Source organism: Methylobacterium sp. CCH7-A2 (assembly GCF_001557075.1).
In the GTDB taxonomy this organism is placed as follows: domain Bacteria; phylum Pseudomonadota; class Alphaproteobacteria; order Rhizobiales; family Beijerinckiaceae; genus Allobosea; species Allobosea massiliensis.
Genome location: NZ_LSKN01000028.1, coordinates 1 through 54,012 on the forward strand (window position 1 = coordinate 1; position 54,012 = coordinate 54,012).

40 protein-coding genes and 1 tRNA gene are annotated in these 54,012 nt (G+C 69.2%); 15 read left to right on the forward strand and 26 right to left on the reverse strand.

What is annotated here, in order from left to right:
* Positions 1–179 precede the first annotated feature (179 nt).
* The 4 genes from AX750_RS02540 to pncB all read right to left on the reverse strand — a co-directional run bounded on the left by AX750_RS02540 (position 180) and on the right by pncB (position 5,265).
* Positions 180–1,925 (reverse strand): TRAP transporter large permease subunit, encoded by a 1,746-nt coding sequence (locus tag AX750_RS02540; RefSeq protein WP_066716946.1) that lies wholly within the window; start codon positions 1,923–1,925, stop codon positions 180–182.
* A complete protein-coding gene (locus AX750_RS02545) occupies positions 1,922–2,590 on the reverse strand; it encodes a TRAP transporter small permease subunit (protein WP_066716943.1) in 669 nt (222 codons plus the stop codon). Before AX750_RS02545 ends, AX750_RS02540 begins: the two co-directional genes overlap by 4 nt.
* A 71-nt stretch (positions 2,591–2,661) precedes the next feature.
* Entirely contained in the window at positions 2,662–3,798 is a 1,137-nt protein-coding gene (locus AX750_RS02550; RefSeq protein ID WP_066716940.1) for a twin-arginine translocation signal domain-containing protein, read from the reverse strand.
* Positions 3,799–3,987: 189 nt separating this feature from the next.
* The gene (gene pncB / locus AX750_RS02555) at positions 3,988–5,265 is read right to left on the reverse strand and encodes a nicotinate phosphoribosyltransferase (RefSeq protein ID WP_066716938.1); all 1,278 of its coding nucleotides are present in this window, start codon (positions 5,263–5,265) and stop codon (positions 3,988–3,990) included.
* A gap of 207 nt (positions 5,266–5,472) precedes the next feature.
* Between pncB and AX750_RS02560 the strand changes: the two genes are divergently transcribed.
* Complete coding sequence (locus AX750_RS02560; protein ID WP_066716963.1) at positions 5,473–6,810, forward strand: nucleotide sugar dehydrogenase; 1,338 nt, start codon at positions 5,473–5,475, stop codon at positions 6,808–6,810.
* Between the two features lie 7 nt (positions 6,811–6,817).
* Positions 6,818–8,341: a glycerol-3-phosphate dehydrogenase gene (gene glpD / locus AX750_RS02565; RefSeq protein ID WP_245282285.1), complete on the forward strand. Its 1,524-nt coding sequence runs from the start codon at positions 6,818–6,820 to the stop codon at positions 8,339–8,341.
* Positions 8,342–8,487: 146 nt separating this feature from the next.
* On the opposite strand, the gene AX750_RS02570 is transcribed toward glpD, so the two are convergent.
* The 10 genes from AX750_RS02570 to AX750_RS02615 all read right to left on the reverse strand — a co-directional run bounded on the left by AX750_RS02570 (position 8,488) and on the right by AX750_RS02615 (position 21,171).
* Positions 8,488–9,804 (reverse strand): M23 family metallopeptidase, encoded by a 1,317-nt coding sequence (locus AX750_RS02570; protein ID WP_066716935.1) that lies wholly within the window; start codon positions 9,802–9,804, stop codon positions 8,488–8,490.
* Between the two features lie 16 nt (positions 9,805–9,820).
* Entirely contained in the window at positions 9,821–12,559 is a 2,739-nt protein-coding gene (tssH, locus tag AX750_RS02575; RefSeq protein WP_066716932.1) for a type VI secretion system ATPase TssH, read from the reverse strand.
* 17 nt (positions 12,560–12,576) lie between these two features.
* Positions 12,577–13,647: a type VI secretion system baseplate subunit TssG gene (gene tssG, locus AX750_RS02580; protein ID WP_066716930.1), complete on the reverse strand. Its 1,071-nt coding sequence runs from the start codon at positions 13,645–13,647 to the stop codon at positions 12,577–12,579.
* Complete coding sequence (gene tssF / locus AX750_RS02585) at positions 13,644–15,605, reverse strand: type VI secretion system baseplate subunit TssF (protein WP_066716927.1); 1,962 nt, start codon at positions 15,603–15,605, stop codon at positions 13,644–13,646. The genes tssG and tssF overlap by 4 nt, the downstream gene beginning before the upstream one ends.
* Before the next feature lie 3 nt (positions 15,606–15,608).
* The gene (locus AX750_RS02590) at positions 15,609–16,145 is read right to left on the reverse strand and encodes a GPW/gp25 family protein (RefSeq protein ID WP_348626265.1); all 537 of its coding nucleotides are present in this window, start codon (positions 16,143–16,145) and stop codon (positions 15,609–15,611) included.
* Between the two features lie 148 nt (positions 16,146–16,293).
* On the reverse strand, positions 16,294–16,776 hold the full coding sequence (locus AX750_RS02595) for a type VI secretion system tube protein Hcp (RefSeq protein WP_066716919.1): 483 nt from the start codon (positions 16,774–16,776) through the stop codon (positions 16,294–16,296).
* Between the two features lie 154 nt (positions 16,777–16,930).
* On the reverse strand, positions 16,931–18,433 hold the full coding sequence (tssC, locus tag AX750_RS02600) for a type VI secretion system contractile sheath large subunit (RefSeq protein ID WP_066716916.1): 1,503 nt from the start codon (positions 18,431–18,433) through the stop codon (positions 16,931–16,933).
* A gap of 11 nt (positions 18,434–18,444) precedes the next feature.
* Positions 18,445–18,978 carry a type VI secretion system contractile sheath small subunit gene (gene tssB, locus AX750_RS02605; RefSeq protein ID WP_066716913.1) on the reverse strand — a complete coding sequence of 178 codons (534 nt, stop codon included), beginning with the start codon at positions 18,976–18,978 and terminating at the stop codon, positions 18,445–18,447.
* Positions 18,979–19,100: 122 nt separating this feature from the next.
* Entirely contained in the window at positions 19,101–20,531 is a 1,431-nt protein-coding gene (locus AX750_RS02610; RefSeq protein ID WP_066716909.1) for a type VI secretion system ImpA family N-terminal domain-containing protein, read from the reverse strand.
* Positions 20,532–20,616: 85 nt separating this feature from the next.
* Positions 20,617–21,171, reverse strand: a complete 555-nt coding sequence (locus AX750_RS02615; RefSeq protein WP_066716907.1) for an OmpA family protein — start codon at positions 21,169–21,171, stop codon at positions 20,617–20,619.
* A 116-nt stretch (positions 21,172–21,287) separates the two neighbouring features.
* On the opposite strand from AX750_RS02615, the gene tssI reads away from it, so the two are divergent.
* The 3 genes from tssI to tagH are packed head-to-tail and all read left to right on the forward strand — an operon-like array spanning position 21,288 to position 25,110.
* Positions 21,288–23,141 (forward strand): type VI secretion system tip protein TssI/VgrG, encoded by a 1,854-nt coding sequence (tssI, locus tag AX750_RS02620; protein WP_082735384.1) that lies wholly within the window; start codon positions 21,288–21,290, stop codon positions 23,139–23,141.
* Positions 23,142–23,147: 6 nt separating this feature from the next.
* A complete protein-coding gene (locus tag AX750_RS02625) occupies positions 23,148–23,699 on the forward strand; it encodes a hypothetical protein (protein WP_066716902.1) in 552 nt (183 codons plus the stop codon).
* Positions 23,700–23,745: 46 nt separating this feature from the next.
* On the forward strand, positions 23,746–25,110 hold the full coding sequence (gene tagH, locus AX750_RS25305; RefSeq protein WP_082737586.1) for a type VI secretion system-associated FHA domain protein TagH: 1,365 nt from the start codon (positions 23,746–23,748) through the stop codon (positions 25,108–25,110).
* 196 nt (positions 25,111–25,306) lie between these two features.
* Here tagH and AX750_RS02635 read toward each other — a convergent pair whose 3' ends face one another.
* Positions 25,307–25,666 (reverse strand): RidA family protein, encoded by a 360-nt coding sequence (locus AX750_RS02635; RefSeq protein ID WP_066716900.1) that lies wholly within the window; start codon positions 25,664–25,666, stop codon positions 25,307–25,309.
* A 74-nt stretch (positions 25,667–25,740) separates the two neighbouring features.
* Positions 25,741–26,241 (reverse strand): PAAR domain-containing protein, encoded by a 501-nt coding sequence (locus AX750_RS02640; RefSeq protein WP_066716898.1) that lies wholly within the window; start codon positions 26,239–26,241, stop codon positions 25,741–25,743.
* Between the two features lie 192 nt (positions 26,242–26,433).
* Here AX750_RS02640 and tssK point away from each other — a divergent pair, with 192 nt between their 5' ends.
* Genes tssK through AX750_RS26375 form a run of 6 tightly spaced genes read left to right on the forward strand, consistent with a single transcriptional unit; the run spans position 26,434 to position 36,332 of the window.
* Complete coding sequence (gene tssK / locus AX750_RS02645) at positions 26,434–27,771, forward strand: type VI secretion system baseplate subunit TssK (protein ID WP_066716895.1); 1,338 nt, start codon at positions 26,434–26,436, stop codon at positions 27,769–27,771.
* A complete protein-coding gene (tssL, locus tag AX750_RS02650) occupies positions 27,768–29,189 on the forward strand; it encodes a type VI secretion system protein TssL, long form (protein WP_066716892.1) in 1,422 nt (473 codons plus the stop codon). Before tssK ends, tssL begins: the two co-directional genes overlap by 4 nt.
* A gap of 13 nt (positions 29,190–29,202) precedes the next feature.
* The gene (gene tssM / locus AX750_RS02655; RefSeq protein WP_066716889.1) at positions 29,203–32,817 is read left to right on the forward strand and encodes a type VI secretion system membrane subunit TssM; all 3,615 of its coding nucleotides are present in this window, start codon (positions 29,203–29,205) and stop codon (positions 32,815–32,817) included.
* Between the two features lie 4 nt (positions 32,818–32,821).
* Entirely contained in the window at positions 32,822–33,529 is a 708-nt protein-coding gene (gene tagF, locus AX750_RS02660) for a type VI secretion system-associated protein TagF (protein ID WP_066716886.1), read from the forward strand.
* The gene (locus AX750_RS02665) at positions 33,526–34,338 is read left to right on the forward strand and encodes a PP2C family serine/threonine-protein phosphatase (protein ID WP_066716883.1); all 813 of its coding nucleotides are present in this window, start codon (positions 33,526–33,528) and stop codon (positions 34,336–34,338) included. Before tagF ends, AX750_RS02665 begins: the two co-directional genes overlap by 4 nt.
* Positions 34,335–36,332, forward strand: coding sequence for a serine/threonine-protein kinase (locus tag AX750_RS26375; RefSeq protein WP_066716880.1), 1,998 nt, complete (start codon positions 34,335–34,337; stop codon positions 36,330–36,332). The genes AX750_RS02665 and AX750_RS26375 overlap by 4 nt, the downstream gene beginning before the upstream one ends.
* Before the next feature lie 18 nt (positions 36,333–36,350).
* Here AX750_RS26375 and AX750_RS02675 read toward each other — a convergent pair whose 3' ends face one another.
* The 5 genes from AX750_RS02675 to AX750_RS02695 all read right to left on the reverse strand — a co-directional run bounded on the left by AX750_RS02675 (position 36,351) and on the right by AX750_RS02695 (position 42,749).
* The gene (locus AX750_RS02675; RefSeq protein WP_066716877.1) at positions 36,351–36,632 is read right to left on the reverse strand and encodes a hypothetical protein; all 282 of its coding nucleotides are present in this window, start codon (positions 36,630–36,632) and stop codon (positions 36,351–36,353) included.
* 46 nt (positions 36,633–36,678) lie between these two features.
* Positions 36,679–38,268: a transglycosylase SLT domain-containing protein gene (locus tag AX750_RS25310; protein WP_066716872.1), complete on the reverse strand. Its 1,590-nt coding sequence runs from the start codon at positions 38,266–38,268 to the stop codon at positions 36,679–36,681.
* 93 nt (positions 38,269–38,361) lie between these two features.
* Positions 38,362–39,912 carry a class I SAM-dependent methyltransferase gene (locus AX750_RS02685; protein ID WP_067253486.1) on the reverse strand — a complete coding sequence of 517 codons (1,551 nt, stop codon included), beginning with the start codon at positions 39,910–39,912 and terminating at the stop codon, positions 38,362–38,364.
* A gap of 109 nt (positions 39,913–40,021) precedes the next feature.
* Positions 40,022–41,212 carry an OmpA family protein gene (locus AX750_RS02690; protein ID WP_082735216.1) on the reverse strand — a complete coding sequence of 397 codons (1,191 nt, stop codon included), beginning with the start codon at positions 41,210–41,212 and terminating at the stop codon, positions 40,022–40,024.
* A 34-nt stretch (positions 41,213–41,246) separates the two neighbouring features.
* Positions 41,247–42,749 (reverse strand): caspase family protein, encoded by a 1,503-nt coding sequence (locus AX750_RS02695; protein WP_066716866.1) that lies wholly within the window; start codon positions 42,747–42,749, stop codon positions 41,247–41,249.
* A 175-nt stretch (positions 42,750–42,924) separates the two neighbouring features.
* Between AX750_RS02695 and AX750_RS26785 the strand changes: the two genes are divergently transcribed.
* Genes AX750_RS26785 through AX750_RS02710 form a run of 3 tightly spaced genes read left to right on the forward strand, consistent with a single transcriptional unit; the run spans position 42,925 to position 46,464 of the window.
* Complete coding sequence (locus AX750_RS26785; protein WP_245282286.1) at positions 42,925–44,190, forward strand: DUF4399 domain-containing protein; 1,266 nt, start codon at positions 42,925–42,927, stop codon at positions 44,188–44,190.
* A complete protein-coding gene (locus AX750_RS02705) occupies positions 44,187–44,624 on the forward strand; it encodes a DUF4399 domain-containing protein (protein WP_066716863.1) in 438 nt (145 codons plus the stop codon). The genes AX750_RS26785 and AX750_RS02705 overlap by 4 nt, the downstream gene beginning before the upstream one ends.
* Positions 44,625–44,658: 34 nt before the next feature.
* Positions 44,659–46,464: an SUMF1/EgtB/PvdO family nonheme iron enzyme gene (locus tag AX750_RS02710; protein WP_067253488.1), complete on the forward strand. Its 1,806-nt coding sequence runs from the start codon at positions 44,659–44,661 to the stop codon at positions 46,462–46,464.
* Here AX750_RS02710 and AX750_RS02715 read toward each other — a convergent pair.
* The 5 genes from AX750_RS02715 to AX750_RS02740 form a co-directional block, all read right to left on the reverse strand.
* On the reverse strand, positions 46,451–46,849 hold the full coding sequence (locus AX750_RS02715; RefSeq protein ID WP_156446574.1) for a hypothetical protein: 399 nt from the start codon (positions 46,847–46,849) through the stop codon (positions 46,451–46,453). The two genes, AX750_RS02710 and AX750_RS02715, sit on opposite strands and share 14 nt — an antisense overlap.
* 102 nt (positions 46,850–46,951) lie before the next feature.
* Positions 46,952–47,025 (reverse strand) — tRNA-Gly (locus tag AX750_RS02720).
* Between the two features lie 34 nt (positions 47,026–47,059).
* The gene (locus tag AX750_RS02725; RefSeq protein ID WP_245282287.1) at positions 47,060–49,471 is read right to left on the reverse strand and encodes a heavy metal translocating P-type ATPase; all 2,412 of its coding nucleotides are present in this window, start codon (positions 49,469–49,471) and stop codon (positions 47,060–47,062) included.
* Between the two features lie 85 nt (positions 49,472–49,556).
* Positions 49,557–52,070, reverse strand: coding sequence for a heavy metal translocating P-type ATPase (locus AX750_RS02735; RefSeq protein ID WP_066722001.1), 2,514 nt, complete (start codon positions 52,068–52,070; stop codon positions 49,557–49,559).
* Between the two features lie 85 nt (positions 52,071–52,155).
* Positions 52,156–52,983, reverse strand: coding sequence for a phosphogluconate dehydrogenase C-terminal domain-containing protein (locus AX750_RS02740; protein WP_066722004.1), 828 nt, complete (start codon positions 52,981–52,983; stop codon positions 52,156–52,158).
* A 109-nt stretch (positions 52,984–53,092) separates the two neighbouring features.
* On the opposite strand from AX750_RS02740, the gene nanR reads away from it, so the two are divergent.
* The gene (gene nanR, locus AX750_RS02745; RefSeq protein WP_082734981.1) at positions 53,093–53,797 is read left to right on the forward strand and encodes a transcriptional regulator NanR; all 705 of its coding nucleotides are present in this window, start codon (positions 53,093–53,095) and stop codon (positions 53,795–53,797) included.
* The last annotated feature ends 215 nt before the right edge of the window (positions 53,798–54,012 follow it).

Here is a 54,012-nt window from a genome sequence, read left to right on the forward strand (position 1 = left end):
CAATCGTTCCAATGTTGCAGTGCGGCTTCGTGCGAGCGAATTTCTCTTTGGCCATGACACCCTGTTTCCTGACACCGGCCCTGCGAGGCCTTCCGAAAGCGCGGTCGCATTAGGGGGTTTTGGCCGCGATTGCAAGGCGCAGGCACCCCTGCCCGCCCCCTCGCGAGCGGCCCGATGGCTCAGCCGCCATAGAGATACTCGGGCAGCCACAGCGTCAGCCCCGGCCAGAGATACATCAGCACCATGCACAGGATCACGATCAGCATATAGGGCATCATCCCCGCGAAGATCTGGTTGATCGTCACATGCGGCGGAGCGACGCCCTTGAGGTAGAAGGCGGACATCGCGACCGGCGGCGACAGGAACGCAGCCTGCAGGTTCACGAAGACCAGCACCCCCCAGAGGATCGGGTCGATGCCGAAATGCTTCAGCATCGGCAGGAAGATCGGCACGAAGATCACGATGATCTCGGTCCATTCCAGCGGCCAGCCGAGCACGAAGATGATCGCCTGCGACAGGATCATGAACTGCAGCGGCGACAGGTCCAGCGACAGCACCCAGCGCTCGAGCAGGGCCTGCCCGCCGAGCAGCGCGAACACGGCCGAAAAGATCGCCGAGCCGACGAAGAGCCAGCAGACCATCGATGTGGTCTTGGCGGTCAGGAACACCGCCTCCTTGATCTTCTTCCAGTTCAGCGTCCGGGCATGGAAGGCGAGCAGGAAGGCACCCGCTGCACCGACGGCGGCGGATTCGGTCGCCGTCGTGATCCCGAACAGGATCACCGCCAGCACGATCACCGTCAGCAGGCCGAGCGGCAGCACGGCGTCGGTCAGCATGCGGATGACCTCGAGCCGCTCCGCGGTCATGCGGGCGTAGTAGCGCAGCATCAGCGCCGCGCAGCCGAGCGCGATGGCGCCGAACCAGAGATAGAAGGCGGTGGGCGGCCCCTTGCCCTCGCCCGTCTCCTCCTGAACGAGGTCGGGCGTGCCGAGCTGCTCGATCGCCGGCAGCGCCTCGGCCGCGCCGGCCTGCTGGTGGATGACGACATACCACCAGATCAGCGCGAGCGTCCCCGCGACGAGCGTGAGCGGCACCAGCGCATAGGCCCAGGCCTGCAGCAGCGCGCCCCAGGTGAGGGGCTGTCCGTCGCGCTGGATCCCGCGCACCCGCAACGGCGAGAGCAGCGCCAGGCTCAGCGCCGGAAACACCCGGCCGCGATGCGGCTCGGCGAGCGTCCGCGTCCAGTCGGGGACCGGAACCTGCCGCTGCTCCGGCGGCAGCGCCGGCGCCACGCGCGGGTTCAGCAGCGCCCAGCCGACGATGTAGACGAGATAGAGAAAGGCGAGGAAGAAGCCGGGGAACATCGCGGCCGCGTAGAGCTTCACCACCGATTGTCCGGCCACGGCCGCATAGACGATGATCATCACCGAGGGCGGGATCAGGATGCCGAGCGTGCCGCCGGCCGTGATCACGCCCGACGACAGCCGGACATCGTAGCCCGCCTTCAGCATCGGGTTGAGGGCGATGACGCCCATCAGTACCACGACCGCGCCGACCAGCCCGCTGGCGATGCCCCAGAAGGTGCAGACCAGCAGCGTCGCCACCGCCAGCGCCGCCGGCACGTTCCGGAAGGCGAGCTGCACGGCGTAGAACATCTTGTCGACCAGCGCGCCCCGCTCCATCACGTAGCCCATCAGCACGAAGAGCGGGATCGAGATCAGGACGTCGTTGGTCATCGCCCCATAGGTGCGCTGGACCATCAGATCGAAGATGCGGTTCGCGTACCAGGCCTGGGTCGGGTCGTAGAAGGCGATATAGCCGAAGATCATCCCCAGCCCCATCAGCGTGAAGGCGGTGGGAAAGCCAAGGATGATGACGACGACGATGAGCCCGAGCATGCTCAGGCCGAGGGCGGGGTCGCTCATGGATGCCGGTCTCCGCCCAGCCCGCGCTGCCGGGCCGTCTCGTCGATGCTGTGCGTGCGTTCGATCGCGGCCTTCCGCGTCGCCTCGTCGAGATGCTCGCTCGCCGCGAGCTGCTCCTCGACGACGTCGATCTCGGCGACATCCTTGAGCCGCGCCGGCCAGGCGCCGGTCTTGAGGCAGACGACGCAGCGCGCGATCTCCGCCACGCCCTGCAGCAGCACGAGTGCGCCCGCGACCGGGATCACCGTCTTGAAGTGATAGACCGGCGGCCCGTCGGCCGTGACGTTGGAATGCTCGCCGATGCGCCAGGAATCGGCGGCATAGTCGTAGCCCGCATAGACCAGCGCGCAGATGCCGGGCAGGAAGAACAGGAAGTAGAGCGCCAGATCGAGCCCCGCCTGGGTGCGCGGCTTCATCGAGCTGTACAGGAAATCGCCCCGGACATGGCCGTTCTGGGCCAGAGTATAGGCGCCGCAGAGCATGAACAGCGAGCCGTAGAGCATGTTGCTGGCGTCGAAGATCCAGGCGGTCGGCGCGTTCAGGATGTAGCGCTTGAACACCTCGGCGCAGACCAGCAGCATCAGGCCGATGATCAGCCAGGCCGCCAGCTTGCCGAAGAAGGTGCTGACGCGGTCGCAGGCCAGAAGGACTTTCTCGACGCTCATTCAGGCCTCGCATGCGCACGCCATGGCCGGCACCGGAGGTGCGGGCCATGGCCGTTGTCGTGACTAGAGGCTCAGAGCTTGGCGGCGACGCCGTTGGGACCCCAGTAATGGTCGAAGGCCATCCTGCGGCTGACCACCGTGTCCTGCTCCCAGCGCGTCGCGCGCTTGGCGAAGGCGAGTTGCGACTGCAGGATCTCGGCGAAGAGCGGGTTCTCGGCCGCCTTCTTCTTGGCCACCTCGTCATAGAGCTCGAGCTGGCGCTTCAGGATCGCATCCGGCGTCTTGTAGAACCGCACCTTGTCCTTGGTCTGGAGCTCGACATAGTCCTGCGAGTAGCGGTCGATTGCCTTCCAGGACATCTCCGCCGAGCCGGCCTCGACGGCGTTGGCGATGATCGCCTTCATCTTGTCCGGCAGGGCGTCGAACTTCGTCTTGTTGAACATGATCTCGAATTGCTCGGCGTTCTGGTGGTAGCTCTGCAGCATGCAGACCTTCGAAACGTCGGGGAATCCGAGCACCCGGTCGGAACTCGCATTGTTGAACTCGGCCGCGTCGAGCAGGCCGCGATCCATGGCCGAGACGATCTCGCCGCCCGGCAGCGCGTTCACCGCGAGCCCCATCGCCGTGAAGATGTCGATCGAGATGCCGACGGTGCGGTATTTCAGCCCCTTCAGATCCTCGAGCTTCGTCACCGGCTTCTTGAACCAGCCGAGCGGCTGGGTCGGCATCGGGCCATAGGGGAAGGACTGCACATTGGCGCCGATCGAGGCGTAGAGCTTCGCCAGCAGCTCCTTGCCGCCGCCATATTTGTGCCAGGCGAGCAGCATGTTGGCGTCCATGGCATAGGCCGGGCCCGAGCCCCACAGCGCCAGCGCCGTCTGCTTGCCGTAATGATAGACGAGCACGCCATGGCCGCCGTCGAGCGTGCCCTTGGACACCGCCTCCAGCAGCCCGAAGGCCGGCACCACCGCACCGGCCGGCAGCACCTCGATCTTCAGATCGCCGCCGGTCATGTCGTTGACCTTCTTGGCGAAGTCGAGCGCGTATTCGTGGAAGATGTCCTTCGACGGCCATGTGCTCTGCCAGCGCATGGCGATCGGCCCGGCTTGCTGCGCGATCGCGGGCGCAGCGACCGTCGCGGCCGTGGCAACCAGCGAGGTCTTCAGGAATTTTCGACGCGATTCTCCCTTGGTCTTTGCAGACGTCATGTCTCACTCCCCTGTTGAAGCGCCGCTTATTTATTGAGGCGTCTTGACCGCAGGAGAGCAGGAAGACTTGTATGACGCAAGGGCCGCGAAGCCTCTTGCGCTAGTCATCAGACGAACGAACTATAACGCTTTCGCGAGCGGACTGTTCTTGGGCCATACCAGAGCCGGCCGGACAGGTCTGGCGCGATGTCAGCCGCGCCCGAAGACCCGCCGGTAGCGCGCCACCGCCTCCGCCTCGCCCGAGACCTTCTCGGGATTGTCGGAGAGCTTCACAGCAGGGCGCCCGTTCGCCTTGGTGACCTTGCAGACCAGCGACATCGGATCGAGCGCGCGCGAGCCGTCGGGCAGGCAGCCGACGAGATCGTTGGTGAGATCGGTGCCCCAGCCGAAGGCCATGCGGACCTTGCCGTCGAAATGCCGGTAGACCCGCTCGATCGCATCGACGTCGAGCCCATCCGAGAAGACCAGCAGCTTCTCGCGCGGATCGCGCCCGCGCTCGCGCCACCAGGCCATGATCGCCTCGCCCGCCTCGATCGGCGGCGCGGAATCGGGCCGAAAGCCCGTCCAGTCCGCCACCCAGTCCGGCGCATGACGCAGGAAGCCGCTCGTTCCGAAGGCGTCCGGCAGAGCGATCAGCAGATTGCCGCCATAGACCTGGCGCCACTCGTCGAGCACGCGATAAGGCGCGCGCAGCAGCTCGGCGTCGCTGTCGGCCAGCGCCGCCAGCACCATCGGCAGCTCATGGGCATTGGTGCCGATCGCCTCGAGATCGGCATCCATCGCCAGAAGGACGTTCGAGGTGCCGCTGAACTTCGGCCCTAGCCCCTCCTTCAGCGCCTCGACGCACCAGCGCTGCCAGAGATGGCCATGGCGCCGGCGCGTGCCGAAATCGGAGAGTTTGAGGTTCGGCAGCCTCTGCAGCCGCTCGACCTTGTCCCACATCTTCGCCTTGGCGCGGGCATAGAGCACATCGAGCGCGAACCGCTTCTGCCCGACCATGACGCGCCGCGCCCGCAGCTCGTTGATGATGGCGAGAGCCGGCACCTCCCACATCGTCGTATGGGTCCAGGGCCCCTCGAAATGCAGCTCGTATTGCCCGTCGACCCGGCGCAGCTCGTAATCCGGCAGCTGGAAATCGGCGAGCCAGGCCAGGAACTCCGGCGAGAACATCTGGCGCTTGCCGTAGAACGAGTTGCCGGCGAGCCAGATCAGCTCCTTCTTGGTGAAGCGCACCGAGCGGGCATGGTCGAGCTGGGCGCGCAGCTCCGCCTCGTCGACGATGTCCGCGAGGCGGATGTGCTTCGAGCGGTTGATCAGCGAGAAGGTGACCTGCACCTCCGGATGGAAGGCGCGGATCATCTGCAGCATCAGCAGCTTGTAGAAATCCGTGTCGAGCAGGCTGCGGATGATCGGATCGAGCCGCCAGCCATGGTTGTAGGTCCGCGTCGCGATATCGGTGACGGTCATGGCGGTTCGGGATCCGGTGGTTCGCCGCAACGGCTTGCGGGCCTCGGGCGCTTCGCGCGCATCTGACCGCCACGGCGGCGCCGGCGCAAGCCGGGCGCTCCGGTCGCGTTGACAGACCGGGTGATCTCGGCAAGGACCGCGGGCTGGCCGGCACGCCGTTTCGAACGGGCGCCGGCTTTGCGCGAACCGGAGGCGAGAGTGCAGGAATTGGCTGATGTCGCGCAGGATTTCGTCGGGAAGGTCCGTGACCGCTCGGTGGTGATCGGCGTCATCGGGCTCGGCTATGTCGGCATCCCGCTGGCGCTGGCCGCGCTCCGCCAGGGCATTCGCGTCATCGGCTTCGACATCGACCAGGCCCGCGTCGACCAGATCAATGCCGGGCGCGAGACGATCAAGCACATCCCGATGGACCTGATCGTCGCCGGCCTCGCGGAGGGCCGCTTCGAAGCGACGACCGATTTCGACCGGCTCTCCGAGCCCGACGCCCTGCTGATCTGCGTTCCGACCCCGCTCTCGCGCCAGCGCGAGCCCGATCTCTCGTTCGTCGAGCAGACCACGCGGGCGATCGGCCGGCGCCTGCGGCGCGGCCAGCTCATCGTGCTGGAATCGACGACCTATCCGGGCACGACCGACGAGCTGATGCGGCCGATCCTCGAGGAGGCCTCGGGCCTGAGCAGCGGCACGGATGTCTTCCTCGCCTATTCGCCCGAGCGGGAGGACCCCGGCAACGCCCAGTTCGGCACCTCCGACATTCCCAAGGTCGTCGGCGGCGACGGCCCTGCGGCGCTCGCCATGGCGAACGCGCTCTATGGCGCCCTCGTCGTCAGGACCGTGCCGGTCTCCTCGACCGCCACGGCCGAGGCGGTGAAGCTGACCGAGAACATCTTCCGCGCCGTCAACATCGCCCTCGTGAACGAGCTCAAGCAGGTCTATGCGGCCATGGGCATCGACATCTGGGAGGTGATCGACGCCGCCAAGACCAAGCCCTTCGGCTTCATGCCGTTCTATCCGGGCCCGGGCCTCGGCGGGCACTGCATCCCGATCGATCCCTTCTATCTGACCTGGAAGGCGCGCGAATTCGACATCGCCACCCGCTTCATCGAACTCGCCGGGCAGATCAACACCGAGATGCCCTATCGCGTCGTCGATCGGCTGGCCGAACTCGTCGACCGCCAGCTCGGCCGCAGCTTCAGCGGCGCGCGCATCCTCGTTCTCGGCCTCGCCTACAAGAAGAACGTCGAGGACATGCGCGAGAGCCCGGCCCTCAAGCTGATCGAGCTGATCGAGGCCCGGGGCGCAGAGGCCGCCTATCACGACCCCCATATCCCGGCGATCCGCAAGAGCCGCAAGCACGGCGCGCTGGCCGCCCGTCCGAGCACGCCGCTGACGGCAGACGCGATCGCCGGCTTCGACGCGGTGCTGATCGCCACCGACCATGACGATGTCGACTACGCACTGGTCGTGGCCCATGCCAAGCTCGTCGTCGACACGCGCAACGCCTGCGCCCGCCACGGGTTGACGGGTGAGACCATCTTCAAAGCCTGAGACCGGAATGACCGAGACCGGAATGCCCGAGACCGACACCCCCTACGACCTCGCCGTCATCGGCGGCGGCATCAATGGCTGCGGCATCGCCCGCGACGCGGCGGGACGCGGCGCCTCCGTCGTCCTCTTCGAGAAGGACGACCTCGCCAGCGCGACCTCCTCGGCCTCGACCAAGCTGATCCACGGCGGTCTGCGCTATCTCGAGCATTACGAGTTCCGGCTCGTGCGCGAGGCGCTGATGGAGCGCGAGCGGCTCTGGGCGATCGCCCCGCACATCATCTGGCCGCTGCGCTTCGTGCTGCCGCATCACAGGGGCCTGCGCCCGGCTTGGCTGCTGCGGCTCGGTCTGTTCCTCTACGACCATATCGGCGGCCGCAAGAAACTGCCGGCGACGCGCACGCTAGACCTTTCGCAGGATGCTACCGGCCGGCCGCTCAAGGACAACGGCGCCACCGCCTTCGAGTATTCCGATTGCTGGGTCGAGGATTCGCGCCTCGTCGTGCTCAACGCCATGGACGCCGCCGCGAAGGGCGCCACGATCCACACCCGCGCCCGCGTCGTCTCGGCCGATCGCGAGGGCGGCTTGTGGCGCATCACCGCGGAGACGAACGGCACCCGCCACAGCGTGCTGGCGAAGGCGCTGGTCAATGCGGCCGGCCCCTGGGTCGGCGACGTGCTCGGCGGCGTCGTCCGCTCCAACACCAAGGCCGCCGTCCGCATGGTCCAGGGCAGCCATATCGTCGTGCCCCGGCTCTACGATCACGACCGTTGCTACATCTTCCAGAACGCCGACGGGCGGATCATCTTCGCGATCCCCTATGAGCGCGACTTCACGCTGATCGGCACGACCGACCGCGACTATCGCGGCAATCCCTCCGACGCCAAGGCGACGCCCGAGGAGATCGACTATCTCTGCGCCGCCGCGAGCGAGTATTTCCGCGAGCCGGTGACCCCGTCCTCCGTGGTCTGGACCTATTCCGGCGTGCGCCCGCTCTATGACGACGGCGCCAGCAAGGCGCAGGAGGCGACGCGCGACTATGTCCTGACGCTCGACGCGCCGCAGGGCCAGGCGCCGCTGCTCTCCGTCTTCGGCGGCAAGATCACGACCTATCGCCGCCTCGCCGAATCCGCGTTGGAAAAGCTCGGTCCCCACGCCGCCTGGGCCGCACGCCCGGCCTGGACCGTCACCGGCACGCTGCCGGGCGGCGATTTCCCGGTCGAGGGCTTTGAGGCGCAGGTCGACGCGCTCGCTGCCGCCCATCCCTGGCTCGCCCGCGCGACCATTGCGCGGCTGGTGCGGGCCTATGGCACCAAGGCGCGCGAGATCCTGCAGGGCGCTGGCCAGGAGGCCGATCTCGGCCGCCATTTCGGCGCCGATCTCTACGAGCGCGAGGTCCGCTACCTGATGCAGGCGGAATGGGCGAAACAGGCCGCCGACGTGCTCTGGCGCCGCAGCAAGCTGGGCCTGCGCCTCTCGACGGCCGAGCAGGAGGCGCTGGAGGCCTTCATGGCGGAGGCGGCGGCCGCCTGAGCTGTTGCAAGCACAACCAACCCGTCATCCTGGACAAGCGGTGAAGCCGAACAGGCCGGGATCCATCAGAGGACGACGTCCCGCCCGATGATGGATCCCGGTCGACCAGGATGACGGCAGAGGGTCAACGTCAGGCTTTGCAGCACTCACCTCACCCCCGGCGGCAGCGAGGGCTGCGACAGGCGGGTGCCCACTTCGATGAACTTCAGCGGGTTGGTCGCCTCGCCCGCCAGTCGCGTCTCGTAATGCAGATGCGGGCCGGTCGAGCGGCCGGTCGAGCCGAGGCGGCCGATGATCGCGCCGGGCGGAACGATCTGGTCGGGCTTCACGTCGAAGGCGCTGAGATGCGCGTAGCGCGTCGTGAGCCCATTGCCATGGTCGAGCTCGACCAGATTGCCATAGCCGCCCGCGACCTCCGCCCGCAGCACCTTGCCGGCGCCGGTGGCGCGGATCGGCGTGCCGGTCTCGCCGCGGAAATCCATGCCGGAATGCATCGCCGCAGCGCCGGTGAAGGGGTCGGTGCGCATGCCGAAATTGCTGGTCGTGCTGTCGTCGCCGTCCAGCGGGCGGCGCAACGGCACGATCTGCGCCAGCTCCCGCCAGCGTCCGAAATTCGCCTGCGCCTCGCCGAGTTGCAGCACGCGATGCTCGAAGCTGCCCGGGCGCATCGTCACCGAGAGCGGGATCAGCGGCCCGCCCATCGCCTGCCGCGCTGGAGGCAGCCGGACCTTGCCGACATCGAGCCCGAGATCGGCCAGCGCCGCCCTCACCTCCTGCACCCGCCCGGCGAGGCGCAGGCCCAGCGCCGAGACCTGCTGCCCCTGAGCCTGGTCGATGCGGTCGAGCGATTGCTGCAGCAGCGTCACCCGCTCGGAGAGAGGCATCGCCTCCTCGGCCCGCAGCGCCGCCGCCGCCAGCCGCTTCTGTGGCGCCACGACGGTGGGGTTGATGCGCTCGAGGATATTGCCCTGGAACGGGTCGGCGGCGAGCCCGCCGCCCCCGCCCGGTACCTGCGCGCCGCTGTTGGGCAGTACGGGCGCGACCGCCTGGCCGGTCAGCGTGCCCAGCAGGTTCTGTCGCGCCTCGAGCTCGATCTGCCGCGCGATCAGATCGGCGAGCTGATCGTCGCCGCCACCCTCGCGTGGCGCGGCACCGGGCGCGCGCTGCGTCGCGATCGAACTGACGAGGCGACGGGTCAGGACCCGCATGCGCTCGTCATAGCTGGCCTGCAGCACCTGCTGCTCCTGCTGCAGCGCGGCCACCACCGCCTTCTCGCGATAGAGCAGCCAGGTCGCGACGCCCGACCAGGCGGTGCCGGCAAGCGCGATCAACAGCACCATGATGCGGCCGAAGCGCCCGACGCGCGTGGGCCGCCGCCGAAGGCCCGGGCGCGGCGGCTCGACCGACCGCCCGCTGCCGCCCTCCGCGCCCGGTCGGGTCTTCAGTCGCGCTGGCTGCAACATCAGCGGCCCTCTCCGTTCACGACACGGCGTAAGCAAACGCACCGTTTTCGACCGAGACCTTCGCCTCCGTCAGGGGCTTTTTCTCGAGCTGCAGGCCGAGGATCGCGCGCGAGAGCGCCGGCAGCATCGAGTTGGTGACGATGTTGTCGATCATGCGGCCGCCGGAGTCCGGGTCGTTGCACTGCGCGACGATATGGGCGACGACCGCATCGTCATAGACGAAGGCGGCGCCGTGGTTCTCGGCGATGCGCTTGCCGATGCGGCCGAGTTGCAGCCGCACGATCCCGCCCAGCATGTCCGGCGAGAGCGGGTAATAGGGGATCGTCACCAGGCGCCCGATCAGGGCCGGCGGGAACACCTTGAGCAGCGCCGGCCGCAGCGCCACCGCGATCGACTCCGGATCGGCGCGCTGCGCCGGGTCGGAAGCCATCCGCATGATCTCGTCGGTGCCGACATTCGAGGTCAGGATGATCAGCGTGTTCTTGAAGTCGATGCGCCGGCCGGTGCCGTCCTCCATCACGCCCTTGTCGAAGACCTGGAAGAACAGCTCGTGGACATCCGGATGCGCCTTCTCGATCTCGTCGAGCAGGACGACCGAATAGGGCTTGCGCCGCACGGCCTCGGTCAGCCGCCCGCCCTCGCCATAGCCGACATAGCCGGGAGGCGCGCCCTTCAGCGTCGAGACGGTGTGCGCCTCCTGGAACTCGGACATGTTGATGGTGATGACGTTCTGCTCGCCGCCATAGAGCTGCTCGGCCAGCGCCAGCGCCGTCTCGGTCTTGCCGACGCCCGAGGGGCCGCAGAGCATGAAGACGCCGATCGGCTTGTTGGGGTTGTCGAGCTTGGCGCGGTTGGTCTCGATGCGCCGGGCGATCATCGCCAGCCCGTGATCCTGGCCGACAACACGCTTGTTCAGCGTGTCCGCCAGCTTCAGCACCGTCTCGATTTCGTCGGCGACCATGCGGCCGACGGGAATCCCGGTCCAGTCGGAGACGACCGAGGCGACCGACTGTTCGTCGACATGGGCGTAGATCATGCGCTGTGCCGGATCGATTTCGGAGAGCGCGGCGAATTTTGCCGCCAGCGCCTCGCGCGCCGCGGCCGGGTCGGCTGCGCCATCCGGAGCCGGTTCGGCGGCGGGCGGTGCCTCGGCACCGGCTTGCTCGGCCGCGACCTGCTGGGCGACCTCCGCCTTCGGATCGGCGGCCGAGGCCGGCGGCTCTGCGAGCTTCGCCCGCAGCGCCTTGATCTCCTCGACGATGGCGAGTTCGCTCGCCCAGGCGGCCTCCAGCGCGGCGAGCTTCTCCTGCCCTTCGGCGCTCTCGGTCTCGATCTCGGCCAGGCGCTTGGCGGTGTCGCCGCCGAGATCCTGGTCGGCCGTCAGCGCCGCCTTCTCCTGCGCCAGCGCGGCGAGGGCGACGCGGGCATCCTCGATCGCGGCCGGGGTCGCACTCTGGCTGATCGCGACGCGGGCGCAGGCCGTGTCGAGCAGGCTGACCGCCTTGTCGGGCAGCTGGCGGGCCGGGATGTAGCGGTGCGACAGCGTCACTGCCGCGACGATCGCGGCGTCCGAGATGCGCACCTTGTGGTGCTTTTCCATCGGGCCGATCAGCCCGCGCAGCATGGTGCAGCAGCGCGCCACGTCCGGCTCGTCGACATTGACCGGCTGGAAGCGCCGGGTCAGCGCCGGGTCCTTCTCGAAATACTGCCGGTATTCCGACCAGGTCGTCGCCGCGATCGTCCGCAACGTGCCGCGCGCCAAAGCGGGCTTGAGCAGATTGGCGGCGTCGCCCGTGCCGGCCGCCCCGCCGGCGCCGATCAGCGTATGCGCCTCGTCGATGAACAGGATCACCGGCGTCGGCGAGGACTGCACCTCGTCGATCACCGAGCGCAGCCGCTGCTCGAACTCGCCCTTCATCGAGGCGCCGGCCTGCATCAGGCCGATATCGAGCGCGCAGACGCGCACGCCCTTGAGCGGTGGCGGCACGTCGCCGGATGCCACGCGCTGGGCGAAGCCCTCGGCGATCGCGGTCTTGCCGACGCCGGCCTCGCCGGTGAGGATCGGATTGTTCTGGCGCCTGCGCATCAGCACGTCGATGACCTGGCGGATCTCGTCGTCGCGGCCGAGGATCGGGTCCATCGTCCCCGTGCGGGCCTTGGCCGTGAGGTCCTGCGAGAACCGGTCGAGCGCGGTCGTCCCCTTCGCGCCCTCAGCCTGTTCGGCGCCGGGAGTCCCGGCCGCGCGCAAGCCCGAGCCGTCCATCGGCCGCAGGTTCTCCTCCTCCGAGGCCTCCCAGATCTTGGCGTGGCCGGCGGCGAGTTCGTCGACCGGGATCTTGCCGAACTCCTTGGATATGCCCGTCAGGACGCGGCGAAGGTCGTTCGACTTGAGGATGGCGACGAGCACATGGCCGGTGCGGATCTGCGTCTCGCCGAAGAACAGCGTCGCGTAATGCCAGCCGCGATCGAGCCCGTCGACGATGCTGTTGGCGACGCCGGGCATCTCCGTCTCGTTCTTGCGGAAGCCCTCGATGACCCCGCCGATGTCGGCAGCGAGCCGGCCCATGTCCAGCCCGAAATGCTGCGCCGTCAGGCCGAGATCGGTGGCGGGCCGCAGCAGGATCTGCGCCAGCCAGTGCGCCAGCTCGACATTGCGGTTGCCGGCGCCCTTGGCCTGCCGCAGCGCCTGGATGAAGGCCTCGTAGCCGACCCGGTTGAGCTTGCCTGTGACGGCTTCGAGACTGATGTCGGCCATGATGGTCTCCTCGGGCGTCAGGATGATCGGGTGGCGGGGGTCGAACGCGCCCGGCTGCGTTGCTCGCGCAGGCGCTCGGCCGGATGGAAACGAGCGTCGCGGCGCAGCGTGCCGGGCGGGGCATCCCAGTTGGGCGCCATCCAGCTCGTCCAGCCGAGCTGGCCGAACTGGCCGAGCCGGGCGGGCTTGACCTCGCCGACCGGCAGGGCGAGTTCGACATCCCATTCCAGCCCCTCGCCGAGATGGAAGAAGACCGCATCCGCCAGCTTCTCGCAGCGGTCCCCGCTCGGCAGGAAGCGCGCGAACTCGTCGAGGCTGCGTGCGACGATGCAGATGCGGAACTTGTCCTCGACACTGTAGACGCTGGCGCCGAGCAGCGCGTCGCCGCCCAGCGTGCAGTGCCGGCTGCCGAGCCGGGTGCGGTCCGCGGGGTCGAAGACCAGGCGCATGCCGACGAACTGCTCGATCTCGACCTCGGCCTTGAACAGCCCGGCCAAGAGCCCGCGCAGCCGCGAGGCCGATTTGGCCTGCGCGCCGATCAGCCCGGCATGGGCGAGTTTCTCCGCATCGGGCACGCTGTCGCGCCTGAGATAGGGCGCCGAACCCAGCCCGATCTGGCTGCCGACATAGGCCGCGAAACGGTCCCGCTCCGGCCGGTCGTGCTGCGCGATGGGGCGCGAATCCGCCCAGGCCCGAAAGAACAGCTGCAGGAAGCGGTGGTTGAAGATGTCGAGGAAGCGCGGAAAGGCGTCGTCGCGCGCGAGCTGCCAGTGATAGCTCTCCTCCGTCGTGGCCAGCGGCAGCGCGCCCTGGGGCCCGAGCAGGCCGAGGAACTTGACGAAGAGGCGCAGGCGCCCCTGTCCGTCGCGATCGGCTTCCGCAAGGGTCGAGGCCGCGAAATCGAGAAAGGCCTGCTCGCCCAGCGCGACATATTCGTCCCGCCGCGCCGGCACGTCGCCGATGCGCGGCCGCTCCGGGAAGCTGCGTTCCAGCCGGCGTAGCACGGCAAAGAAGTCGAAGCGCCAGGGCTCCTCCTGGAGGCGCTCCGCATAGCTCGGCTCGCGCTGGAGGGGGATGTCCTCGCTCACAGGATCCGCCTCGATCCGGCGCGCGGCGGCCAGCGCATCACCTCGCCGCGCTCGACGGTGCGGATCACCGTCTGGGTGAAATGGTTCATCGCGGCGTACTCCGCGAAGAAGCGGTCGAGCACGGCACCGAGCAGGAAGACGCCGGAGCCCTCGAAGGCCTTCTCGTCGAGCACGACAGTGATTTCGAGCCCCCTCGCTGCCCCCGTTCCCGCGCGCTGCGGAAAGCGCCGCACGACAGGGCGACTGTCGACGCTCTTGATGCCGCGGATGCGCCGCTCGGTGGCGCTGTCGGCGAGATCGGCGAAGAGCGAGAGCAGTTCCCGCAGCGCCTCGCCGTTCTGGCCGGCGCCGCGCTGGACGAGGCCGAGATGGTTCAGGCTGAGCAGGTTGATCAGCCGCCAGGTGACGACGCCGGTGCTAGCCGTCTCCGAGCGCAGCCGCAATTGCGAGACGACCGGCTCACGCGGCGGCGTCGGCCCCGACAGGCAGGCGACGTCGAGCGCGACATTGTCGATCAGCCGGAAATCGGCGCCGCCCTCGCCGGTCGGCAGATGCTCCGGCAGGTGCCGGTTCGAGCAGAGCGCGCGCAGGCTCAGCTCCGCCACCGAGACACTGTCTGCGACGCCCGCGGGCTCGACCAGCGAGATGAACATGTCCGTGCCGGTATAGTCCGAGGCCCGGCCGAGCCGGCGCTCGGCGACCGAGCGGCGGCGCGGCAGACGGCGCTGCGTATAGAGCAGTCCATGCGTCGGGGAGGCCCCTTCCGGCGAGGAATAGAGCGGGTGGACGGGCTGCTTCTCGCGCCCGCCGGCATAATGGGCGTGGACCGAGAGCAGGCTGTGCGGCTCATAGTCGAGCGGGCGGCTGCGATCGGGCACGACATGGAACTCGTGCTGGTTGGTCCGCACCGGCACGCGGTCCAGCGTCTTCTCGAAGAGGTTGATCGCGGGCGCGGCATAGAGCGCGAACATCGGCTTCTGGACCGCCGCCGCCAGCCGCGTATTGACCTCGTCGAAGACGAAGATCACGTCGACCGTCTTCGCCGTCAGCTTCGGCATGATCCGCGCCAGCCCGGAGAGACGGAAGCCGAGGAATTTGCGCGGGAACCAGAACAGCTCGCGCAGCAGGTCGAAACCGCGGAAGACGCGGGTGTCGGCCGGCAGCAGCGCCTCGTCCTCGCCGAATCCGATCTGCTCCAGCGTGACTCCATCGGCCGGGGTGATGACGGGATCGCCGAATTCGTCGAGATGGCGGAAATAGATGCCGACACAGTCGCCGAAGAGCTGCTCGTAAAGCGCGACCGCATCGGCCTCCGCCCCGAGCAGATGGACGCTCAGCTCCTTGCAGCGGCAGCCGGCGAACCAGCTCGTCGGCGTCTTGAGCGCCTGCGCCGCCGACGGCTCCTGCTCGGGATCGGCGCTCGTCCGGTGCGTCAGCGTCAGCCGCAGCCCCGAGAGGACCCGGTGGTCGGTGGACAGGCCGAGCGCCTGCAGCGGGCCGGGCGCGGGGATGTATTCGGCAGCCGCGACATCGAAGGGCCAGAGCGTCACGTCCGTCCCCAGACGGTAGCGGCAGGCGACGCGCCGCTCGCGCTCGAGATAGGTGGCATCGATATAGGAGCCACGCGGGATCGTCAGGCCCTCGCGCAGGCCGGGATCGGAGAACGGGGGCCGGATGCCGGCGAGCAGCGCCGAGGGCGTCGGCGCCAGATAGTTCGGCACCAGCTGCTCGAGCAGATTGGTGGTGAACTCGGGAAACTCGTGCTTGAGCTTGAGCTGCACCCGCGCCGCCAGGAAAGCCGCCCCCTCGAGCAGCCCAGCCACCATCGGGTCCATCCGGTCGCCGACGAGCCCGCCCAGTCTTTCGGCAATCCCCGGATACTCTTCGGCGAATTCCTTCGTGTGCTCCATGAAGAGGCGGAGCTCTTGATTATAAGCGTCGAGGAACTCCTGATGCATCGCCTAGCGGCTCCTGATCGCCATCTTGCCGGTGTCGAGCTCGAGATCGGCGACGAACTCGACCGGCACGTTGAGCGGCTCGCAGTTGAGATCCGCGCGCACCAGGAACCGGACCTTCAGCTCGGCCCGGTCGAGCGAGTGGTCACGCTCGACCTGGATCGAATTGCGGATCAGCCGGGGCTCGTAGCCGACCAGCGCCGCCATCATGTCCTTGGCGATGAGGTCGACCCGATGCTCGTCGATCGAGCGGCTGGTGAGGTCGGGAAAGCCGTGATTGAGGATCGAGCGCCTGACATGCTCGTGCTGCGTCAGGTCGACCGACGAGGCGAGATTGACGGTGTTGACCAGCGCGTCGAGATCGATCGCGATCTCGCGCCGCAGCTTCGGCTCCGTGATCGCCGCGCGCGGGGCCGCGCGCCGGTTGGCGATGACGCGTTCGCCGCCGGCGTCGCGCAGATCGAGCGCCACCTTCGCGTCCTTCTCCTGATGCGCCTCGCGAAAGGCGAACATCAGCGGCGGGCGCAGCCGCTTCTTCGTCAATGTGCCGTTCGCCGGACCTCGCACGCGTCGTCGCTCCCGCTTCCCCAATCCGATCGGCCCGGCAAGCACGATGGCCGTCGCGGCGCTCCCCCGCAACGGCCATCATCGGGCCCGAAGCCGGCGCCGCGAGTGCGGCGCCGGCGACGACTTACTTCTTGTTCTGCTTCAGGTCCCAGGTCATGGTGACCGGGGCGTCGAGCGTGCCATCCTTCTTCTGCGGCTTGTACTCGTACTTGATCTTGGCGAAGTTCAGCGAGAACTGGTCGGTCGGGATCGTGGTGCCGCCGGCGGCGTCGCCGGATTGGTAGCTCGAGACCAGCAGATCCTCGAGGGTCAGGACGTAGTAGTCCTGCTGGTTCTCGCCCTGCTTGCGGACATAGAGCACCGCCTTGGTGATGTGCTTGCCCGAGGCGCAGGCCATGGCGAGATTGGCCGAGGCCTTGCCGACCGATGCGGTGAAGTGGATGTCCTGAAAATTGGCCTTGCCGGCGCCGCCGCCCTGGCCGCTCGCATGGGTACCGGCATTGGTGACGCCCCAGGAGAAGGAATCGACCTCGATCGTGTCCTTGTGCTTGGAATCCTGGCTTTCGCCCTTGATGCCGTCGATCTCGAGAAGGAAGTCGCTAGCCATGGTGGTGATCTCCTCTGTGTGAGTGAAAGAAGTTCGGTCGGAACCCGGATACTGGACGCAGTTCTCCTGTGCGCCCGGTCACGGAGGACACGGGCGCCTGGAAGCTTCGGAACGGGTGTCACCTGCTGGTCAGGCGACGGTCACGTCTGGGTTGTCACGTCTTGGGAGCTGGCAGTCGTGAGACCAGGCTCAGGCCGATATCCATGCCCTCGAGCTGAAAATGCGGCCGGAGATAGAACTTGGCCGAGTAGTAGCCGGGGTTCTCCTCGTCCTCGAAGACGTCGATGCGCGCATCGGAGAGCGGGCGCCGCGCCTTCGTCTCTTCGCTGGAATTGGTCGGATCGCCGTCGACATAGTCGGTGATCCACTCCTGCAGCCAGCGCCGCAGCGGTTCCTTTTCCTTGTAGGAACCGACCTTGTCGCGAACCATGCACTTCAGGTAGTGCGCGAAGCGCGACACAGCGAACATGTAGGGCAACCGCGCCGACAGGTTGTCGGATGCCGTCGCCGCGACCCCGTCCGGCCCCGAGAAGCTCTTGGGCTTGTACAGCGACTGCGCACCGATGAAGGCCGCCTTGTCGGTGTTCTTCCGGTGGATCAGCGGGATCAGGCCGGACTTGGCCAGCTCCGCCTCGCGCCGGTCGCTGATCGCGATCTCGGTCGGGCATTTCAGGTCGACGCCGCCATCATCGGTCGGGAAGGTGTGGGTCGGCAGGTTCAGCACCTCGCCGCCCGACTGCACCCCGCGGATGCGCGTGCACCAGCCATATTCCTTGTAGGCGCGGTTGATGTTCACGGCCATCGCGTAGGCCGCGTTCATCCAGGCGTATTTCTCGCCCTTGTGACCGTCGGTGTCCTCCTCGAAGGCGAACTCCTCGACCGGCTCCGACTTGGCGCCGTAGGGAACCCGCGACAGCACCCGCGGCAGGCACAGGCCGACATAGCGGGAGTCGGCCGCGTCGCGCAGGCCCTTCCAGGCCGCATAGTCCGGCGTGTCGAAGACCTTGCCGAGATCGCGCGGGTTCGACAGCTCGGTCCAGGAGTCCATCCCCATCAGGGTCGGATCCGCGCCGGCGAAGAAGGGCGCATGGGCCGCCGCCGCCACCTTCGAGAGATCGCGCAGGAGCTGCACGTCCGTCGGGACATGGCTGAAGTGATAGTCGCCGATCAGGCAGCCGAAGGGCTGGCCGCCGAGCTGGCCGAACTCCTGCTCATAGACCTGCTTGAACAGCGGGCTCTGGTCCCAGCGCGCGCCGGGATAGGTCTTCAGGTTCCGATACAGCTCGTTCTTCGAGACGTTCATCACCTTGATCTTGAGCTGTGCATCGGTCTCCGAGTTGAAGACCAGGTAGTTCAGCCCGCGCCAGGCGCTCTCGATCTTCTGGAACTCCGGCGCGTGCAGCACCTCGTTCATCTGCTCGGTCAGCTTGGCGTCGAGCCGCGCGATCATCTCCTCGATCGTGTCGAGCACGTCGTTCTTGATCAGCGTCGAGTCGGCCAGCGCCTGGTTGACCAGAGTGGCGATGCCGGCCTCGACCTCGGTCGCGGCGCGCTCGGTCTTGGGTTTGAAGCTCTGCTTCAGGACCGAGGCGAATTCGTCGACGTCGCGGGTCTCGGTGACCGCGCCGGGCTGCTGGGATTGTGCTTCCGCTGCCATTGCCGCCTCGCTCACTTCGTCTCTTCGGCCGGGACGGCTTCGGCGGGCTTGTCGCCGAGCCTGTCCTTCAGCGCCGCCATCAGCTGGGGATCGGCCAGCAGCGCCTTGATCTGGTCGCTGGCGGCCATCTTGCCGTCCATGAAGCGCACCAGATTGGCGAGCTGCTCACGCGCCTCGAGCAGCTTGGCCATCGCCGGGATCTGGCGGGCGATGGCGGCCGGGTTGAAATCGTCGAACTTCGAGAACTTCAGCGAAACCGAGAGCTTGTCTCCGCCGTCGCCCAGCTTGTTGGGAACCGCGAAGGACACGCCGGGCTGGATCGCCCCCATGCGCTGGTCGAAATTGTCCATGTCGAAGTCGAGGAACTTGCGCTGCGAGATCTCGGCCTTCTCGACGCCGGGGGTGTTGCCCGAAAGATCGGCCATCACCCCCATCACGAAGGGAAGCTCGATCTTCTGCTCGGCGTTGTAGGGATCCTCATAGGTGATGTGGACCCGCGGCGGCCTGTTGCGGCGAATGAACTTCTGACCTGAATCTCCGGCCATGGTAGCAGCCCCTCTGCGAATGCGTCACGCCGACGTAACGTGACACCGTAACCGTTCTTGCCTTCTACCGATATAGTCGCGCCGGACCCGAAGTCGGTTCAAGCCGAATACCGGAAAATCGCCTAGCTGTCGGCCTCCGGCATCAGGGCGACGTCGGGCAGGATGTCGCCCAGCAGCGCCATGAAATCCCGCTGCGCCAGCGCGCAGGCCTTGTCCATCAGCAGCGGCGTCGGATGCGAAGGCTCGACCCGGCGGTAGAAGGCGGCGACCGCCCTCATCCCCGCCACCGCCTCGGCCCGCGTCGCGACCTGCAGCGCGGGCCGCGCCGCCTCGTCGACCTCGGGCGCGTCGCCGTCGGACCCGCCGGAGTCGCTCTCCGCCTGCGGCTCGCCAGCCTCCTCAGCCGCCTCATCGCCGGTCTCCTCCTCGGACGACGCGTAGCCGCCGTCGTCGTAGCCATCCTCCGGCTCCTGTTCCTCCGGCGCGGTCAGTCGCTCCAGCGGCAGGCGGAAGCGCGGCCGGTCGCCGATCTCCAGAACCGCCTGGCCGAAATGCTCGGGGAACATGATCTGGATGACCTCGACCAACGACTTGCCGATCAGCTGCTGAGCCTGCCCGATCAGCAGGACCGCCGGGCTGGAAGGCTCCATGCGGCGAAAGTAACCGAGGCAGGCCGCCAGCGTATCCTTCACTTGAAGGATGTTGTCGCAACTGCCGGGCGCGACAGTGGAACCGCCTGCCGGAGCGCTCTCGCCCGGTGCGGCCTGAGGCCCCGGCATCGCCGGGTGGCCGGGCACGCGCCGCGCCAGCGCCGCATCGAGAAAGGCGACGATCTGATCGACGAGCGCCGAGAGGCGCGGAAAGCTGAGCGAATGATCAGCCCCCACCTTCTCCAGCCAGATCGCGCGGATGCCGGCGAGCGCCTCCGCGATCACGCGGATGCGGGCGAGGCTCGCGGACAGCTCGTCGATGTCGATATCCGCCAGCGCCGCCTGGATGGTCCCGGCATCGGGATGCTGCTCCCCCTCGACGAGCTTCGTCTCGCCCGTCGCGACGAGCTGGCTGCGGAAGGCGAAGGGACCGATGCGCCGGCTCACGAAGAGCGGCGCATGCTGCAGCGGCAGCACGACGGTCGGCAGCTCGTCCAGGCTCTGCAGCGCCACCTCGCGCATGATCTGGTCGCCATCCTGCGCCCGCGGATGCACCGCCTCCCACTGTTCCGCGAGGAGGGTGGCGATGGTCGTTAGGCAGGCGGAAAAACCCGGCACGTCCCGGTTGAGGATGGCGAGCTTGCCGGCCAGCACCAGCACCCTGAGGTCGCGCGAGCGCTCGAGCAGCTTGCCGAGATCGGAGAAGGCGGCCGGAAACTCGATCCCGCTACGGTCGAACGCGACCTGCCGGCCCTCGTCGTCGCGTCTGAAATACTGCGCCGGCAGCGCGACCTCGAGCCGCGCCGTGACGTTCATGAAGTCCGGGTCGTCCTCGAGATCGGGCCCACAGGGATCGGCGTCGGAGACCGGGCTCGCATACGCGGCAAAATTCAAAGACGCCATCGCCCTCACCGGTCATCCATGCACAGGCATGGCCGACGGCGGTCTCAGCGGAGACGGCCGGCCGGCCTCGTCGAAATCGGCCCCGTCAGTCGCTCTTCAGGCGCGTCTCGACCCGGCGGTTCTCGCCGGCGAAACGGTCGGCCACCACCGGCTTGGTCTCGCCATAGCCGCGGGCCTCGAGCTTGGCGGTGTCGACGCCGCGCTCCTGCAGGTAGCGCACCACCGCCTGGGCCCGCCGGGCGGAGAGATCGAGATTGTAGGAGGGCGACCCCACCGCATCGGTGTGGCCCTCGACGACGAAGCGGCTGGTGCCGAGCTGCGGCGTCTTCAGGGCCTTGGCGAACTCGTCCAGATTGGCGCGCGCATCGGGCTCCAGCACGTCGGAATTGTACTTGAAGCGCACCACCAGGTCGAAGGCCGCGACCGCCGCGGGCTTCACCGCATGCCCGGCCTTGCTGCAGTCCGCTTCCGTGCCGATGCACAGCCCGCGCGTGGCCCCGAAAGCCGGCGGCGTCGCCGGGCTGAAATGCTTGACGATGTCGTCCGCCTTGTAGGTCTGCGCCTGCGCGACAGACATCTGCGCCACGTAAAGACCGGCGGAAAGGACGGCGATGGCTGTAATCGCGGGTTGCTTGCGCATGGTCCCCCTCCCGTTTAGCTTCTCGCGGGCGGTAAAGGATTGAAGGCGCACACCATGACTCGCGCCGTCCGCTACGTCAATAACAAAATAGCATCTAGAACCGCGAGGTTTCGTTGATGACCGCCGATCTGCGACAGTTGCAAAGAACTGCTTCGTTCACGACACCTTTGGGTCAAGACGTTTTCGCCTTGACGCAGTTCGAAGCCTCGGAAGGCTTGAGCAAAATCTTTACTTTTCAGATCGACGCCAGCAGCACGACTGAAAATGCCGACCTGCAGAGCATCATGAGCCAAAAGTGCTCCGTCACGATGACGCTCAAGAACGGCAGCCCGCGGGTCTTCAACGGCACACTGGTCGACGCCCAATGGACCGGTAAGGACGAGGACCTGCACCACTACCGCTTCACGCTGCGGCCCTGGCTCTGGCTGCTGTCCCAGCGCTCCGACTGCCGGATCTTCAAGGAGCAGACCGCGATCGACATCATCAAGGCGATCTTCGCCAAGGAGGAGAGCGCGAGCTTCGAGGATCGCACCAGCGACCGGCTCGAGCCCATTCCCTATTGCGTGCAGTATCGCGAGAGCGATCTCGACTTCGTGCTGCGGCTGATGGAGCAGTACGGCATCTACTATTATTTCAAGCACAGCGACGGCGACCACAAGCTGGTGCTGTCCGATTCCCGCTCCTCGCACGATCCGGTCCAGGCTGCGGCCGAGCCGACCTTCGCCGGAGCCGGCACCGCCTATCCGCTGATGCCACCGTCGAGCCGGATGCCGCGCCACATCGAGAACCTGTCGCACTGGTCGACGATGCGGCGGCTGCGCACCGGCAAGGTCGTGCTGAGGGACTACGATTTCCAGCAATCCGGCTCCGACTTGACGGCCCAGGCCGAGGCCGGCTTCGACAAGGCGAAGGCCTACGAGGCCTATGACTACCCGCGCAGCTACATCAAGCGCGACGAGGGCGAGCACTTCGCCCGAGTTCGCGCCCAGGCGGAACAGGCGCAGGACGACCGGCGCCACGCCGCCGGCGACGCGCCGAGCCTGCATCCCGGCGCGCTGATGACGCTGTCGGCCCATGAGACGGCTTCGGAGAACATCGAATATCTCGTCATCCGCTGCCGCCACAGCTTCGTCGGCCAGTCCTACCGGTCCGGCGGGGCGGGTGATGCGCCCTATAGCGGGGCCTATGAACTCCAGAAGAGCGACCGGCGCTTCCGCGCGCCGCTGGTCACGCCGCGCCCGACCGTGTTCGGCCCGCACACCGCAAAGGTCGTGGGCGAGCGCAACCGCGGCGAGGAGGGCGATATCGACGTCGACGAGTTCGGCCGCATCCTGTTGCGCTTCCACTGGGACCGCGAGGAGCGTTCGACCTCCTGCCGGACGCGTGTCGCGCAGATGTGGTCGGGCAAGAGCTGGGGCGGGCAGGTCATCCCCCGCATTGGCCAGGAGGTCGTCGTCGAATTTCTGGAAGGCAATCCCGACCTGCCGCTCGTCACCGGCACCGTCGTCAATGACCAGCACAAGCCGCCCTACGGCCTGCCCGACAACAAAACGCAGTCCGGCCTCAAATCGGAATCGACCGACGGGGCCGGCTTTTCCGACTGCTACAACGAGATCAAGTTCGAGGACCGCAAGGGCCAGGAGGTCTTCAGCATCCAGGCGGAGAAAGACTTCAAGGCCCTGATCAAGAACACCGAGACCCGCGAGATCGCGCCCGACTACCGCGAGGGCGGCTATGCGCGCGAGACCACCCTAAAGAACGGCGACGACAAGCTCCATGTCGAGAAGGGGAAGCTCGATGTGGAGGCGATGACCGAGATCAACCTCAAAGTCGGCCAGAGCACGATCAAGATGCTGCCAACGAGCATCGAGATCTCCTCGCCCACGATCACGATCAAGAGCGTCGCCAAGACCGAGGTGCTGAGCGACGCCATGGTGGTCGTCAACGGCGCCCTCGTGAAGATCAATTGAGGGCCGATGACGCGCCTGCGCTTCAGCACCGCCCGGGAGGTCTTCGACACCTTCCCCTCCGCCGGCAAGGTCATCGCGACCAAGCCGGCGGCCGACCACCCGCTCGCCTTCCTGCGGCGGCTGGCACAGGGTCCCGCCCCGACAGAGGCGATCGGCTTCGCCGCCTATCTTTTGCCGCGCCGCGAGGCGGTCTGGTGGGCGGCGCAGACGCTGCGTGCGATGCAGCCGGGCGCGGCTGGAGCCGATGAGGGCCTCGTCGCCGCCGAAAGCTGGGTCCGTGATCCGCGCGACGAGACCAGGCGAGCCGCGCTCGCCGTCGCCGATGCCGGCGATCCCGCCCGCCCCGGCACCTGGGCCGCCTTCGCCGCCGGCTATTCGGGCGGCAGCATGGTCGAGGGCCATGCCGTGCCCTGCCCGCCCGATCTCACCGCCAAGATGGCCCGCATCGCCGTTCTGACCGCGCTTGGCCGGCTGACCGGGCGCGAGCACCAGACCGCATTGCGCAATTGCGTCGAAGCATGCATTCGATTGGCCGATGACGACGGCAAAACCTCTTGACGGCCAGAGACCTGCCTGAGTGCTGGCCGCGCCCGGATTCCCCGCCATGCCTCTGACGCTGACGATCGAGAACGAGACCGCCCTGCCCGATGGCGGGCCCCTGACCGTCTCCCTGAGTGGCGGACGGGGCCTCGACATCGGGCGCGACCAGCATCTCGACTGGTGCCTGCCGGACCCGACACGGGCGATCTCCGGCCGCCATTGCGAAGTGCGCTTCCGCGACGGCGCCTATTGGCTGCGCGACATCTCGACCAACGGCACCTATGTCAACGGAGGCAGCCAGCGCGTCCAGTCGCCCTACCGCCTGCAGCATGGCGACCGGCTGGAGATCGGGCATTACGTCATCGCGGTCGCCATCGACGAACCGGTACAGGCCGAGCCCTCGCTGCCGCGGGTCGACGCGGCGCCCGACGCCGGCTCGCTCTGGTCAGAGGCGGCCGAGGCGGCGCCGCCGATCCCGCGCCGCGACCTGCTGCCGCCGAGCCGGCACCGCCCCGTGCATGACGGCTTTATCGACTGGGCCGCCGACATCCCGGCGCCCGCTCCGGCGCCTCCGCCGCCTGCCGCAGCGCCTCCGCCATCCGCGAGCGACGACTTCGCCTGGGCGCCCTATCAGGCGCCGCCGAGCGCTCCCGAGCCGCCGCCGGTCGCGATCCCGACACCACGCCGGCCCCTGACCGCCGATCTGCCGCCAGGCGATCCCTGGAGCGACGCCCCGGCACAGCCCGCGACGCCGGTCGCGCCGCTGCCGCCGCTCGAGCCGCCCGCGGCACCGGGCCAGCCCTTCGTGCCGCCGGCAGCCGCGGCGATGCCCGCCGGCATGCCCCAGATCAGCGCGGCGGAGTTCGTCCAGCGCTTCGCCAAGGGCGCGGGCCTGTCGACGAACGACCTCGCCTGGCAGGACCCCGGCGCCTTCGCCGAGCAGCTCGGCGGGCTGATGCGGCTCGTCGCCGTGGAGCTCAAGCAGCTGCTCGCCGCCCGCGCCGAGAGCAAGCGCATCGCCCGCAGCGCCAACCAGACGATGATCCAGGCGCAGGACAATAACCCGCTGAAATTCTCGCCGACCGTGGACGATGCGCTGCAGCTGATCTTCGGCCGCCCCAAGAGCGGCTATCTCAGCGCGCAGAAGGCCTTCGACGAGAGCTTCCGGGACCTCAAGGCCCACCAGATCAAGACCTACTCGGCCATGCAGCAAGCGCTGCGCATGTTGGTCGAGGATCTCGATCCGCAGGCGATCGCCGAAAGCACGGCGCAGGATCGCGGCCTCGATTCGCTGCTCGGCTCGCGCAAGGCCAAGATGTGGGACGCCTATGTCGCCCGCTGGGACGCCAAGACCGCCCCCTACGAGGACGGCCTCGTCGACGCCTTCATGCTCTACTTCGCCGAGTGCTACGACCGCGGCGGGAAGTGAAGGCTTCGCCGGCCGGTTCTTCGTCATTCCGGGGCTTCGCGAAGCGAAGAGCCCGGAACCCAGAACCGATGTGGCGAAGGAAGGGAAGACGAACTGGCAGCGCCCTGACGGAACGTCTGTCGGTTCTGGGTTCCGGGCTCAGGCCTTAGGCCTGCCCCGGAATGACCGCGCGTTTCCGCCGGGAATCGGCGCCGATCTATACGCCCTTTTTCGCCGCCACCGCCGTGATCTCGATGTCGTGGCCGGGCGAGGCGAGCTTGGCCTCGACGGTCGCGCGCGCCGGTGCCGTGCCGGCCGGCACCCAGGCGTCCCAGACGGCATTCATCTCGGCGATCCTGGAGATGTCGGTCAGGAAGATCTGGACGCTGAGGATGCGGCTCTTGTCGCTGCCGGCGGCCTCCAGCGTCTCCTCCAGCAGCGCCAGGACTTCGGCTGTCTGCTCGCCCAGCGGGCGGCCTTCGGTCTTTTCGGCGACATGGCCGGCGAGGAAGACGATGCCGTTAAAGATCGCGGCATCGCACCAGCGCTGCGTCACTCCGATGCGTTCGATGGTCATGATGGTTGTCCTGGACTGGAGTCGGGGCGCGGCTCGGCGCGCATGGCCCCTCCTAGCCGAGGCGCGGCAGCCCGTCAGCCGCCGATGATGACCGTGCTCAGCCCCATCGTGATCTTGTTGGGCGGCCCCACCGCCTCGATGATGGTGTCGCCGACGCGGCAGGCTGAGAGATTGTTGATCAGCACCGTCTGAGAGCCGTCGACGACGACGCCGGGCCCGTGTGGCGGAGCCGGGAGAAGCGTCAGACAATTGTGGATGTCGGCACCGCCGGCCGCGCCCGTGATCATCGCGCCCATGCTGGCGGCGGCGGCTGCCTTCGTCGTCTCCTCCGCGGCCTTGGCGGCCGGCGCGCCCGGCGTGCCGGCGGCCGCCAGCGTCGCGGCCTCGGCGGTGGCGATCGTCGCATCGGACACCTGCCGGGCTGACTGGATCGCGGCCGCCGCCACGGCCGAGACGCCGCGCCAGGCCGGCAGCCCGCCGATCAGCACATTGGGGCTTCCCGGACCGGGCTGGAGCACGCCCGGCAGCGGATGCAGCACGAGATCGAGAATGCGGGCGGCGGGGCCGGTCGGCATCGGGGGTCCTCCTCGCCGGGCGGTCCCGGCCGGCTCTGGATACGACTCTGCTGGACTGGCCTCAAACGCGCAACCGCGCATCCTTCAAGTCAATGACGGCAGGCCGTTCCCGAGGCCCTAGCATTCGCTTGGTGACGCTTGTTGGCGACCTGTATAAGGTCTTCGGCATGCCTTTGAGTGAGCGAGAGCCGGATGTCGTGGTACAGCAAGGTCGTCTGGTCGGAAGGGCTGTTTCTAAGGCCTCATCACTTCCAGCAGAACGACCGGTATCTTGAGAACCTGCTGGAAAACCGCGTTCGGCACGTCACCCCTTACCCATGGGGCTTCTCGGTGCTGGAGATCGACCGCGACCTCGCCCAGCAGAGCCGGATCGGGCTGCGCCGCGCCGTCGGCGTGATGCCTGACGGCACGCCTTTCGCGCTGCCGGACAATAGCCCCCTGCCCGCCGCCATCGAGGTGCCGGAGAACGCCGCAGGCCAGATCGTCTGGCTGTCGCTGCCCCTGGCCTCGCCCAACACGCGCGAGGTCGAGGACGCGCCGACCGGCAGCGCCAGCCGCTATGTCCCGTCGACCGAGATGCTGATCGATTCGACCGCCCCGTTGCGGATCGAGGAGGAGATCGACGTCGCCCATCCGCGCCTGACGCTGGAGCTGCGCAAGACGGCGAAGGCCGGCTATGTCGGGCTGGCGCTGGGCCGCATTCTCGAGGTGCGCGACCGCGCCGTCCTCTTCGACGAGAAATTCGCCCCGCCCGTCCTCGTCTGCTCGGCCTATCCGGTGATCGAGGGCTGGCTCGACCGGGTGATCGGCTGGATCGACAACAAGCTCGAAGAACTCGCCCGCTACGCCGCCGATCCGACGGCGGGCGGCGGCCTGCAGAGCGCCGATTACTTCATGCTGCAGCTGCTGAACCGGCAGATCCCGCAGCTGCGCCATCTGCGCCAGTCTCGCTACGTCCACCCCGAGCGGCTGTTCGAGACCTTCCTGGGTCTGGCCGGCGAGCTTGCCACCTTCACCACCGCCGAGCGCCGTGCCCGCGACTACCCGGCCTATGACCATGACGATCTGGAGGCCTGCTTCACGCCGCTGGTGCGCGACATCCAGGACTTCCTGTCCGCCAATCTCGGCCGCCGGGCGATCCGTCTCGAGATCACCGAGCGCGCCCCCAACGCCTTCATGTCGACGATCCGCGACCGCAGCCTCGTGCGCAACGCGACGCTGGTTCTGGAGGTCGCGGCACGCCGCCCGCTGACCGAGATCCAGGCGCAGTTCCCGCAGCTCTTCAAGGTCGGCCCCAACACCAAGATGAACGAGATCGTCCATGCCCATCTGCCGGGCATCAGCCTCGTCCATCTGCCGACCCCGCCGCCGCAGATCCGTGCGCTGACCGACCACGTCTATTTCTATCTCGACCGGACCTCGCCGCTCTGGCCGGAATTCTCGACCGCGAGTTCGATCGGAATGCATTTCTCCGGTGACTGGCCCGACCTCGAACTGGAGCTCTGGGCCGTGCTCGAGGGCCGGCGATGAGCGATCCCGGTTCGCCGTCCGATCCGTTCGGCCGTTCCGACCGGACCATCATCAGGCCGAACCCGGCCGGACGCCGCGCTCCGTTGCCCTCACGCCCGGCGCAGGCCGCGCCCGCGCCCTATGCCCCCCCTGCCGCCGCCTCGCCCGGCGTGCCCGGCGGCAGCGATGACTGGATCTCGGCCACCCCGGCTCCGCCGCGGCCGGCACCGCCCCCCGGCCCCGTGGGCGGCCCCCTGCCCGGCCGGGACCAGCTCCTGACGCCCAACGCCAACCCGCTGCTGCGGGCCGCGGGCCCCCTCCTGCTCCTGCTCGGCCGGCTGCGCTCGCAGCTCAGCAGCGCCCCGCTGACGCAGCTGCTCGGCCAGGTCACCGAGACGATCGAGGCCTTCGAGCATGAGGTCCGCGCCGCGGGCGCCTCGGCCGATCAGACGCGCGTCGCGAAATACGTCCTCTGCGCGGCGGCCGACGACATCGTCCAGAACATCCCCGGCGAGGACCGGCATGTCTGGACGCAGTACAGCATGCTCTCGAAATTCTTCGGCGAGCGTGTCGGCGGCGTGCGCTTCTTCGAGGAACTCGACCGCGCCAAGGCCGACCCGTCGGTCAATTACGACCTGCTCGAACTGATGCATGCCTGCCTGGCGCTGGGCTTCCAGGGCATCCACCGCACCTCCGCCGGCGGCGCCGCCAATCTCCAGATGATCCAGCGCAACCTCTTCGAGACGCTGCGCCGGGTGAAGCAGCCCGACCCCGAGCTGTCGCCGCGCTGGCGCGGCCAGGCCGTCGCCTCGCAGGTGGCGCGCTTCAGAGTTCCGGTCTGGTCGGTCGCGGCGCTCGCCGGCGTCGCCGTGCTCGGGCTCTATCTCGTCTTCCGCGCCCTGCTCGGCGGCAATGCCGAGGCGGCCGCCTCGGCATTGCTCACGGTCCACCCGAAGGGCGAACTCGGCCTCGTCCGCAAGGTGTTCTCGGCTCCCCCGCCGCCGCTGCCGCCGCCCCCGGTGCCACCCAAGGTCTGCGGCGCCGTGCAGCCGCCGATCGTCTGCCAGGTCACGCCGAACGTCATCATCGTCCGCCTCGTGGACATCACCCTGTTCGAGCCCGGCCAGGCCGCCGTGCGCGCCGAGTTCAAGCCCCTGATCGAGCGCATCGCGAGCGTGCTGGAAACTGAGGGCGGCGCGGTCAAGGTCGTCGGCCACACCGACAACGTTCCGATCCGCACGGCCCGCTTCGCCTCCAACCTGCAGCTCTCCCAGGCCCGCGCCAAGGCGGTCGGCGACCTGCTGCAGACCAAGCTGAGCAAGCCGGACCGCATCAGCGTCGAGGGCAAGGGTGCCGACGCGCCGATCGCCGACAATGCCAGCCGCGAAGGGCGTGCCAAGAACCGGCGCGTCGAGATCGTGATCCAGCGGCAGAGCTGAGGGAGGGCGAAGCATGAACCTCGCCACCTGGCTCCGGATCGCCGCCATCATCGTCGGGACGCTGGCGCTCGGCCTGCTCGTCTGGTTCGGCGCGCCCTTCGTCGCGATCGGCGAGATCAGGCCCTTCGACTCCGTCTGGGTCCGGCTGCCGATCGTCGCGCTGCTCGCGCTCGGCGCACTCGCCTGGATCGCGCTCATCGTCATCCGCCGACGGCGCGCCACCGCCGCCCTGACCGAGGCGCTGGAACAGCAGCAGGAGGCGACCGGCGACGGCGCTGCCCTCTCCGCCGCGATGCGCGACGCGCTCGCGACGCTGCGCCGCGCCCGCGGCAAGGAGGGCGGCGACTATCTCTACGACCTGCCCTGGTACGTCATCATCGGCCCGCCCGGCGCCGGCAAGACGACGGCCCTGGTCAATTCCGGGCTGAAGTTCCCGCTCGCCCGGGGCGGCGCGGCGCCGGCCGCCATCGCCGGTGTCGGCGGCACGCGCTATTGCGACTGGTGGTTCGCCGAGGATGCGGTGCTGATCGACACCGCCGGCCGCTACACCACGCAGGACACCGACAGCAGGGCCGAGAAGGCGAGCTGGCTTGCCTTCCTCGACCTGCTCAAGACCAACCGGCCGCGCCAGCCGATCAACGGCGTGCTGGTCGCGATCAGCGTCGAGGATCTGCTGACGGCCTCGCCCGAGGAGATCGCCGCTCATGCCGATGCGATCCGCAACCGCCTGCTCGAACTGAACGAGCGGCTGAAGGTCGATTTCCCGGTCTATGCGATCTTCACCAAGGCCGACCTGATCGCGGGCTTCAACGAGTTCTTCGGCGCGCTCTCGGAGCCGCAGCGCCGCATGGTCTGGGGCCACACCTTCCAGACCGCCGACAAGACCCGCAACATGATCGGCGACGTCGCGCCCGAATACGACGCGCTGGTCGCGCGGCTGAACGAGCGCCTCCCCGACAGGCTGCAGGACGAGGCCAACCCGACCGCCCGCGCCCAGATCTTCGGCTTCCCGAGCCAGATGGCGACGCTGAAGCGTTCGATCACCGACTTCCTCGGCCGCGTCTTCGAGCCGACGCGCTATCACGCCAATGCCACGCTGCGCGGCTTCTATTTCACCTCCGGCACGCAGGAGGGCACGCCGATCGACCAGCTGATCGGCGCGCTCTCGCGCAATTTCGGCAGCAGCCACGCCAGCGCCGGCGCCTATTCCGGCCGCGGCAAGAGCTATTTCCTGACCGACCTGATCCAGAAGGTCATCATCGGCGAGGCCGGCTGGGTCTCGACCGATCTCGGCGCGGCCCGCCGCGCGACCCTGCTCCGCGCGGCCGGTTTCGCCACGGTCGCGCTGGTGTCGCTCGCCGCGCTCGGCCTCTGGTGGACGAGCTTTTCGCGCAACAGCGACCTCATCACCGCCACCAATTACGGCCTGTCCGACTATCGCGCCAGCGCCGCGCCGGTGCTGCAGGAGACGACGATCTCCGAGCGCAATTTCAGCCGCGTCCTGCCGCTGCTGCACAAGCTGCGCCACCTGCCGACGGGCTATGCGACCCGCGAGGAGCCCACGCCGGTGGCCGCCACCTTCGGCCTGAGCCAGCGCGACCGGCTGCAGAATGCGGCCGAGCTGACCTATCAGCAGGCGCTGGAGCGGATGCTGCGCTCGCGCATCATCTTCCGGCTGGAGGAGCAGCTCGAGGCCAACCAGGCCAATCCCGGCTTCGTCTACGAGGCGCTCAAGGTCTACATGATGGTCGGCGGCCAGGCGAAGCTGGACCGCGACCTCGTCATCGCCTGGATGCGGCTCGACTGGGCCGAAAACCTCTTCCCCGGCGCCGCCAACGCCAAGGGCCGCGAGGCGCTGGAGGAGCATCTGGTCGCGATGCTCGATCTCGACGACGGCGAGGCCGAGCCGCTGGTCAAGCTCAACCAGTCGCTGATCGAGAACAGCCAGCGCACGCTGCGTCGCCTCAGCATCGCGGAACGCGCCTACGAACTGCTACGGACGCAGGCCCGCTCCCAGAGCCAGAAGGACTGGGTCGCCGCACGGCGCGGCGGATCGGATGTGCGGCTGGCCTTCGAGGGCGTCGGCGGCGAGGATCTCGACGCGATCCGCGTGCCCTATTTCTACACCTATGACGGCTTCCAGCACGCCTTCGTCGACCGCCTCGGCGACATCGGCGACCGCATCGAGAAGGAGCGCTGGGTGCTGGGCGAGAATGTCGACCAGCAGGCGATCGTCTCGCAATACGCCACCCTCTTCCAGGACCTGCTCAAGCTCTACAGCCGCGATTTCGTCGCCTCCTGGCAGCGCACGCTCGCCCGGCTGAAGCTGCGCCCGCTCAACGCCGACAAGCCGCAATATGTCGCGCTCAGTGCGATGGCGGCGCCGACCTCGCCCTTCAAGCAGATCCTCGAATCCGTCCGCGACGAGACGCAGCTGACCAAGGAGCGCGCCTCGGCGAAGAAGGCGGCCGCCCAGGCCGCGACCGCAGCGCTGGAGAAGCGGGCCAGCGACGCCCTGAGCCGGCTCGGCACCAACCTCCCGCTCAGCGCACCGGGCGTCGAGCGCGTGCTGGGAGCCGGCGGGAACGAGGCGCTCGGCGCCGATATCGAGGCGCAGTTCAAGCCGTTCCATGTCCTGGTCGAGGGCGATCTCGGCCGGCGGCCGGTCGACCAGCTCCTGCAGGTCCTGTCCGAGATCAACCAGAACCTCGCCATCGCCGCGACGAACCCGGCCCAGGCGGCGGCGGCCAATGCCGCGCTGGTGCCGCTGATCGCGACGCTGCGCGCCAATTCCTCGCGCTATCCGGCGCCCTTCGGCGCGATGGTCGTCTCGGCCGTCAACGACTTCGAGGGCGATGCCACCGGCGCGACCGTCGCCCTGCTGCGCCAGGCGCTGGCCGATCAGGTCAGCCGCGTCTGCACGGAGATCCTGACCAACCGCTACCCCTTCGTGAAAGGCAGCACGCGCGACGTGCCGCTGGCCGATTTCGCCCGCCTCTTCGCGCCCGGCGGCATCATGGACAAGTTCTACAAGGAGCGGCTCGAACCCTATGTCGACAGCTCCAAGGCGCAATGGAGCTGGCGCGCCGACAGCCGCGTCGCCCGCTCGCTCTCGGCGACGACCTTGCGCGAGTTCCAGCGCGCCAGCGAGATCCGGGAAGCCTTCTTCCCGACCGGCGGCAACCTGCCCTCGTTCCAGATGATCGTGGTGCCGACCGCCCTCTCCGCCGACGCCGCCAATGCGAAGCTCGAGATCAACGGCTTCACCGTGACCAGCCAGCAGGGCGTCAACACGCCCGCTCCCGTCATGTGGCCGGGCGCCGGTGTCGGCCGCACCGCGATCACGCTGACGCTGGGCGGGGCGAGCGGCGGCGGCGTCTTCGGCGGCGGCTTCTTCTCCTCGGGGCCGAGCGCGCCCTCCGGCGAGGTCAAGCTGTTCGAGCGCGACGGCGTCTGGTCCTTCTTCCGCCTGCTCGACACCGGCTCGGTGCTGCGCCAGGGCGACAATGTCGGGCTGACGTTGGCGGCGGGCGGGCGCCAGGTCGGCTACCAGTTCGGCGTCGGCTCGCTCAAGAATCCGCTGATCCTGCCTGCTCTGCGGGAGATCCGCTGCCCGTCGGGGATCTGAGGCGATGAGCTGTGGCCTGTTCGGGAAGCTGCCGGCCAAGCGCGACTTCATCGCGGTCAATGCGCCGGCCACCTTCCTGAAGGTCTATGAGAGTTGGCTCCAGGGCGGACTGACCGCGAGCCGCCTCTCCCTCGCCGGCGGCTGGCAGGAGGCCTTTCTCAACGCCCCGATCTGGCGTTTCTGGCTCGGCCAGGGTCTCTGCGGACAGGCCGTCGCGGGGGCCTTCATGCCCTCCGTCGACGGCGTCGGCCGCTATTTCCCGCTGACCGTCTTCGCGCTGGCTGAGCCCGGCGGCGCGATCCCGCATCCCGAGCTCGATCCGCAGGACGCCTGGTATGCGGGAATCGAGGATTTCCTGCTCGAGGCGCTCGATCCGGGGGCGAGCTTCGAGGCGGTCTCGGAGCGCCTGGCGCGGCTGGCCGTCCCCAACGACGCGCTGCTCGCGCCGCCGCCCGAGGAGATGCTGCGCCTCCCGGACGGCACCATCGTCACCGCTCTGGACAGCGCCGGTTTCCCGGCCCGGCTGGCCGCGCTGCGCGTCGAGGATCACGCCCGCGCCTATGCCCATGCGACCTGCTTCTGGACCGTCGGCGGCGAGAATTTCGAACCGCTCGCGCTGGTCGGGCACGGCTTGCCCGACCCCCATCTCTTCGCCGGCCTGCTGACGGGCCGTTTCGACACGTTCCTCGAACCGGGGCGGGCCGCGTCATGAGCGATCTCGGACAGAACGATCTCGGCCGCACGGCGCTTCCCTTCGAGACCGGCGCGGTCAGCCATGTCGGGCGGGTCCGCAGCGCCAACGAGGACAATCTCGTCGTGCGGCCGGAATTCGGCATCTGGGCCGTCGCCGACGGCATGGGCGGCCACGAGAACGGCGCGCTCGCCAGCGCCACCGTCGCCGCCGCGATCGAGAACATCGGCCCGACCGGATCGGCGCCGGATCTGCTGGCGCGGCTGGAGGCCGCTGTCCTGCAGGCCAATGCGGAGATTCGCCGGCGCATCGCCGAGGGCAATGGCGCGCCCATGGGCTCGACGCTGGCGGTTCTGCTGGTCCATGACCGCCATTTCGCCTGCGTCTGGTGCGGCGACAGCCGGATCTATCTCGTCCGCGCCGGCCAGATCCTGCAATTGTCGCGCGATCACACCGAGGTTCAGGACCTGGTCGAGCGGGGCGTGCTGACTCCGGCCGAAGCGAAGGTCTCGCCGCGGCGCCACGTCATCACCCGCGCGATCGGCGTCCACGAGCAGCCGGAGCTCGACCTCGACAGCGGCGAGATCGAGGATGGCGACGTCTTCTTGCTCTGCTCGGACGGGCTGACCGAGCATGTCGCGGAGGACGAAATCCTGGCGACGGTCGAGGAGAGGGGCGCCCAGCAGGCCTGCAATGCGCTGCTGCAGCTCACGCTCCAGCGCGGCGCGCGCGACAATGTCACGGTGATCGTCATGCGCTATACCCGCAGGGAGAACCGGACGACGCGGTGGATGCCCAATATGCGGATGCAGGAAACCGACACGCCATGAGCGACTCCGAGCGCACCGTCTTCGCTCCCCGGGCCGGCGCCGTCTCCGTCGGGACCACGCTGAACGGCATCTACGAGGTCGAGCGGCTGATCGCGGTCGGCGGCATGGGCGAGGTCTACAAGGGCCGCGCGATCCAGACCGGCGATGCGGTGGCGATCAAGATGATCCGCCCCGAACTGGCGCGTGACGAGGCGGCGCTCGCCCTTTTCCGGCGCGAGGCGGCTGCCCTGCACAACCTCTATAACGAGGCCATCGTCCGCTATTACGTCTTCACCATCGATCCGGGCACGCAGTCGCCCTATCTGGCGATGGAGTTCGTCGACGGCCAGCCGCTGTCGGAGCGCATCAAGGAAGCGCCGCTGAGTGTCGACGAGGTCGACCTCCTGCGCCGGCGCATCGCGCCCGGCCTCCATGCCGCCCATCTGCTCGGCATCGTCCATCGCGACGTCTCGCCGGACAACATCATCCTGCCCGGCGGCAGCATCGCCCGCGCCAAGATCATCGATTTCGGCATCGCGCGCTCCAGCCTTCTCGGCGAAGGCACGGTCATCGGCTCGGGCTTCGCCGGGAAATACAACTACGTCTCGCCGGAGCAGCTCGGGCTCTTCGGCGGCGACGTCACCGGCCGCTCCGACATGTACAGCTTCGCGCTCGTCCTGGCCGAGGCGCTCGCCGGCAAGCCGCTCGATATGGGCGGCAGCCAGGTCCAGATCCTCGACAAGCGCCGCAGGCTCCCGGACCTTTCGGCCATCGATGCCCGCATCCGCCCGCTTCTCGCGCGGATGCTGGCGCCCGATCCGGCCGACCGCTTCGCCGACATGTCCGAGGTCGCGGCCTGGCAGGCCCAGACCACCCCCGCCAAGGCGGCGGGCGGCGGCGGCGGTTCCTCTACCCGGCTCGTGGCTGGCATCGCCGCCCTCGCCCTGCTCGCGGGCGGCGGCTTCTATGGCTGGACGCTGCTGAACGACAAGCCGAAGCCGGGCGGCGCCCCGCCACCGGCGCTGACCGAGAACCGCAGCGAGGCCGCGGCATCCGCCCAGCCTCCCGCGCCACCTGCCACGCCGCCGGCAAACCAGCCGAAAGTGCCCGAGCTGGTCGAACCGCCGGCCGTTCCGTCTCCGGCCGTAGCCACGCCGTCGGCGCCCTCACCTGCCCTGGCCACGCCTGCGAATCCGCCACCGGCCCTGAACGAGCCAGCGAGCGGCGCCGCGGCCCAGCGGCCCCCTCAGGCGCCCGCGCAGCCGCCAACGCCGCAGCCCAATCCCCAGGTGGCGATCCAGACGCCGACACCGCCTCCGGTGAGCCCGCCCGATCCGAGGCTGCCGCAGCCGACGCCGGAGCCTGTGCGGCCTCCGGCCGTGACGGCCGCGCCGCGCGCGCCGCTGGAGCGCATCCAGAACTACATCGCGACCTATCAAGGCGGGCCTTGCGTCTTCCTCTGGCCGACGGAGCTGACCGCCACCCGCGCCGTGCTGGAGGGCTTCGGCAACGAGACCGCGCCCTTCGTCGCCTTCGACAACGCCTTCAAGGCGGCGCAGGGCTTCGAGGCGCAGATCCATCTGCGGCCGATCACGGCGGCGCAATGCCCGATGGCGGATTTCCTGCGTGCGCTGGGCGACAACATCGACCGGACCCCGCGACTCCAGATCAACGCCTTCAACATGAAGAGCGGCGATGTGCTGAGCGGCACCATCGACAATGACGGCGGCCGCAACGTCGCCGTGGTGCTGATCGGGGACGACGGCCTCGTCTACAATCTCGGCAGCTATCTGCGCCGCGACGGACGCCGCGCCACCTTCAACCTGAAGCTCGAATCGGCCGGGGGCGGCCCGCGGCCCCAGACGGTGCTGACCTTCGTCAGCGCCGCGCCGCTGCCGGCGCTCTCGGGCCCCAACCCGACGCCCTCGACGGATTTCTTCGCCAGCCTGAAGCAGGACGTGGCGCGCCAGGGCGAACCACTCGGTCTCGGCGTGCGCTATTTCCGGATCGACTGAGCGCGCGGCTCCGTCCGCTCAGTCCGCCTCGCGGTAGAGCACGCCCCACTCGTCCTGCCAGAGGCCCTGCGGATCCTCGACGACGATCGGCGCGCGGATCTCGTTGGCGAGCCGGACGGCGGCGCGGAAGGCCTCCACAGGCGGCATCGGGTCGCTGACGAAGTCGTTGACGAGATGGCCGCCCGCCAGATCCGCCGGACAGGAGATCCGCCCGCGCGTCTCGCCATCGCCCGCGCTCAGGCTGAGCGTGATCGCGTCGTCCTGCGGCTCGTCGACCTGCTCGAAACGGTTCGTCGCCATGTCCTGTCTCCCAATCCGGTTCGGGCGGGACGGGCGTCCCGTCCGTCTACTTCTTCGCCCGCTCCGCCGCCGCAGGGGCGCCCGGCCGCACGGCCTTGTAGCGGTCGAGCCTGACCTTGATCATCTCGTTGAACTTGCGGTGCACCTCCGAGACCGACAGCGTCTTGGTCTCGCCGCCGGCATCGGCATAGAAGATCGGGCGGTTGGCCTGGGCCGGCCGCGGCAGCAGATCCGCCGCCTTGACGTCGGGCTTCTCCTCCATCGTCTCGATGAAGGTCTGGGCGGCATCCGGCCCGAGGAAGTGGATCAGATAGATCTCGCCGCCGGTGAGATGGCGCCCCATCGCCTTCTCCAGCCGCAACGTGTCGCGCTTCAGCATCTCGCCCGCCAGCAGCGCCGAGAGATAGGGCTCGCGCCTGAGATCGAGGATGCGCTGGCGCTCGGCCGCATCCGCGACGAAGAACTGGCGGCCATTGCGGCCGATCAGCTTCGCCTCCGCCGCCAGCCCATGCTTCGCACCGAACTCGCTGACGACGCCGAGCCAGGTCTGCTCGATGAACTGGTAGAGTCCGGTCGCCGAGGATGTCTTCGCCTGGACCGAGGTCGAGAAGGAGGATTCCTTGTCCGCCACCGCCATCAGCAGAGTCGGATCGGCCCCCACCACCTTGCCGGCGCGCACGATCGTCTCGACCAGATGCCGCCGGATCCGGATCGGCCCGAAGGTCAGCAACTGCTCGGGGTCGCCGCCGCTCGTGATCGGCGCCTGCGGAATGCGCGAGGGCGTCCCGCCCGGAGGCCTGCCCGGCAGCGTCGGCGGCACCAGCAGGATATTGGCCGGCGGCAGCGCCAGCGGCACGACCGGGATCTCCGGCGCCGCCGCCTGCTCGCGGATCTCCGCGAGGCTGGGATCGGCCCTCAGCGCGAATTCGGTCGCCTCGCGCGCCGCCTCCAGATCGCTCTCGACCGAGGAGATGACGAGCGAGGGCCGGGCCGCCGTCTGCAGCGGCGGTGCGCTCAGGATCGCCACCATCTCCGGATCGGGCGGCGCCTCCGCCTGGCGCAGCTTCGCCAGCGCGATGGCGAGGACGGCCGCCGCGAGGCAGGCGATGCCGGCCGCGAGCGCGATCAGCGGCATCGGGCTACGGCGCGGACGCGGTGCCGGCGGCGCCGCAGCGGCGGGCGTGGGGATCGCACCGGCCGCGCCCGCCATCTCCGCCGGCGGCGCCGCCTCTCCGGCCACGCGGCGGCGCAGCGGCTCGAGCCAATCCGGCGCCTTCCCGGCCAGGGCGGAAAGATCGCCCACCAGCCGTTTCGCGGTCAGGGCCGGCACGCCGGCCTCGCGTTCGAGCACGCCGACGGCGCCCTTGGCGCCCTCCTCCGTCATCAGCCGCAGCGCGAAGAACCAGAGCTGCAGCGGGGTGCGGCGGTTGTCCAGCACCGTGCCGGCCCCAGGCTGGACCATGTAATGGCAATGCTCGCAGGCGAAGGCGCGCAGCTTCGGACGCGGCGCGAAGCGGCTGGGCCGCCCGCAGGCCGGACAGGTCATCGCGCCGGCGCCATGGCGGGCGCGCATCAGCGCCTCGAGGCAGGCCTCCTCCGGATAGGCCGCCTGGAACTGCCTGAAGCGCTCACCCATCGGCCCTCACCCGGCCGGCCTCCCGGATCGTTCGCCCTTGCCGCTGCGGCAGAGTAGAGCCGCCCCGCTTTGCCGACAATGGCACCGCGCCCGTCACGCCTGCAGCAGGCCCAGCCGGGCGACATCCCTCAGATGAACGGAAATCTCCTCCGCCGTCGCCCGCCGCGGCAGGTCGCCGACCTCGGCGCCGGACCCGTGCGCCTCGTCGAGGAAGGCGTTGAGGTCCGCCAGCAGACGCGCCTCGGCGCGCGTGCCGTCGAGCAGACAGACGAACTTACGCACGATGACGCCGTCGAGTGCGACCATGCGATGGCGCAGATCGGTGACCTCGCGTGCCGTCGTCGCCTGCCAGCGCGCCACCGGGCTGGCCAGCGGCCGCTCGGAGATGGCGGTCGTCAGCGGCGGAGGCTCCAGCCGGACATCGAGAAGCCCGGCCCGGAAGATCGCGAGCAGTGCATCCTCGAGTTTTCCGATCTGCTGCGCCTGTTCCGGACCGGCCGCGCCGCCGACATCCGCGACGGCCAGCGCGACCAGCTCGTCGAAGGCGATGCTGGCCGGCCAGGCCTCGCCGAGCCGGCGCAGGGCCGCCTTGCCCAGCGGCAGATCGACCGAGAGTCGCACGCCCTCGTCGAACATGAACTGGTCGACGCCCGGCCGGGCGTCCTCGCCCGGTTCGGCGAGGCGTGTGTTGGCGGCGAGGTGGTAGGGCTGCAATGCACCGCGCCCGATGCCACGCTTCAGCGCGACCTCCTGCCGACACAGCAGCGTTTCGCGAAAGGCCCGGCCGATCAGCAGGTCGAGCGTCTGCTCGCGCCGCACCGCCTCATCGACCGAGATGCTTGCGATCATCGCCTGGGCCGGCCCCTTTGCGGCACCGAACTGGTTCGGGAAGGACGCCTCCGCCAGGAACTGCAGCCCCTGGCGCTGCGCCGCGTCGAGCACCTCATGCAGCGCGAAGGCGCGCGCGCCGGGATTGAGATCGTCGTGATAGAGCACGTTGTCGGGCGTGTCCGCGAGCTGCCGCAGCCGCTGCCGCAACGACGCGCCATGGAAGGTCTCGGCGTCGCTCGCCTCGGCGAAGGCCGCGAGCGCGGCCCGCGCCACCCGCACGCGCTCCTCCGGCTCGTGCACGTCGCGCGTGGCGTAGAGCATGACGTCGCGCGCCAGATCGCGAAGCCGGCAGCCCGGCAGGGCATTGTAGCTCACATAGGCGATGCCGTGCGGCGTCAGCAGCCGTCCGAAGATGGCCAGGATCGCCTCGCGCACGATGTCCGGCACCCAGGAATAGACGCCATGGACGAGGATGTAGTCGAAGGTGCCGAGCTCGTCGCCGACAGCGAGGATATCGCGGTGGTGGAAAGCGATGTTGCGCAGCCCCAGTTCCTGCTGAGCGATGGTCGCCTTCGCGATCGCGCTGCCGCTGAGGTCCAGCCCGACGAAGTCGCTCTGCGGATACTGCGCCGCCATCGGCAGCAGATTGCCGCCGCGACCGCAGCCGAGTTCCAGCACGCGCATGCGCTGCGGCGACGCCGCCTCCAGCCCATGGAAATGCGCGATCGTCGCCAGCCGCGCCGGATGCGTCTGCGCGAAGGCGTGGCCGGGATAGGCGACGGCGTCATAGGGGTTGATCGCCGCGTCGTTCATGCTCGCCATCCGCCTCCGAAGACCGCCCTCGCCCCGCATCGGAGCAGCGACACGCCGACGGCGCTTCCTCCATTCGAAGGAGGCATCGCAGAGCGGCGCGAACGCGGTCTCAGCAGCCGATGACCTTGAACTCGACGCGCCGGTCGAGCGCGTCGCTGGCGTCGTCCCGGCCGGTCCCGACGAGATTGTCGCGATAGCCGCGCCCGGTCGCGATCATCCGGTCGCGCTTGTCGGGCATCCCCGTCAGCAGCAGGTCCATGATGAACTGCGCCCGGGCGACCGAGAGCCGCTCGTTGAGATGCGGCGTGCCTGTGCGGGAGGTGTGACCGACGATCTCGAGACAGGCGTTCTTCTGCCGCACCCGCGTGGCGATCTGGCTCAGCCACATCGGATAAGGCTCGATCGTCTTCGGATCGTCGATGAACTGGGTCGATCCGGGCCGGAACAGCAGCCGGACGGACAGCTGCTCGGTGCCGAGCCCGTAATCGACCAGGTCTCCGAAGGCCTCGACCGCGTCGTCGCGCCGGCCCAGCTTGCTGTTGGCGAGATAGGTGCCGACGCGAACGCGGTGCTGGTCGCCGCCGGGGAGCTTGCGCGCCGTCCGGTAGAAGGCCAGCGCCTCGCGGAAGCGCTGCGCCTCGTATTCGGTGATCCCGTCCTGGATGAGCGCGTTGGCGCCGAGCCGGTCGACATAGGCCGGATCGAGCCGCCCCCCGACCTGCGTCGCCTGGCAGGTCTTCACATAGGCATCCGTCGCCTGGTCCTTCGCCCAGACCGGCGTGTCACGGAAATAGGGCGTCGGCGTCACGTCGACATTGTCGGGCATCGCCCGCGCCACGCCCTTGGAGACGACGGTGCGCGACTTCAGATCGGCAAGGCTCAGACAGATCCGGAACACATCCGGCGGGGCCTCGTTGCCGGCCTGGCTGATGGCGGTGAACGTCCCGACCAGCACGACCGGATCGCGCGCCAGAACCTCCGTGGTGAAAGGCTGGACGACGAAGCGCGGATAGGACGCCTGGACGATCTCCGTCAGCCGCTGCTGCATGGCCCGCGTCGCGGCGGATTGCGCGCCGGAAGCGGCGTCGATCAGCGGATCGATCACCAGCTCGATCCGCTCGCCCTGGATCACCGCCTTGGAGAAGAGATCCGTCGCGGCGCGCTGCAGCGCCTCGGGGAACGGGACCGGCGCCGGCGGCGGCGTCTGGGCCGCGGCGAGACCGGTACCGCCCGCGAGGCAGACCGCCGCCAGGAGCGAGCGCAGCCATCCGGCCGGCGCAGCGCGTCGATCACTCGTCATGATGTCACCCCCGCCGATGGCCGGGATCGCTGGATCAGCGGCACAGCTGCAACTGCTCCTTGGCCTGCGGGGTCAACTCGCCGAGCTGCGCCCGCAACAGGATCTCGCTGCAGGTCGCCGCGCTGGGGCGCGTCGCTTGCGTCCGTGCGGGTTGGGCCCGCGCGCCGGTTCCGGGTGCCGCAACCGCACGTTCGGCCGGAGCGGGCTGCGCGGGCGCCGCCCCGAATGTCGAGACGACCGGCTCGGCCGGCGCCGACATCGTCAGCGTGCCCATGCGCGCCGCCATCGCCTGCTCCAGCACCCGCCGCTCGTCGGCGAGCCGCCGCTTCTCGGTTTCGAGCGAGGCCAGTTCGCGTTCGCGCCGCGTCACCTCCTCCGAGAGGCGCTGCCGCTCGGCGCGCTCCTGCGGCGCGGGGACCGGGCTCGGCCGGATCGTGCCGGCGACCGGCGTCGCGGGGCGGGTTCCGGGCGCCGAGGCGAGGTCCGGGCCACTCTCCGTCTGGCGCCGGGCGAGATCCGTCGCCGCCTGCTGGCGGACGCGCTCGGCCCGTTCGACACGCTCCAGCAGGGCACGCTCGCGCTCGGCGAATTCGCGCGCCAGCGATTCGCGCTCCTTAGCCTCTCCGGCGCGACGCTCGATCAGGTCGAGCCGCGTGCGCGCATCGATGGTGAAAAAGCTCGTCGGATAGCGCTGGATGAAGTCGTGATAGACGGCCGGGTCCTCGCTCGTGCGGATTCGCCCCCACACGTCGCTGTCGGTCTCGGAGCGGTTGAGGTAGAAGTCGCCGAGCAGCGAGAGCGACAGTTCCGGCGTCTGACGGCCATTGGTGGCGTCGTAGACGCTCTTCTGCACGCGGCGGAACAGCGTCGCCACCTCGAGCCCCGGCTGCTCGATCTCGCGCACCAGCGCCGCCGTGAAGGGGCTGTTGCGCCCGGTGCCGTCGGCCGCGACGTCGTTGGCCTGGGTGGCGTAGGCGATCACCATGCCCTGCGCCCGCGCGACCGGCGCCAGACCCGTGCCGACGGCGAAGCTGCGCGTGCCCTGCCGCCGGGCGAGCTGGGTCACGAAGGGATTGTTGCGGCAGGCGTCGAGCACCATGATCTTGACGCCCTTGGAGAAGTTCAGCGCCGTCAGCACGTCGTTCAGCCGCGTCGTTTCGTACTGGACGCCGATCTCGTCCTCCACCCGCGCCTCGACCGGCACCAGGAAGTTCTCGCCGTTGAACTGCAGGCCGTGGCCCGCATAGTAGAACATTGCGGCGTCGGCATCCTGCGCCAGCCGCGCGAACCGCGTCACCGCCTGGTCCATGCCGCGCTTGTCGAGATCGATGCCATCGACGACCTCGAAGCCGATGCGGCGCAGCGCCGCCGCCATGTCGCGCGCATCGTTGACGGTGTTCGAGAGAACCGGCGCGTTGGCATAGCTGGAATTGCCGATGACCAGCGCGACGCGGCGTTCCGTCGCCGCCGCAGCCGGCAGCGCCAGCAGCAACAGGGCGAAGCTCATAAACAGAGGCAGTCTGGCGATCAGGTTCATGCGGCCCTTCCCGGCGACAAGGTAACGGAGATGCCGCTGAAAATCCAGACGGCTCAGGCCCGCAGCCCTGTCCGCAACCGGCCCCAAACCGTTGATCAAACGGCTATTTGGCTTGCCGGAGCCCACCGGCGCTGGTAGCTTTCGCGTGCTTCGGGGGCGAAGGAGATCAGGGCTGGTGCAGAGAGTTCGGCTCGGCATCCTGTCGGCGCTGCTGATGCTGGCGGCCGCCTCCGCCGCATTCGTCCCGTCCGTCTGGGCGCAGGAGGCGGCCCGGCCGCGCAGCAAGGCACCGGCCGATGCCCGGCTGGCTTTCGTCGGAATCGCCGATGGCGCGAAGCTGCCGGGCAAGTTTCTGGTCCGTTTCGCCCTGTCGGGCATGGAAGTCGTCCCCGCCGGCCAGAACCAGCCCAATGCCGGCCATCACCACATCCTGATCGACACCGATCTGCCGCCGCTCGACCAGCCGATTCCCAGCGATTTCAACCATCTCCATCTCGGCAGCGGCCAGACCGAGATCGAGATCACGCTGCCCCCGGGGCGGCACACGCTGCAGCTTCTCTTTGCCGATCACGATCACGTGCCTCACGATCCGCCGGTGATGTCGCCGCGCATCACGGTGGAGGTGACGGAGGAGGCTGACGAGAAGCCGCGCGTTGCTTCGCCACCTGGCGCGAGGGTGTTCTTCGTCGATCTCGTCGACGGCGCCACCATCCCGACGCGCTCGATCATCCGCTTCGGCGCCGAGGGCGTGGCGCTGTCACCGGCCGGAACGCGCCATCCCAATGGCGGCCACCATCATCTGCTGATCGATACGGAGCTGCCGCCGCTCGACCGCGAGATTCCGAGCGACTTCAACCATGTCCATTTCGGCCGCGGCCAGACCGAGGCAGAGGTCACGCTGCCGCCGGGCGAGCATACACTGCAGCTTCTGATGGGCGACCACGACCACGTCCCCCATGACCCGCCGCTGATGTCGCCCCGCATCCGGGTGCGGGTCGTCGAGGGCGACCAGGTGGCCACAGCCACGCCGACGACCCGTCCGGACGGCAAGCCGGTTCTGACCCCCGCGCCCCCCGATGCCGCCGTCTACTTCATCTACCCGCGCGACGGGGACGTGATCTTCCCCAACACGACGGTCCGCTTCGGGCTGCGCAATATGGGCGTGGCCCCGGCCGGCGTCGCCAAGCCGAACACCGGCCATCACCACCTCATCGTCAACGCGCCGACGCCGCCGCTCGACGAGGCGATCCCCGCCGATCTCAACCACATCCATCTCGGCGGCGGCCAGACCGAGCGGCGCATCACCCTGCCCCGCGGCGAGCACACGCTGCAGCTGATCTTCACCGACGAGAATCATGTGCCGCATGATCCGCCCATCCTGTCGGAGCGCATCCGAGTGACGGTCGCGCCCGGCGGCAGACGCCCGGAGAAGCGGCGATGACCCCGTCACGTTTCGCCGCTCTCCTTGCCGCCTCGGTCCTGCTGGCTGCGTCCCCGGCCCTCGCCCAATCGGGCTCCGGCCGGCAGCCCGCGCCGAAGGGAGCCGAGGTCTATTTCCACTATCCGCTGGACGGGCTGCGCGTGCCGGAACGCTTCACGGTTCGCATGGGCCTGAAGGAGATGGGCCTCGCCCCCGCCGGCACCGAGTGGCCCAACACGGGCCATCACCATCTCCTGATCAACACCGAGCCCGGCCCGCCCGACCAGCCCATTCCCGCCGACTACAACAACATCCATCTCGGCAACGGCCAGAGCGAGGTGGTGGTGACGCTGCCGAAAGGCCGTCATACCCTGCAGCTTCTGCTCGGAGACCATAACCACGTGCCGCATGATCCGCCGGTGATGTCGCGCAAGATCACGATCTATGTCCGCTGAGGCGCCGGTGCGATCGGACGAGCTTCGCAGGACCATGAGGACCGGCCTCTCCTGGTGGCGCCCCCTCGCCCTGGCGGTCGGCGCGATGCTGCTGTCGGCTGGCGTCGGGCTCGCCCAGACCGGCGATGCCGGGCAGCGGCGCGTCGGCCTCGTCATCGGCAACGGCGCCTATGGTTCGGCCCCCGTGGCAGGCGCGACCGCCGATGCCAGCGCCGTGGCCGACACGCTGCGCGCGGGCGGATTCGACGTCGTCACGGCCAAAGATGCCAATGCCGCCGCGCTGCAGGATGCGATCGCCGCCTTCGGCGCGAGGCTGGGCCGGGGCGCTCAGGCCGTGGTGTTCTATGCCGGCCATGCCGTACAGCAGCGCGGCCGCAACTTCCTCGTCCCCGTCGATCCGCGCCTGCGCTCGGCCGCCGACATCGCCCGCGCGGCGGTCGATCTCGACCTCCTGCTCGATGCGCTGATCGTGGCCCGGCCCTCCAGCGCCCTCGTCGTCCTCGACGCCAGCCGCGACAATCCCTGGCAGGCGGAGATCGGCGGCGCCGGCAAAGGCCTGCTCGCCATCGACCGGATGGAGGCGATCAGCGTGATGTTCACCACGGCGCCCGGCCGCACCGTCGCCGACCGCGGCAACCCGGCCGTGGACGAATGGATCAAGGCGATCCGCACGCCAGGGCTCGACATGCAGGCCGCCCTGGCCCGCACCCGCGACGCCGTGGCGCGGCAGACCCGCCGCGCCCAGCAGATCTGGACCTCCTCCGAGCCGCCGCCCGGCCTGATCGTCACGCCGGTCGCCCGCCCGGCGCAGGTCGCCCAAAACAACCGCGCCGTCATCCCGCTGCCGCCGCCGGAGTCGCCCGCTGCCCGGCAGGACGCCTATGAGCTCGCCTTCTGGGAGTCGATCCGCTCCAGCGAGAACCCGGCTGAATACCGCGCCTATCTGAACGCTTATCCCGACGGGCGCTTCGCCGCCCTCGCCCGCACCCGCGAGCAGCAATTCTTGGCACGGCAGAACGCCTCTGCCGCGCCGCCCGCCGCCCCCCTGCCCCAGCCGGCGCCGCCTGTCGCCTCCCTGCGCGAGCCGCCGCGCGCCCCGGCCCCGCCGCCTCCGGCCGCGACCTCGGCCCGCACCGTGCGCGACTGCGACGATTGTCCGGAACTGATCGCGATCCGCCCCGGCAGCTTCGAGATGGGCGCCAACGAACTCTACGAGTTCGAGAAGCCGGTCCACACCGTGACGATCCGCGACGGCTTCCACATCGGCGTGCGCGAGGTCACCTTCGACGAATGGGACGCCTGCGTCGATCAGGGCGGCTGCAGCCACCGCCCGAACGACCGGGGGCTGGGCCGCGGCAAACGCCCGGTGACGGACATCCACTGGAACGACGCCAACGCCTATCTCGCCTGGCTCTCGGCCCGCACCGGCAAGCGCTACCGCCTGCCCAGCGAGGCGGAGTGGGAGTATGCCGCGCGCGGCGGCACGACCACGACCTATCCCTGGGGGGCGACACTGGTGAAGGAGCGCGCCAACTGCGTCGGCTGCAACGAGCCGACGCGCCGGCAGGCGGTCGAGACCGGGCAGTTTCCGCCCAACGGCTTCGGGCTCTTCGACATGGCCGGCAACGCCGCCGAATGGGTCGCCGATTGCTGGAGCGACAGCTACCGCGCCACCCCGCGCGACGGCAGCGCCTTCACAGCGCCGGGCTGCCGCGAGCGCGTGCTGCGCGGCGGCTCCTTCAACAACGATCCGCGCTATCTGCGCTCGGCCGCCCGCTTCAAATACGAGGCCGATGTGCGCTTCTTCACCAACGGCTTCCGGGTCGTCAGGGAGCCCTAGAGCCGGCCTCCCGGAACCACAGGCGCAGCGGGATTTGCTGATCGCCGCCGCAGGCGACGAAGCTGTGGCGCTCCGGCGAGAGCGTGCCGGAGAAGCGGCAGGAGGCGCCCGCCAGCGTCATCTCGGCGCTGTAGCGCTCGCCGCGCAGGGTCAGGCGGATCTGGCCGCTCTTCTCCGGTGTTTCGCCCGGCCCGCAGACGGCATTGTGCTTCATCAGCAGGGGGCCGGACAGGGCAGCCGTGCCCGAACGCCCCGCCCGCTCTTCGGAGAGGGTCGCGCTCACGTCCCATTCGCCGAGATAGCCGAACTTGCCGACGAGCTCGCGCGCCGAGGCCTCGACCCCGAAACCGATCAGGCACAGCACGGCCAGACAACCCCGGATCAAGCGCGTCACGCTCCTCTGCTCGGGATCGAAGCTAGCATGGCGACGCGATGCGGCAAGGCTGCGAGAGGCAGCGGTTGCGTCAGGCGGACGATGGGAGAAAGCTGGAGCGGGTGAAGGGAATCGAACCCTCGTATTCAGCTTGGAAGGCTGCTGCTCTACCATTGAGCTACACCCGCGCTGCCTCCGAAATTCCCCAGCGGCGGCCGGAAGTCAACCCGTTCCGAGCACGGGCCGCGCCGTTTCCGGCGTCGCAGTGCGCGCCGTCGCGGCCTCGCTGCGGAAATAGCCGAGCAGCCGCAGCGCGTTGAGCGTGACCAGCACGGTCCCGCCGGTGTCGGCGAGGATCGCGACCCACAGGCCCGTCGTGCCGATGACGGTGGTGACGAGGAACACCGCCTTCAGGCCGAGCGCCAGCGCGATGTTCTGGCGGATATTGGCCATCGTCGCCCGCGCCAGCCCGATCAGCGCCGGCACATCGCCGACGCCGTCATGCAGCAGCGCCGCGTCCGCCGCCTCGATGGCGACGCGCGTGCCCGAGCCCATGGCGATGCCGACCTGCGCGCTGGCGAGCGCCGGCGCGTCGTTGATGCCGTCGCCGACCATGGCGACGCGGCCGCCACGGGCGAGTTCGGCCACCGCCTTCGCCTTGTCGGCGGGCAGCATCCCGGCCGTGACCGCGACGCCCAGCGCCTCGCCGACCGCCGCTGCTGCGCGCGGGTTGTCACCGGTCAGCATCAGCGGGCGGATACCCATCGCATTGAGCCGGCCGATCGCGGCCGCTGCATCCGGCCGCGGCTCGTCGCGTAGCGCAAGCAGCCCTACGGCGCGCGCCGCACTGACCACGACGACGACGGTCTTGCCCTCGCCTTCGAGCCGGTCGATCGCCGCCAGGGCCGCCTCCGGCAGGGGCGCCCAGGCGGCGGCGTGGCGCGGCGCGCCGACGAAGACGGCCGCCTCCCCGATCGTGCCCGCCATGCCCTTGCCCGGTACGGCCGCGACATCCTCCGCCATGACGGTGGCGACCGCCTCGGCTTCAGCCCGCGCGACGATGGCGGCCGCGAGCGGATGGCTCGAGCGCCGCTCGACCGCCGCCGCCAGCGCCAGGACCCGAGGCTCGGCCGCTTCCAGCGCCACGACATCGGTGACGACGGGGCGGCCGATCGTCAGCGTGCCCGTCTTGTCGAAGGCGACGGTGTCGACGCCCGCCAGCGCTTCGATCACGGCCCCGCCCTTGATCAGGAGCCCGCGCCGCGCCGCTGTGGCCAGGCTGGATGCGATGGCGGCGGGAACCGAGATCACCAGCGCGCAGGGACAGCCGATCAGCAGCAAAGCGAGCCCGCGATAGATCCACTCGCCCCAGGTGCCGCCTGCGAGCAGCGGCGGCAGCACGGCGACCAGCAGCGACAGCCCGACGATGAAGGGCATGTAGATCCGCGAGAAGCGGTCGATGAAGCGCTCCGTCGGCGCCTTGGCGTCCTGCGCCTCGGCGACCAGCGCGACGATGCGCGCGATCATCGTGTCCTGCGCCGCCCGGCCGACACGGACCGTCAGCGCGGCCTCGTGATTGACGGTGCCGGCGAAGACCTCCGAACCGGGCTCCTTGGCCTTTGGCATCGATTCACCGGTGATCGGCGCCTCGTCGACGCTGGAGGTGCCCGTCAGCACCGTGCCATCGGCCGGGATGCGGTCGCCAGGGCGCACCAGCACGCTCTGGCCGATGCGCAGGGTTTCGGCCGCCACCTCGCGGACGGTACCGCCCTCCTCGAGCCAGGCGGTCTGCGGCACCAGTGCGGCGAGCGAGCGGATGCCCGAGCGCGCCTTCTCGGCGGCGACGCCCTCCAGCACCTCGCCGACACAGAACAGGAAGACGACGATCGCCACCTCCTCCGCCGCGCCGATGACGAGCGCGCCGGCCACCGCGATCGTCATCAGCATCTCGATGGTGAAGGGCGCGCCGGCCAGGGCCGAGACGATCGCCCGGCGCGCCACGGGAGCCGCCGCGATCAGGCTGGCCGTGATGAAGAGCGGGTCGTGCCAGCCCGGTGCGAGCACGCTGACGAGATAGGCCAGCGCGACGAGCGCGCCCGAGGCTATGGCGAGCCGGCCCTTGGCCTGGCGCCACCAGGCGGAAGGCGCCTCGCGCCTGAGCGACACAGCTTGCGTCGCCGCGAGCCGGCTCGGCTTGTAGCCCAGCGTCGCGATCCGGCTCTCGATCGCCTCGGGCGGCGTCAGCCGCTCGTCGAGGCGCAGCGCCAGCGTTTCCTTGGTCACGGAGATACGGATGCCGGAGACGCCCGGCAGCCGCTCCAGCGCGGCGCGGATCGTCTGGGCGCAGTTGCCGCAATCCATGCCCTGCACCTGCCAGAGCAGCGCGCCCGGCTCATGCTCCGGCAAGGCTTCGGCCGCTGGCTCCGCATGCGAATGGCCATGGGCATGGTCGTGATCGTGCTCGTGGTCGTGATCATGGCCGCAGCCCGGGCCGTGGCTGTGCGGGGCGCTCGCGGCAGCGGCAGCAGGCGGGGCGTGATCATGTCCGCCGCAGCAGGCGGACCCGCAGGAGGCCGGCGCCGCAGCGACGACGTCAGGGAGCTTCGGGGCGAGAGCGGAATCGGGTTGGGACATGGGGCACCGGGCGTCGTGAATCGCGAACCGGCCAGACCCTACTTCCTGTAGCCACTAGAGGTTCAAGCGCCTTTTTCAGCCGCGCTCAGGCGGCGGCAGCAGCCCGGCCATGCGCCGCGAGCGGCGGTCGGAAACCGCGCAGCCGCAGCGCATTGGCGACGACGCTGACGCTGGAGAGCGCCATGGCGAGCCCCGCCACCATCGGCGACATCAGGATGCCGAAGGCCGGGTAGAGCACCCCGGCCGCGACCGGGATCAGCACCGCATTATAGCCGAAGGCCCAGAACAGGTTTTCTGTGATGTTGCGCAGCGTCGCCCGCGACAGCGCCACCGCATTCGCCACATTGCGGAGATCGCCCGACATCAGAACAACATCGGCGCTCTCGATCGCGATGTCCGTGCCGGTGCCGATGGCCAGCCCGACATCGGCCTTGGCCAGCGCCGGCGCATCGTTGATGCCATCGCCGACGAAGGCGACGCGAGCGCCCCCCGCCTGCAGCCGCTCGATCACCGCGACCTTGCCGGCCGGCAGCACCTCGGCCACAACCTCGTCGACGGGCAGGCCCCGCGCGATCGCCTCGGCCGTGCGCCGGTTGTCGCCGGTGATCATCACGATCCGCAACCCCTGCGCCCGCAGCGCTTGAAGCGCCTCGCGGCTGGTCTCCTTGACCGGATCGGAGACGGCGAGGATGGCGGCGAGCCGCCCGTCGATCGCCGCATAGAGCGGCGACTTGCCCTCGCCTCCGAGCCGCGCCGCCGTCGCGGCGAAGGGGGACAGGTCGATGCCGGCCCGGACCAGCAGCCGGTCGGCCCCGACCAGCAGCGCCCGCCCCTCGACGGTGGCCGTGACGCCAAAGCCGGGCTCGGCGGCGAAGGCGGCGGGCTCGGACAGGATTTGGCCGCCCTCGCGGGCCGCCGCGACGATGGCCTGCGCGATCGGGTGCTCCGAGCGCGTCTCGACCGCCGCCACCAGCCGCAGGACCTCATCACGCGCGAAGCCCTCGGTGACCTCGACATCGGTCAGCTCGGGCTTGCCCCGCGTGATCGTGCCGGTCTTGTCGAGCGCGACGACCGTGACATCGCGCAGGGCCTGCAGCGCTTCGCCGCGCCGGAACAGCACGCCCATCTGCGCCGCCTTGCCGGTGCCGACCATGATCGAGGTCGGCGTCGCCAGCCCCATCGCGCAGGGGCAGGCGATGATCAGCACCGCGACCGCATTGACGATCGCCAGCGACAGGGCCGGGCTCGGCCCGAAGATCAGCCAGACCCCGAAGGTCAGCAGCGCCGCGGCCATGACGGCCGGCACGAACCACATCGTCACCTTGTCGACGAGCGCCTGGATCGGCAGCTTCGAGGCCTGAGCCGCCTCCATCGTCGGCACGATTCCCGCCAGAAACGTGTCCGCGCCGATGCGCGTCGCGCGGAAACGGAAGGCGCCGGTCCCGTTGACCGTGCCGCCGATCACCATGGAGCCGACATCCTTCTCCACGGGAATCGGCTCCCCCGTCAGCATGGATTCGTCGACGAAGGAGGTGCCCTCGACCACCTCGCCATCGACCGGCAGCCGCTCGCCGGGACGCATCAGCACGATGTCGCCGGGCCGCACCTGCGCGACCGGCAATTCCTGTTCGCGGCCGTCGCGCAGCACCAGAGCCGTCTTGACCTGCAGCTTCAGAAGCCGGCGGATCGCATCCCCGGTCTGGCCCTTCGCCCGCGCCTCGGCATAGCGCCCGAACAGGATCAGCGTGACGATGACCGCGCCGGCCTCGAAATAGGTGTGGTCGAGCCCGGCCGGCAGCAGCGCGGGCGCGAAGGTCGAGACCACCGAATAGAGATAGGCCGTCGTCGTGCCCAGCATGACGAGCGAGTTCATGTCGGGCGCGCCGCGCAGCAGCGCCGGCCCACCCTTGCGGTAAAATTGCAGCCCCGGTCCAAATTGCACCAGGCTCGCCAGAATGAAGGACAGGATGCGCAGATTAGCCGCGCCGAAGCTCTCGGCCAGCGCGTGATGCAGCGTATCGGAGAGATGCGAGCCCATCTCGATCACGACGATCGGCAGCGTCGCCAGCGCGGCCAGGGTCAGGTCGCGGCGCAAGCCCGACAGTTCGGCCTCGCGCCGGGCGCTGTCGCGATCGGCCTGGACGCCGGCCTCCCGCACGGGCTCGGCCGGATAGCCGGCTTTAGCCAGCGCCGCAGTGATGGCCGCCACCGTGCCCTCGCCGCCGACATGGCGCGCATGGGCGCGGCCCATGGCGAGGTTAACGCTGCCCTCCAGCACGCCCGGCACGGCGAGCAGCGCCCGCTCGACCCGCCCGACGCAAGAGGCGCAGCTCATCCCCTCGACGGAAAAATCGGTCTCGTCCTCCTGCGGCGTGTAGCCGGCCGCCCGGATCGCGGCCAGGACGGGCGCCGCGTCGGCATTCGCGCCGAGTCCGACGCTTGCCCGCTGCGTCGCCAGATTGACCGAAGCCGCGCGGACGCCCGGCACGGCCAGGATCGCCTTCTCGACGCGGCCGACGCAAGCAGCGCAGCTCATCCCCTCGACCGGGATCGCGAGCGTCGTCGCGCCGTCCGGCTTGGGAAGATCGGTCAGGGTCATCGGCTCAGGCTCCGGCTATCGCATCAAAGCCGGAGATGGGGCTTCCCATCATGGGAAGGTCAAGGGGCGGGCGGAGGATAATCCGTCAAGTAATGCGGCGCACGCTCGCCGCGATCTCCTCGGGCTCGAAAAGCCGCTTCCAATCCGGCTTCAGGATCGTGTCCTTGCCGAAGACGATCGCCTTGTTGCAGGCATCCGAGAACACGCCCTGCACTTGCTCGAAGGTCACGGCGGCCAGGATGTTCATATGCCCGAGCAGGAAGTCGCGCGCCGCCTCGCGCGGGACGCCGCGGGCGATCGCCTCCTCCATCGCCTCGCGCATGGCGTCGAGCAGCGTGGCGCAGACGGTCTCGGACAGCCCAGGCTCCAGGATCGCCATCTGTTCGACCGTGACGCGGTGCGAGCGCATCACCGGCGCCCAGATCGCCCGCGCGACCTCCTCGCCAAGCGCGTAATGCTCTTCAGGCCCCTGCATCAACGCGTTGACGATGTGCTGCTTCGCCGCGATGCCGCCGAAATGGTCGGCCTTGGCGGCCGGGTCGGTCTCGTCGTTGAAGATAGGCGGGTGGCAGGGATGGGTGACGAAGTAGGTGATGTCGGCCCGCTCCGGCAGATGCCCGGCATGGGGGGCGGCAGCGTCGAGAATGACCACGATCGTGCCCGGCGCGAGCAGTGGCAGCAGCGAGCGCGCCACCGTGCCGACATGGGTGTCCGGCACCGCCAGCACCACGACGGCCGCGCCTGCGACCGCGGCCTCCGCCGAGACGCAGTCCAGCCCGAAGGCGGCGCGCACCCGCTCCTGCCCGGCTGGGCTGACCTCGACCGGCCGCATGGTGAACCGCGAGGCGGCGAGATTACGGCCCAGCCGCATGCCCATCTTGCCGCCGGCACCGAACAGAGCCACCACCGTCATCGTCGACCTCCCCAACTGGTATGATGAGTTCGTCCCACACCGACGGTTGGCGGTCAATCTGGTCTGATGACATGATGATGATGTCCTCTTCCCCAGCAATGCAGGCCCCGTGACGACCGAGCCGATCCCCCGCCGCAAGCTGCATCAGGAGGTCCTCGACCGCCTGATCGCCCGCATCCGCGCTGGTGAGTTTCCGCCGGGCGCGCAGTTGCCCTCCGAGCGCGAACTGATGGACGCCTATGGCGTCGGCCGCCCCTCGATCCGCGAGGCGCTGCAGCAGCTGGAGCGTTCCGGCATCATCGGCATCAGCCATGGCGAGCGCGCCCGCGTCCTGCTGCCCACCGCAGAGGGGGTCGTCGCGCAGCTGACCGAACCCGCCCGCTTCCTGTTGAGTGTCGATCCCGACGCGCTGGAGCATCTCAAGGAGGCGCGCATCCTGCTCGAAGCCGGCGTCGCACGGCTGGCCGCCCAGCGCGCCGATGCCGCCGGCCTCGCCCTGCTACGCCAGCGGCTGGACGAGCACCGGGCGGCAGGGCTCGACGATTTCCTCAGCCGCGACATCGCCTTTCATCGCCAGATCGCGGTGATGAGCGGCAACCCGGTCTTTCCCGCCGCGGTCGAGGCGATGCTGACCTTGCTCGGCGCGTCCCATGTCACGCTGGTGCGGGCACCGGGCGCCGAGCGCCTGACTCTGGAGGAGCACGCGCGAATCTGCGAGGCCATCGCCGATCACGACCCCGACGCGGCCGGCCGGGCCATGTCCGACCATCTCGCCCGCGCCGATGCCCGCTACCACGGCATCATGGAGGGTTGAAACGGGCTTGCGCCGGCTGGATCGGATCGACTCGATGAAATTGAGCGGGGCCGGGGCAGCCGGCGCGCCGCGCCGAGCAGTCTCGGCCGGGAGAAAGATGGTGGGCCGAGCCGGACAAATCCGCGAACACGTACACGATTGAAATTGTTACGTAACTCTTAGAGTCCGTCCCGGAACTCATGACGCTCGCGCGATGCGGCGGATAAGAACCATGG

Excerpts from the sequence above, each read along its gene's own strand:
- AX750_RS02540 (WP_066716946.1), bottom strand. The coding sequence starts at position 1,925 with ATGAGCGACCCCGCCCTCGGCCTGAGCATGCTCGGGCTCATCGTCGTC.
- AX750_RS02545 (WP_066716943.1), bottom strand. The coding sequence starts at position 2,590 with ATGAGCGTCGAGAAAGTCCTTCTGGCCTGCGACCGCGTCAGCACCTTC.
- AX750_RS02550 (WP_066716940.1), bottom strand. The coding sequence starts at position 3,798 with ATGACGTCTGCAAAGACCAAGGGAGAATCGCGTCGAAAATTCCTGAAG.
- pncB (WP_066716938.1), bottom strand. The coding sequence starts at position 5,265 with ATGACCGTCACCGATATCGCGACGCGGACCTACAACCATGGCTGGCGG.
- glpD (WP_245282285.1), top strand. The coding sequence starts at position 6,818 with ATGACCGAGACCGGAATGCCCGAGACCGACACCCCCTACGACCTCGCC.
- AX750_RS02570 (WP_066716935.1), bottom strand. The coding sequence starts at position 9,804 with ATGTTGCAGCCAGCGCGACTGAAGACCCGACCGGGCGCGGAGGGCGGC.
- tssH (WP_066716932.1), bottom strand. The coding sequence starts at position 12,559 with ATGGCCGACATCAGTCTCGAAGCCGTCACAGGCAAGCTCAACCGGGTC.
- tssF (WP_066716927.1), bottom strand. The coding sequence starts at position 15,605 with ATGCATCAGGAGTTCCTCGACGCTTATAATCAAGAGCTCCGCCTCTTC.
- AX750_RS02595 (WP_066716919.1), bottom strand. The coding sequence starts at position 16,776 with ATGGCTAGCGACTTCCTTCTCGAGATCGACGGCATCAAGGGCGAAAGC.
- tssC (WP_066716916.1), bottom strand. The coding sequence starts at position 18,433 with ATGGCAGCGGAAGCACAATCCCAGCAGCCCGGCGCGGTCACCGAGACC.
- tssB (WP_066716913.1), bottom strand. The coding sequence starts at position 18,978 with ATGGCCGGAGATTCAGGTCAGAAGTTCATTCGCCGCAACAGGCCGCCG.
- AX750_RS02610 (WP_066716909.1), bottom strand. The coding sequence starts at position 20,531 with ATGGCGTCTTTGAATTTTGCCGCGTATGCGAGCCCGGTCTCCGACGCC.
- AX750_RS02615 (WP_066716907.1), bottom strand. The coding sequence starts at position 21,171 with ATGCGCAAGCAACCCGCGATTACAGCCATCGCCGTCCTTTCCGCCGGT.
- tssI (WP_082735384.1), top strand. The coding sequence starts at position 21,288 with ATGACCGCCGATCTGCGACAGTTGCAAAGAACTGCTTCGTTCACGACA.
- AX750_RS02625 (WP_066716902.1), top strand. The coding sequence starts at position 23,148 with ATGACGCGCCTGCGCTTCAGCACCGCCCGGGAGGTCTTCGACACCTTC.
- tagH (WP_082737586.1), top strand. The coding sequence starts at position 23,746 with ATGCCTCTGACGCTGACGATCGAGAACGAGACCGCCCTGCCCGATGGC.
- AX750_RS02635 (WP_066716900.1), bottom strand. The coding sequence starts at position 25,666 with ATGACCATCGAACGCATCGGAGTGACGCAGCGCTGGTGCGATGCCGCG.
- AX750_RS02640 (WP_066716898.1), bottom strand. The coding sequence starts at position 26,241 with ATGCCGACCGGCCCCGCCGCCCGCATTCTCGATCTCGTGCTGCATCCG.
- tssK (WP_066716895.1), top strand. The coding sequence starts at position 26,434 with ATGTCGTGGTACAGCAAGGTCGTCTGGTCGGAAGGGCTGTTTCTAAGG.
- tssL (WP_066716892.1), top strand. The coding sequence starts at position 27,768 with ATGAGCGATCCCGGTTCGCCGTCCGATCCGTTCGGCCGTTCCGACCGG.
- tssM (WP_066716889.1), top strand. The coding sequence starts at position 29,203 with ATGAACCTCGCCACCTGGCTCCGGATCGCCGCCATCATCGTCGGGACG.
- tagF (WP_066716886.1), top strand. The coding sequence starts at position 32,822 with ATGAGCTGTGGCCTGTTCGGGAAGCTGCCGGCCAAGCGCGACTTCATC.
- AX750_RS02665 (WP_066716883.1), top strand. The coding sequence starts at position 33,526 with ATGAGCGATCTCGGACAGAACGATCTCGGCCGCACGGCGCTTCCCTTC.
- AX750_RS26375 (WP_066716880.1), top strand. The coding sequence starts at position 34,335 with ATGAGCGACTCCGAGCGCACCGTCTTCGCTCCCCGGGCCGGCGCCGTC.
- AX750_RS02675 (WP_066716877.1), bottom strand. The coding sequence starts at position 36,632 with ATGGCGACGAACCGTTTCGAGCAGGTCGACGAGCCGCAGGACGACGCG.
- AX750_RS25310 (WP_066716872.1), bottom strand. The coding sequence starts at position 38,268 with ATGGGTGAGCGCTTCAGGCAGTTCCAGGCGGCCTATCCGGAGGAGGCC.
- AX750_RS02685 (WP_067253486.1), bottom strand. The coding sequence starts at position 39,912 with ATGAACGACGCGGCGATCAACCCCTATGACGCCGTCGCCTATCCCGGC.
- AX750_RS02690 (WP_082735216.1), bottom strand. The coding sequence starts at position 41,212 with ATGACGAGTGATCGACGCGCTGCGCCGGCCGGATGGCTGCGCTCGCTC.
- AX750_RS02695 (WP_066716866.1), bottom strand. The coding sequence starts at position 42,749 with ATGAACCTGATCGCCAGACTGCCTCTGTTTATGAGCTTCGCCCTGTTG.
- AX750_RS02705 (WP_066716863.1), top strand. The coding sequence starts at position 44,187 with ATGACCCCGTCACGTTTCGCCGCTCTCCTTGCCGCCTCGGTCCTGCTG.
- AX750_RS02710 (WP_067253488.1), top strand. The coding sequence starts at position 44,659 with ATGAGGACCGGCCTCTCCTGGTGGCGCCCCCTCGCCCTGGCGGTCGGC.
- AX750_RS02725 (WP_245282287.1), bottom strand. The coding sequence starts at position 49,471 with ATGTCCCAACCCGATTCCGCTCTCGCCCCGAAGCTCCCTGACGTCGTC.
- AX750_RS02735 (WP_066722001.1), bottom strand. The coding sequence starts at position 52,070 with ATGACCCTGACCGATCTTCCCAAGCCGGACGGCGCGACGACGCTCGCG.
- AX750_RS02740 (WP_066722004.1), bottom strand. The coding sequence starts at position 52,983 with ATGACGGTGGTGGCTCTGTTCGGTGCCGGCGGCAAGATGGGCATGCGG.